Origin of the sequence: Alkalimonas sp. (assembly GCF_020831925.1) — a bacterium.
Lineage (GTDB): Bacteria > Pseudomonadota > Gammaproteobacteria > Enterobacterales > Alteromonadaceae > Alkalimonas.
In genome coordinates this window covers 1-56,671 of the sequence record NZ_JAFIFQ010000014.1, presented here as the reverse complement: position 1 = coordinate 56,671, position 56,671 = coordinate 1, and the positions used below count along the sequence as shown (strand labels likewise).

Sequence of the window (56,671 nt, the reverse complement as noted above, 5' to 3'; positions counted from 1 at the left end):
ATGCTCTTAGCCAAGCACAGCTGCAACAGCTAAAAGATCCCGATCAGGATGGTGTTATTCGCCAGCGTGATTTGTGTGCTCAAACGATCAGCGGTGCTTTAGTGACTGTTGATGGCTGCAGCAAGCAACAGGCTCAGCAGTTTACGTCAGTCCATGCAGTGCAGTTTTACCGGGTGGATCCTATTCTGGCTTGTCAGGAACTGCGCAGTTTGCTGGCACTTATTAAGCGCTTTCAGTTAAGCGATGATCCGCTCAAGCTGACTATTTTTGCGCATCAGCTTCCCGATCAACCTGCTTTAGACCGCGAGCTGTTCGATACCCGGGTGGCTTATCTGAAAGAGCGTCTTTGGGCTGAGTACCGTGAGCAATTGCCGCCGATAGAGGTGAAAGTAGAGACTGTAACTGCAGCTGAGCCATTTGTAATGAAGGCAAATCAACTTGGTATTCGTGCTTACAATCTGGCGACTGGTGAAGTCATGCGCTGGCACATTTATTCCATGGAAGGGCGGCAACAGAGTGAGGTGGAAGCGCACTCGGCCAGCGGCTGGTAAGCCTTGCTTATGTTGCGGCTAAACGTCTTACTGCTGTTGGTCTGTGTCACCACAGGCTGGCTGTTATGGGCGGAACCGCAACAGCGGCATGCATTAAGCTACCTGCAAGCTAACTTTGATGAGAGTGCTATCCGCCGTTATCACGCTTGGCGGCAGCTGATTGAACAACAGCAAGGTCAACCAGCGCTGGCTCAGCTGGAAGCAGTGAATCGTTTTTTTAATTTGTTCCAGTTTGTTGATGACAGTGTGCTGTGGGGGCAAGAGGATTACTGGGCAACTCCCATTGAGTTTATTGGCATGGGGGCAGGTGATTGTGAAGATTTCAGCATTGCCAAGTATTTCACGCTGCTAGAGATGGGCTTTGATATCCAGAAGCTTAGGCTGGTTTATGTCAAGGCCGTTCAGCTTAATCAGTTTCATATGGTGCTGGCTTACTATGAGACACCAACTGCAGTGCCCTTGATTCTGGACAACCTGGATGGGGCGATAAAACCTGCCAGTCAACGGCCGGATTTGATACCGGTCTTTAGCTTTAATGGCCAGCAACTCTGGTTAAACCGGCAGCGGGGCCGGGCGGAGGCGGTCGGCTCGCCAGAGCGACTGCCGCAGTGGGTGGAATTATTACAACGTTATGCGCATCCGCAGCAGCGAAAAGGAAAATAACAATGACATTATTTCGACAACTGCTGGCTTTGATTTTACTGAGTTTGACCCTAAGCTTGGCTGGCGCACTCTGGTTAAGCTTTGACAATAGCCGTGAGTTTCTTGCCGAGCAATTGACCACGGATATTGAAAATGCCAGCGTCTCCATGGCCGGCGCCTTGCAACCACATTTAGATCCGCTGCAACCGGTGCTGATTGAAAGTGTATTAAAGGCTTATGCCGATGGCGGCTTTTATCAGCAGCTAGAGGTGCGATTGTTCGACTCCGAACTCAGCTGGCAGGAGCAGCGTACTGTAGATTTTCATGGCGTCCCTGCATGGTTTCAAGGCCTGGAACTCTTACCACAGGTAGAGCGCAATGTTGTTTTAAGTAGTGGCTGGTTGCAGTATGGTGAGTTGACCATTATTGGTCATCCGGGCATGGCCTATCGCACCTTGTGGCAGACCTTTATCCAGATGTTGAGCTGGTTTGCTGCTCTGACGTTACTTTTGGTATTGTTGGCAGCCATGGGAATCCGCCGGATTTTAAAACCCTTACAGCAGATCCAGCATGTGTCAGATCAGATCCGGCAGCATCAATTTGACCAGCCTATAACCTTGCCTAAGACCCCTGAGTTACGCAGTGTTGTTGAGGCGATAAACCAGATGGCACAACAGCTGCAACGGGACTTCTCAGAAAGTGATCAGCGTCAGCAACAACTAAAAGATCAAGCATTTCGGGATCCCGTCAGTGGACTTGGTAATCGCCGCTTCTTCAACCAGCAGTTACAAGCATGGCTACAACAGGAACCTCGTGGTGTATTAGCTTTAGTTAAAATACCTTCCTTGACTCAACGTGATCAACAGAGCTTTGTGGAAAGGGATAAAGCCATTGCGCGCGCAAGCCATTTAATGCAACAGCGCTGTGCTGGGGTAGCTGACGCTGTGCTGTGTCGCCTGGGGCTGGATGAGTTTGCGCTGATTTTACCGGGTCAAAGCATTGAGCAAAGTAAGGCTTTGCTGGAGCATCAGCAACAGGCTTTACTGGAGTTTTTTGCCAGCACAGAGCTACCCGTCTGGATTGGTGCTTGCTGGATCAATCACTCAGGCTCGATTGCTGAAGTGATGGCGAGGGTAGACCAAGCATTGCAACATGCGCGCAGTGATAATAACCAACAAGTTCAGATTCATACCGATAGTCGTGAAGTGGCACAGCGCTCTGAGTTAGTGACTATGTTGCAAAAGGCGGTAGAGCAAGGGGCTGTGAGCTTTTCGAAACAGCCGGTTAAGTTACTTGGTGATCAGCAGTTGGTGCATTACGAGCTATTTGCCCGGCTGGAGTTTCCTGTCGGCACTTTGTTGCCTGCGGCTAGCTTTATGTCAACCCTGGATGAATATGAGCTAGGTTTGCGTTTTGATCAGTTGGCCATTCAGTTGGTGCTCGCGCAACTGGCAAAGGACCCTGGTCAATCGGTGGTGTTGAACTTGTCTGCTGCTTCACTCAAATCAACGGCCTTTCAGCGTTGGCTAGCGTTGCAACTTCAACAACATGTTGATGTACTGCCTTTTTTGGGCTTGGAATGTTCCGAAGAGACCGTGCTTTATAACAAAGCTGCGGTGATCAGCTTGGTGCAGTTATTGCGTGAGTATGGAGTACGCTTTGGCTTAGATAGAGTGGGGCGTAACTTTTCTTCCATGGCCTATGTTCAGCAAATTCGGCCAGATTACGTCAAAATTGATGCTGCTTTTACACAGTCCTTGGTGGCATCGCCGCAAGAGAGTGTCTTTTTAACCTCTTTGGTCTCGACTATCCGGGCACTTAGCATTCAGGTATTGGCTGTACACATCGAGGATGAGGAGCAATTGCAGCAATTATCGCATTACCGATTTGATGGTTATCAGGGCTTTTTGCATCAACCCGAACCTTTTTTTTCTAATACCCTTCAACATGGAGAGAAGGCATGATGTCTTTGTTCAAAGCTGTTTTATTGATCAGTCTGCTGCTAGGTTCGCAGTGGCTATGGGCGGGCAGCGAGGATCCGCGGCAGCGTCCTATTGTGCATAAAGAGCCACCTGTAGTGGTGGACTCGGATGGGGATGGTATTCCGGATGAATGCGATCGCTGTCCAGATACACCGGCTGGAGACAGGGTAGATGCATTTGGCTGCAGTATCTTTGTAGAAGATCAGGTGGTACTGGAAATGGATATTCTGTTTGATTTTGATCAGGCTATTGTCAAACCGGTGTACTTGCCTCAGCTGCAAGAGCTGGCTGATTATCTTAAGCGCTTTATCAATACCAAGGTGACCATTGCTGGCCATACCGATGATCAAGGCTCCTATGAATACAATCAGGATTTGTCTGAACGACGGGCAGAGGCGGTTGCAAGTATTTTGATTAACCGTTTAAACATTGACGCTGCCAGGGTATCTACCCGTGGCTATGGTAAGACACAGCCACGAGCAGAAGGAACCACTGAGGCTGCCCGGGCAAGCAACCGGCGGATTGAGGCAATAGTCGAGCCAGCGGACTGATTGTGCGATATAATGGCGTCATTGACCTTTTGGAGTAACAGATGACGCCTTTTGCCGACTTGGCGCTTGACCCGCGCTTGCTGCGTTCGATGCAGCACCTTGGTTTTACCGAGCCGACTGAGATACAGCAGGAAGCCATTCCTGCCGTACTGACGGGTAAAGACTTGCTGGTATCCTCACGCACCGGCTCTGGCAAGACGCTGGCCTATCTGTTGCCCATGATGCAGCGTTTGTTGCGGAGCAAACCCTTATCACGCCAGGATGCAAGGGCCTTGATACTGGCGCCAACGCGGGAATTGGCTAAGCAAGTGTATGGTCAGCTGCGTTTGCTAATTGCCAATACCCCGATCCAGGCTGCTTTGGTTTTAGGTGGTGAAAACTTCAACGATCAGGAGAAATTGCTAAAGCGTCAGCCGCAGATCATTGTGGCAACACCAGGGCGGTTTTGCGATCACCTGGCACACCGCTCGATTTTTTTGCAGGGCCTGGAGTTGTTGATTCTTGACGAGGCCGACAGGATGTTGGATCTTGGCTTTGCCAATGAATTAATGACCATCCATAAAGCTGCCTCTCATCGTTTGCGTCAAACCCTGTTGTTCTCCGCAACGTTAGATCATATTGATGTCAATGAATTAGCATTGGCTTTGTTGCGTAAGCCGCATCGCATTACCACCGATGATGCGCATCAGCAGCATGCCGATATCAGCCAAAACTTTTATCTGTGCGATAACCTCAGCCACAAAGAAGCGCTGCTGGCACATTTGCTCAAGCTTGCTGCCGATTTGCGGCAAGTCATTGTATTTACCGCAACCAGAGCGGATACCGAGCGCTTGCCTGAATGGTTCGCTAAGCAAGGCTTTCAGGCCATTGGTTTAAGCGGCAAACTAAGCCAAGCAAAGCGTAACAGCGTGATGCAAGATTTTGCCAAGGGTAAATTCCAAATCTTGATCACCACCGATGTCGCATCGCGCGGCCTCGATTTATTGCAGGTATCGCATGTGGTGAATTTTGACTTACCTAAGTTTGCCGAAGAGTACGTGCACCGGGTTGGGCGCACAGGCCGGGCAGGTATGCGCGGTGAGGCTATTTCACTGGTAGGCCCAAGAGACTGGCTAAGTCTGGAGCAACTAGAGGCTTTTTTCCGTAACCCCATCCAGTTCTCTGTGATCGATAGCTTGCCGGCACGATTTACCGGTAAGCCAAAGGATAAACCTGCTTCTCAACCCAAAGTGAAAAAGCAAACCACTGGTAAGCGGCCATCTGACAAAAAAAGCAGTGAAACTAACAAGCCACACAAAGCTGCTGCATCAAAAGTTTTTCAAGCCGGTGATGATGGTAATATTCCGGTACGGCGTAAAAAAAATTAATACTGCATTCATCAACTTTCCGCAAATTCAGTGCTACACTGATTTTATGGTATTTGGCTTCATTGCTGTGCCATAACCATGTCAACTCGTTGGCAGGGTGAAGAAGATCAGCTGCCAGCTGTTAGGTTTGCTGATTGCTCACAAGGTTCACTCAATGATCAGCTCACTGATCAATGAAAGTTAAATGTAAGAGAGAGTTATGTCAGATCTAATTACCGGTACCGTCAAGTGGTTTAACGAAGACAAAGGTTTTGGTTTTATTGAGCGTGCAGGCGGCAAAGATGTATTTGTGCACTTTCGGGCCATTAACGGCACCGGGCGTCGGACTTTACTGGAAGGTCAGCAAGTGACTTTTGAGATTGTCGACGGTCAAAAAGGCCCTCAGGCTGAAAACGTGACGGTAGTATCTTAAACCGGAACACATTCCATGCAAAGCCAGCGCTTGTCGCTGGTTTTTTATTGACTAAAGTTCAAGCATCAGTTGCTTATGATCCTGCTCGGCAAGACCGGCTTGCAAGCCTATCAGCCGGACCGGGCGGCCTTCACCGCGCTGCCAGGCTGTTACCAGCAAGGAGCGGATGCTCGCCAGATCGGCGGTTTGCAATTGCTGTTCGACCGTGGTTTGCTGAAAATCATGAAATTTTAATTTCACAGCCACTTTATGCACCAGACTGCTAGCTCGGTGGCGTTCCAGTCGCTGTTGCAAGGTGAGCAACAAAGCAGGAAGTTCGGCTTCACAGTCCTGCAAGCTGCATTTATCTTTGGCATAGGTTTGCTCCACTCCAACCGACTTACGTACCCGCTCCGCGCTGACAGGCCTTTGATCCAGCCCCTGGCAGCGTTCCAGTAAGGTTTGGCTGTATGCACCAAATTGTCGGATCAAGCGAGCCAGAGGCACTTTGAATACATCCTGGCAATAATGCACGCCGAGCTCCTGCAGGCGGCTAGCTGTTTTCGGGCCAATGCCAGGTATTTTTTGTACTGGTAATCTAGCAACAAAATCTGGTACCTGATGTGGGCAGATAACAAAAAGGCCATCGGGCTTGCGTTCATCACTGGCAATCTTAGCCAAAAATTTATTCGGTGCTACTCCGGCAGAAGCGGTCAGGCCGGTTTCTGATTTAATTGTATGGCGTATTGCCTCGGCAATACGGGTAGCACTGCCCTGACACAAGACACTGCCGGTTACATCCAAATAAGCTTCATCCAGGGATAGAGGTTCAACGGTATCGCTGTAACGTTTTAAAATGGCCATGACCTGTTGACTGGCTTCTTTGTATGCCTGCATTCTGCCAGGTACCAACAACAGGTGCGGACATAGTTTAAGTGCCTGCGCTGTCGGCATGGCCGAGCGAACACCAAAGGTTCGTGCTGGATAATTGCATGCAGCGATCACACCTCGGCTGCTGACACTCCCCCCAACGGCTATGGGTTGATCACCTAGCTGTGGATTGTCGCGCATTTCAACTGCGGCAAAAAAGCAATCCAAGTCGATATGTATGATTTTACGCTGCGCCATTGTTTGTACAAATATGTGTATGCATATACAGTATTTTAGGTGGCTGTGGCTAAAAAGCAAGCATTGTGCTTTGAAATGCCTGTAACTGTGCTTATTTTTGCACAGTTGCAGTAACTGAAAATTGATCCGGATGTTTAGATGGCTAAAATCCGAGTGCATCCTGACGTTTTTGCGGGTAGAATAGGCCGCATTCAAGCCGAGTCTTACTATGAACTAAGCGTAGCAGCTACGCTGCGGGAGAACCTATGTTGAAGCGTGACATGAATATTGCCGATTATGATCCAGCCTTGTGGCAGGCTATTGCCGATGAAACTCAGCGTCAGGAAGATCACATTGAGCTGATCGCCTCTGAGAACTATGCCAGCCCACGCGTGCTGCAAGCACAAGGCACTCAGCTGACCAACAAGTACGCTGAAGGCTACCCGCACAAGCGTTACTATGGTGGTTGTGAGCATGTCGATATCGTGGAAGATCTGGCTATAGCCCGTGCCAAAGAGCTATTTGGTGCCGATTACGCCAATGTGCAGCCACACTCTGGTTCTCAGGCCAACTCGGCTGTATTTTTGGCTTTACTGGAAGCCGGCGACACTATTCTGGGCATGAGCCTGGCGCATGGTGGCCATTTAACCCACGGTGCTACCGTCAGTGCTTCAGGCAAGTTGTACAAGTCAGTGCAGTATGGCCTGCACCCTGAAACTGGCGTGATTGATTACGATCAGGCCGAGCAACTGGCGCTGGAGCACAAGCCAAAACTGATTATTGCCGGTTTCTCTGCCTATTCAGGCATTGTTGATTGGCAGCGTTTCCGTGCCATTGCTGATAAAGTAGGTGCTTACCTGTTGGTCGATATGGCGCACGTCGCTGGCCTGGTCGCGGCTGGTCTGTACCCGAACCCGGTGCCTTTTGCTGATGTGGTTACTACCACCACGCATAAGACGCTGGCTGGTCCTCGTGGTGGCCTGATCCTGGCTCGCAGCAATGAAGTCATTGAAAAGAAATTGAACTCAGCGGTTTTCCCTGGCAGCCAGGGTGGCCCATTGATGCATGTGATCGCAGCTAAAGCCGTCGCTTTCAAAGAAGCGCTGGAGCCTGAATTCAAAGTGTACCAGCAGCAGGTCGTTGTGAATGCCAAAGCCATGTGTGATCAGATGATCAAGCGTGGTTATACCATTGTATCCGGGGGTACCGAAAATCATTTGTTCCTGGTCGATTTAATCAACAAGGACATCACTGGTAAAGATGCGGATGCTGCCTTGGGTCGTGCCCATATCACCGTCAATAAAAACTCCGTGCCGAACGACCCGCGTTCACCTTTTGTGACCAGTGGTCTGCGTATTGGTACTCCGGCGATTACCCGCCGTGGTTTTAAAGAAGCGGAAGCGCGCTTAGTGGCTGATTTTATCTGCGATATTCTGGATAACATGGGTGATGAGTCGGTCGTTGACCGGGTGCGGGCTCAGGTTTCAGAGCTTTGTGGTCGTTTGCCAGTCTATGCCTAAAGCTTGATTTTCATGCTAAAATGGCCGCAATAGCGGCCATTTTGCCATCAGCACAGCTTTCAGAGGATCTCAAAGCATGTTTTGCCCTTTTTGCGGTAAAGATGATACCAAAGTGATTGATTCCCGCTTGGTTGCCGATGGCCATCAGGTACGTCGTCGGCGCGAGTGTGGCGCCTGTCATGAGCGTTTTACTACCTTTGAGTCGGCCGAGCTGGTGATGCCACGCATTGTGAAACGCGATGGCTCGCGTGAGCCTTTTAATGAAGACAAGCTGCGCAGTGGGTTGCTCCGTTCCCTGGAAAAACGCCCGGTCGCGACCGAACAAACCGAGCAGCTGATCAACAAAGTGAAATCACAACTGCGAGCGACCGGTGAACGGGAAGTCAGCAGCCAGTTGCTGGGAAATCTGATTATGGATGAGCTGGTGAAACTGGATAAAGTGGCTTATGTACGCTTTGCTTCGGTGTATCGCTCCTTTAAAGATATCCGTGAATTTGGTGAAGCCATTGCAAAACTTGGGGATGAGCAGTGAGCTTTAGTGCCGATGATCATCGATTTATGGCCCGGGCTATTGAGTTGGCCCGAAAAGGGCGTTTTACCACCTCGCCGAATCCCAATGTAGGCGCTGTGTTGGTGCATCATGGCCAGATTGTTGGTGAAGGTTATCACCATCAGGCTGGCGGTCCCCATGCCGAAGTGGTCGCATTACGGCAAGCAGGGGAGCTGGCTCGTGGTGCAGACTGTTTCGTCACGCTGGAACCCTGTAGTCATTATGGGCGTACGCCGCCATGCGCAGAGGCTTTAATCGAGGCAGGTGTGCGCCGGGTGGTGATGGCGATGCAGGATCCCAACCCGCAGGTGGCAGGCCGCGGCGCGACTCTGCTAAAGGCCGCAGGCATTGAAGTGCAAAGTGGGCTGATGACTGAAAGTGCCAGGTTACTGAACCCCGGATTTTTAACCCGCATGGAGCAACAGCGTCCCTTTGTGCGCTTGAAGCTGGCAGCTAGCCTGGATGGTAAAACCGCCCTGAATAATGGTGTCAGTCAGTGGATTACCTCTAAAGAGGCTCGTGCGGATGTGCAATTGCAACGCGCGCAAAGCTGTGCTGTGTTATCCACGGCGGAAACCGTTTTGCGTGATGACGCCCGTTTGAGCGTGCGGCCGGAACAGGCCTTGTCATCTATCAGCCCGTTGCAGGATGGGCACTACCGTCAGCCGGTTCGGGTGGTATTGGACCGACGCCAGCGTCTGACAGGCAAAGAAGCTTTGTTCGCCCTGCCGGGTAAACTGATACTGGTATACCCGGAAGACAGCAAACTGTCGGCTCCGGCTGGTGCTGATGTTTTATACGTTCCGTCCCTGAAGAGGGAGCAGTTTGATTTGCAGATACTAATGCGGGAATTAGCGCAGCAACACATCAACGCCCTTTGGGTGGAAGCTGGTGCCCGCTTAGCAGGCTCCTTGTTGCAGGCTAATTTGGTGGATGAGTTCTGGTTGTATCAGGCCCCGATAATTTTGGGGCATCATGCGCGAGGCTTGGTGGCGATAGCTGAACTCACCCAATTAAATGACGGCATTGCACTGAGTTGGCAGGATATCCGTCAGCTGGGGCCAGATATACGTTTCATTGCAACGCTGCAGAGCTGAGGATAGCATGTTTACCGGAATTATAGAGGCAGTTGGTCATATTCGCTCCAGCCAAAAGTCAGGGCAGGGCATGCGGCTATGGATTGAAAGCGAGCAGCTGGATTTTTCCGATGTGAAGCTTGGTGATAGTATCGCCAGCAATGGCGTCTGCCTGACTGTCATTGCCAAAAGCAGCGATGCATTTCAGGCAGACCTATCGGCAGAAACGCTGCGCCGGACTTTATTTGGTAATTATCAAAGCGGCCAGCGGATCAACCTGGAAAAAGCTCTGTTACCAAGTACCCGGCTTGGCGGTCATCTGGTCAGTGGTCATGTGGATGGTATTGGCCGTATTCGGGCCATCGAAAAGAAAGCGGATAGTTGGGAGCTTTGGTTGGCTATGCCGCAAGCCTTGAGTCGTTACATTGCTGAAAAGGGGTCCATTACCCTGGATGGCATTAGCCTGACCGTAAATGAGCTCACTGATGATGCATTTCGACTCACCATAGTGCCGCATACAGCCTTGGTGACTACCTTGCAGCAGGCAGAGGTGGGGACAGCACTGCACCTGGAAGTGGATTTGATTGCTCGTTATCTGGAACGCCTACTGCAAGGTAAAGCTCCTTCAGCAGCTGGCGTCAGTACCGATTTACTCCGAGCCCGAGGCTTTATCTGAGCTGGCCGGCTTTTTGAAAAAGAAAAGATTCAGTCATAGAAGGTTCTTATGCAATTAAACAGTACGGCAGAAATTATTGAAGACATTCGCCAGGGCCGAATGGTCATTCTGATGGATGATGAGGATCGGGAGAATGAGGGCGATTTGGTGATGGCAGCCGAATACGTTACTCCGGAAGCCATTAACTTTATGGCGACCCATGGCCGCGGTCTGATTTGCCTGACTCTGACCGAAGATCGTTGTAAGCAACTGAATTTACCCTTGATGGTCGACAGCAATAAATCGCAGTTCAGTACTGCTTTTACCGTGTCGATTGAAGCCGCTGAAGGAGTTACTACCGGAATTTCTGCCGCTGATCGGGCTCGCACCGTTAAAGCAGCGGTGGCCCGGGATGCCCGAGCTAGCGACATTGTGCAACCTGGCCATATTTTCCCATTAAAAGCTCAAAATGGTGGTGTATTAAACCGTGCTGGTCATACCGAAGCCGGCTGTGATCTAACCCGGTTGGCTGGGTTGGAGCCTGCAGCGGTTATTGTGGAAATTCTCAACGAAGATGGCACCATGGCGCGGCGGCCGGATCTGGAAAAATTTGCGGCTAAGCACAGCATTAAAATTGGCACCATCGCTGATCTTATTGAATACCGCAACCTGAATGAAACCACCATTGAGCAGGTGGCTCGTTGTCAGCTTAGTACCGATGTTGGTGATTTTGAGCTGGTAACCTTTCGAGACACCATTGATAACCAAATCCACTTTGCCTTAGTGAAAGGGGATATTAAAGCCGATGAGCCTTGTCTGGTGCGGGTGCACTTGCACAATACCTTCAGCGATTTATTGCTGGCTGATCGGGCTGCAAACCGAAGCTTCCCACTGCACCACGCCATGCAGCGCATCGCCGATGAAGGCGGTGTCCTTGTGTTGTTGGGCAAGCATGAAAGCCCTGAGGCCCTGGTGCGGATGGTGCAAGCCTTCGAAGCGGAAGACAAAGGTGAGCAACCTAAGTCGGCACCCTGGCAAGGGACTTCTCGCACCGTCGGTGTGGGCTCGCAGATTCTGGCTAGTTTGGGCGTTGGAAAGATGCGTTTGCTCAGCAAACCAAAGAAGTATCACGCTTTATCCGGGTTTGGCCTGGAAGTGGTGGATTATGTCAGCGAGTAGGCGGCTGCTATAATCCTTCGGCATAGCCGCAGTTGTGGTATCATACGCGGCAATTTTGAATTTGAACCAATTGGAGCTGCAAGATGCAGGTAATTGAAGCAGGCATGACTGCCCCGAATAAAAAGTTTGCCCTGGTGGTAGCGCGCTTTAACAGTTTTATAGTTGAAAGTTTGCTGCAAGGTGCTATCGATACTTTAAAACGTGTTGGTCAGGTCCGTGATGAAGACATCACCGTGATTCGGGTGCCAGGTGCTTTTGAACTGCCATTGGCGGTTCAACGAGTGGCTGCCAGCAAAAAATACGATGCCATCATTGCGTTGGGTGCTGTGATCCGTGGTGGTACACCGCATTTTGAGTATGTTTCGTCTGAGTGTACTAAAGGCATTGGCCAGGTGGCGATGCAACAGGACGTGCCCGTGGCGTTTGGCGTGCTGACGGTGGACTCCATTGAGCAAGCTATTGAGCGCGCTGGCACTAAAGCCGGTAATAAAGGCGGTGAAGCGGCTATGTCTGCGCTTGAGATGGTCAACCTGCTTGAGCAGTTGTGAGGATATCTGAATGAAACCCAATGCGCGTCGTAAGTCACGCTCATTAGCTGTGCAGGGCATTTACAGCTGGCAGCTTAGTCAGAATAAGATCCAGGATATTGAGCAGCAGCTGTTGTTGGAAAATAACGTCAAGCAACTGGATGTCGCCTATTTTCAAGATCTGTTGCGTGGCGTGGTGAGTTACCACCAGACACTGGATGAACTGTTAAAGCCTTATCTGGACCGGCCTTTCGATGAAATCGATCAGGTTGAAAAAGCTATTTTACGCGTCTCAGGTTATGAGATGAAGTACCGCCTGGATGTACCGTACAAAGTGGTGATCAACGAAGCCATTGAGCTGGCTAAATCCTTTGCTGCCGATGACAGCCATAAGTTTGTCAATGGCATTTTGGATAAAGCTGTCCGCACACTGCGACCAAACTAAAGGACAGCCGGCATCCCTTGCCGGCTTTTTCTGTTATGGGTGAATTCGAAGTTATTCAACGCTACTTTGCCAATTCTGGCCGTGCCCGCAAAGACACTTTAATTGGTGTTGGGGATGACGGGGCTGTGCTGCAGCTGCGTGAAGGCTATGATCTGGTTGTTACCACCGATACCATGGTGGCAGGCACCCACTTTTTTCCTGATGTCGACCCACGTGCATTGGGGCACAAGTTAGTGGCAGTCAATATCAGTGATTTGGCGGCAATGGGGGCAGAGCCTGCCTGGCTATCACTGGCAATGACTCTACCTAAAGTCGAGGATCCATGGCTGGCTGCTTTTGCAGATGCTTTCAGTGAAACGGCAGATTACTACGATTGTCAGCTGGTTGGTGGCGATACTACCCGCGGTCCTATGACCTTTACCGTGGTGGCGAAAGGCCAGGTACCGCATGGCAAAATGCTCACGCGCCGAGGTGCTAAAGTCGGTGACTTTATTTATGTGACTGGAACCTTAGGCGACGCAGGCTTGGGTCTGCGGCTCTGTCAGGGGCAGGTCGAAGTCAGTAAAAAACACAGCGCCCACATTTTACAGCGCTTTCATTACCCAACCGCGCGCCTTGCCATTGGTCAGGCACTTCGCACCGTAGCCAGCAGCGCCATGGATTTATCCGACGGCCTTTATTCCGATATTCAACACCTGATGCATCGCTCAGCAGTTGGTGCCAGCCTGGATATCGAACGCTTGCCGTTGTCCCAGGCACTGAAAGACAGCTGTGATAGAAGTACTGCTTTGGCGCTCGCATTATCAGGTGGTGAAGATTACGAGTTGTTGTTTACGGTACCAGAAAGCAAAAAGAGCATGCTGGATGTTTTGCTATCACCCTATGGTGTGCCTGTGACTTGCATCGGGCGAATCACTGGCGCTGCTGGAAAACTGGAGCTACGTGCTGGTAATGAACCTTTTGCCTATGAGCATCGTGGCTTCGAGCATTTTGAAAAATGACAGCAAAGTTTAACCTGAAAAAATGGCAGCATTTGCTGGCACTTGGTTTTGGCTCTGGTCTGGCACCGAAAGCGCCGGGGACTTTTGGTACCCTGGCGGCTGTGCCCTTGGTGGCAGCTTTGATGCTAAGTCCGCTTTGGTTGTATCTGTTGATCGTTATGCTAGCCTGGATTTTAGGCATTTATGTCTGTGAGGTTGCAGCCCGCGATGTTGGCGTGCACGATCACGGTGCCATTGTCTGGGATGAAATTGTCGGCTTAGCAGTCACTATGCTACTGGTACCACTTAGCGCATGGAATTTGCTGCTGGGTTTTGTATTATTCCGCTTCTTTGATATTGTGAAACCCTGGCCCATTCGTTGGCTGGATAAAAAAGTAGCAGGCGGGCATGGTATTATGCTGGATGATATCGTTGCTGGATTGATGGCCTGTTTGGTATTGCATGCTACGCTTTGGTGTTTTGGCTAACGGGAGTTCAGGGATGATGCTGAGGTGGTGCTGGATCTGTTTGTTGTTCAGCTGTTCGCTTCAGGCGATTGAACGTTCCTTGCATGATTACGACATCAAACACTGGGACAGTGCCGACGGCCTGGCATCCAACTCGGTTCGTGCTTTGACCCAAGACCAGCAGGGTTACATCTGGGCAGGCACTCTTTATGGTCTAAGCCGGTTTGATGGCTATCGCTTTGATACCTTCACCAGTCAACAATACCGTCAACTTGCCAGTAATGCTATCAACCAACTGATGACTGATAGTCAGGGATTGGTCTGGATTGGCACCAAATCAGGCTTAAGCCGGTTGGACCCGAACACGCTAAGTTTTGAGCGTTTTAATATTCTAAGTGAAGTGACTGCCATAGCTGAGGTACGTCCGGGTGAAGTATGGGTCGCAGCTGAGCAGCTATTTCGGGTCCAGGCAGGTCAGGTTAGCCGAATCAGCCCAGTGCGCCAACCCGTGCGTCAATTGCGTAGCAGTGGTGATTATGTTTGGTTAACGACCACTGAGCATTTAATTCGCTATGAATTGGAAAGCGGTCAGATGCAGCGTTATCTGTTACCCAGAGAATTGCAGCAAAACCCTATTTATGACATTGCTTTAACGGATAGCCAGGTTCACCTGGCGACTGAGGTTGGTTTTTACCATCTGAATAGCGATGGAGAGGTGGTCCGTTGCGATCAGTTGCTGCAGGAACACATGGCTACTTACCGGATTTTCAGGGACAGTCGTGGTTCTGACTGGATTTCCAGCTACAGCCGTTTACATCAGCGACACCAGGGACAGACGTGGCAACAAATCAGCGCCACTGAGTTGGGTAGCAGTCCCTGGTTTTATGATATTTTTGAAGATAAAGATAACAACATCTGGCTGGCAAGCTTCAGTGACGGAATTTTTCGTGCTTCCCCTGGCCACGTGCGTCGGGTTGTTGGTGAGGGACAAACCGATCCTGTGGTTCGCTCGCTAGCGGTGACGCCTGAACAGCGTTTACTCATTGCGACCCAATCGAGCTTAGGGTACTTAAGCCATCAAGGGCATTTTCAACCATTGCTTGACCAGCCGGTGCTCGGTTCTCAAAGCATCCATGACATTCATTTTGCAGACGATAGCTGGTGGCTGGCGATGGATAGTGGCCTGTTTCGCTATGAACCTGGCACTGAGTACATTTCTAGCCTGGCAAGTGAGCTGGATGGCAGCACCGTGCGACTTGTGCAGCCAAGACATGCTGGTGGCTTGTGGGTAGGTGGTGCAGCGGGTTTGTTTTTTTGGCAAGATCAGCAGCTGCGGCCATTTGCTTTTAACCGTGAGCTGGAATCCAGACACGTCACCACCATCCAGGATCAAAATTGGTACCAAGTGATCGGGACGACTCGCGGCTTGTACCAGCTGCAACAGCAGCGCTTGCAGCGGTTAGGTATTGGTAGCCCTTTATACAACAGCTACATTATTTCGCTGTTGGTGCTGCCGGATGAGACCTTGCTGATAGGAACTTTTGATGATGGTCTCTTTGTCCGATTCCCAAATGGCGAGTGGCGACAGTTTGATAATAGTAATGGCTTACCCTATGGTCCTGTGGTTGCTATGTTGCTTGATGAACAGCAAGAGCAATTGTGGTTCAGTACCCTGAAAGGTGTATTTCGTCTGCCTTTATCGTCGCTATCACTGTTAAAACAAGATCCCTTGCAGGCTGAGCAAATCCTGACGCCCTACCAACGTCAACTTGGTAACACGCCTGGTCGTTGCTGCAATGGGGCTGGTCACTCTAAGCTGGTGCTTTGGCAGGATCAGCTCTGGTTTCCTACTCTGCAGGGGGTGGTAGCGATAGACCGATTTTTTCAACGAAGCAATGATCCTGATTTCCGGCCTCTGCTGCAGCAGATAGTGGGCCAACGATCTTATTTACTGCAGGCACAACAGCCGCGACAGGTGCTGCCAGTGAATGAACGCAGCTTTACGATTCACTATACGGCTCTGGATTTCTTTAATGCAACATCGCTGCAGTTTCGTTATCGCTTACGAGGTTTTGATCAGAGTTGGCAACAGGCCGCCAGTCGGCGCGAAGCGATTTATACCAATTTACCACCTGGCCATTATTATTTTGAGGTGCAGGTACGACAACAAAATCAATCCTGGGCTGAAGCTCAGAGTAGCCAGATCGAACTGGTGGTGCCGCGTCGTTTTGATGAAACCTGGATGTACCAAGTACTGTGGTTTGCCCTGTTAGGCTTGATACTATCCGGTGTGTTCTGGCTGGTACGTAGAAATAATCAGCAACAGCAACTGGCTTTGTCACGTTTGGTGCGGCAACGTACTCAGGAGCTGGAAAATAGCAACAACCGCTTAAACGAGCTGAATGCCCAGTTGGGGCAGTTGGTGCATAAAGATACGCTGACAGGTTTACGCAACCGGCGGTTTTTGTTCGAGCAATTACCGAAGGATATTGAGCATTACCAACGCAACCGTCAGAGCCTGCAACAACAAGGAAAATGCGTTGCCTTGATCCACCTGGATTTGGATGGATTTAAATCCATTAACGATCAATATGGCCAAAGTGCTGGCGACAGTTTATTGCAACAAATCAGTGCCTTGCTACTGCGGGAAACCCGGGGCTCAGATTATGTGGTACGTTATGCCGGTGAAGAGTTTCTATTGGTACTTCGTGATATCGATATCAGCTTGCTGTGGGACTTTGCCAATAAACTGCATGCGTTGGTGGGCTCCACCCGTTACCCATTACCCGATGGTCAGCGCATTCAGCTAACCTGCTCCGTTGGTTACTCAGTTTATCCGTTGCAACTGATTGGGGGGCAGTTGATGAATTGGGAGTTGTCGCTGCAACTGGCAGAGATGGCACTCTATCGGGTAAAACATGAAGGCAAAGATGGCGTGGCTACGCTGGTGTTTGATGGCCGGGTCGATGCTTTCGAATTTGAGGAGTCAATGCATATTGAAGCTCAGATTGAGCAACTCCTGTCGGAAGGATTAGCTCAGTTCAAAATACAGGCTGCCAATCATCAGGGCCCCATCAGTGAGACTGATGTGCCCTGAATCAATCAGTAATCAGCCGAGGTGTTGACGGACTTTCTGTAAAATGCCTGCCTGATCAAGGCCTAGCTCAGCATAAATTTCCTGTTGGCTACCATGTTTGATAAATTGATCAGGTAAGCCTAACGTCAACAACCTGCAACGCTGTGGTAGCTGCAATAAGACTTCAGCCACTGCAGAGCCAGCACCTCCTTGCACAGCACCATCTTCAAGGGTAACCAGCAGTTCGTGCTCAGCGGCAAGCTCAGCGATCAACGCCTGATCCAGTGGCTTGATGAAGCGCATGTTGACCAACGTTGCATTCAGAGTCTCTGCCACAGCCTTGCACTCATGCAGCAATGGGCCAAAAGCCAGTATGGCCACTTTGCTGCCCTGGCGTAGCTTGCAGCCTTTACCAATAGTCAGGGCTTGCATCGTATCGCTCGGTACCACACCACTGCCGCTGCCCCGCGGGTAACGAACTGCTGCTGGTCCTGGATGCTGGTAACCAGTGTAGAGCATTTGCCGGCATTCATCTTCATCAGCCGGTGCCATAAGCACCAGGTTAGGAATGCAGCGCATGAAACTGATATCAAAAGCTCCTTGGTGGGTTGGACCATCCTGGCCAACGACACCAGCACGATCAATGGCGAATAACACATCCAGATTTTGCAACGCTACATCGTGGATTAGTTGATCGTAGGCCCGCTGTAAAAAGGTTGAATAAATCGCTACCACTGGCTTCAAACCTTCGATGGCAAGCCCGGCTGCCAGGGTAACTGCATGTTGCTCAGCAATGGCCACATCGTAATATCGATGAGGAAAGCGCCTGGAAAACTCGACCAGATCAGAGCCCTCACGCATAGCTGGTGTGATGGCGTGCAAGCGTTCATCCTGCTCTGCCATATCGCAGATCCAGCGGCCGAATACATTGGAAAAACTAGGACGACCAGCGACTTTAGCTGGCAGACTGCTGCTGCTGGGGTCGAATTTCGAAACCGCATGATAGCCGATGGGGTCCTGCTCGGCGGGGTGGTAGCCCTTGCCTTTTTTCGTGACGACATGCAGCAGCTGTGGTCCTTTCATGCCACGCATATTGCGAATGGTATCGGTAAGACTGAGCACATCATGCCCATCTATGGGCCCGATATAGTTAAAGCCCAGCTCTTCAAAAAAAGTACCAGGAGTGACCATGCCCTTGAAGTGCTCTTCTGCCTTGCTGGCCAGCTCATGCAGAGGGGGCACACCACTAAGAATTTTTTTACCACCTTCACGCAGGTTGGTGTAAAAGTTACCGGATAAGATGCGGGCAAAGTATTTGTTCAAAGCACCTACATTCTCAGAAATCGACATGTCGTTGTCGTTCAGGATCACCAGCATATCAGGCTTGGTTTCCCCTGCATGATTTAAAGCTTCAAACGCCATACCAGCCGTAATGGCGCCATCGCCAATCACGGCAACAACCCTGCGGCCACTTTGTTCTGCCTGTGCTGCTAACGCCATGCCTAAAGCGGCACTGATGGAGGTACTGGAGTGGCCTACACTGAGGGTATCGTATTCACTTTCTTCACGGTAAGGGAAGGGGTGTAGACCGTCCTTTTGCCGGATGGTATTCATACGGTGCCGACGACCGGTCAGGATTTTGTGTGGATAGGCCTGATGACCTACATCCCAAATGAGCCTATCGAAAGGGGTGTTGTAGACATAATGCAAAGCAACCGTTAGCTCAACTGTACCAAGCCCGGACGCGAAATGGCCGCTACTTTGACTGACACTGTTCAGTAAGAAATCGCGTAACTCATGACACAGCTTAGGAAGCCTATCTTGTGGGATCTGTCGCAGCTGCTGGGGCAGGTCAGCCTGCGCCAGCAATGGGTAGTCGTCTATATCAACTGTCATGCATGGGCCTTTATTTTAATTTTTACGGGCAATTAGAAATTGCGCCAAGGCTTGTAATTCATCGCCCGGGTAGGGCAGTTGCACCAAGGCTGCAATTGCATCCTGATACAATTGTTCTGCTTTTCGTTTTGCTTCAGGCAGGCCCAGCAAGGCAGGGTAAGTTGCTTTGTTGGCCTGATGATCCGACCCCTGAGGTTTACCCAGGGTTTCGGTATCGCTTTCAATATCCAGAATGTCGTCTTGTACCTGGAACGCCAGTCCCAATGAAGCGGCAAAGCGGCGCAGCAGTTCCAAATCTTCCGGCTTTGATGCCGGACTGGCCAACCAAGCCAGTTCCACCGCGCATTGGATCAAAGCACCAGTTTTCAGACGATGCATTTGCTCCAGTGTGTCCAGGGTAAAATCCTGGTCAGTATGCGCCAGATCAATCGCCTGACCTGCACACATACCAAGGACACCACTTGCATTGGCCAGTTGCTTTACCATGGCAAGTACCCGCTCAGCGGGAACCTGATGGAAGTGATGGCTGCTCAGAATATCAAAAGCAAGGCTCTGAATCGCATCGCCCGCTAAAATAGCAGTCGCCTCATCAAAGGCAATATGGCAAGTTGGCTTGCCACGACGAAGGGCATCATTATCCATGGCCGGTAAATCATCGTGGATCAAAGAATAGCAATGAATGGCTTCTAAAGCAGCAGCAGGGGCATCTAAGTCTTCAATCCGGGCTCCTAACATCAGGCCGCAACGATATACCAAAGAGGGGCGTATACGCTTGCCACCCAGTAAAATGCTGTAGTGCATGGCCTGATGCAATGACGTTGCTGCGCCACTTTGTTGCTGCAATACCTGCTGCAATACTTGCTCAACACGTGCCTGGTCAAGTGCTAAAAATACTGGTTTCACGCTGGGTCATCATCCGGGTTGAGAAAGGGAACAAGCTCTTCTTGGCCATCTTTTTGCAATAATTGCTGCACTTGCTGCTCCGCCTGTTGCAGTTGCTGTTGGCTTTGCCGTGATAACTGAATGCCTCGCTCAAATTGGCGTAGTGACTCATCCAGTGACAGATCGCCTTGCTCCAGTTGACTGACAATCTGCTCCAGTTCTGCCAGTTGTTGCTCGAACTGACTCAGATCGGTTTTCTTTTTTGCCATGCGTTCCTCGTTGACTTCATTATTGCCTGGTGGCAAAGCCGCGGCCGAAGTGCCTTAACCCGCTATTATGGCGAATCAACCACTGCTTTTGAACTGGTTTTGCTGTAAAAGTGAATTTAAGCTTTGTTTTGCTTTGTCGATAAACAGCTATCGGCTAAGATAAAAGCAATAAAGCTCAATCATTTGTCCAGCGTGGGGAGTCAGATGTGGATTTAGCAACACTCATAGGTCTGGTTGGCGCCATTGGTTTCGTAATAATGGCGATGATCTTGGCTAGCTCTGGCGATCCAGCCATGTTTGCCGATGTAGTCTCCATATTGATTGTGGTGGGTGGCTCTATATTTGTTGTCATTACCAAGTTTCCTCTGGGGCAGTTTTTTGGTGCCGGAAAAGTGGTCGTCAAAGCTTTTATGTTCAAAATCGAAGAAGCTGAAGAGCTGATTGAGCAAGCGGTCCAACTGGCTGACTCAGCCCGGAAAGGCGGGTTTCTGGCGCTCGAAGAAGCTGAAATCTCCAATCCCTTTTTGCAAAAAGGCATCAATATGTTGGTCGATGGCCACGATGGTGATGTGGTTCGCGCAACCTTGATGAAAGACATTAGTCTAACGGAAAAGCGCCATGAGCAGGGCATAAGCATTTTCAGAAGTTTGGGCGATGTGGCACCGGCAATGGGCATGATAGGTACCCTGATTGGTTTGGTTGCTATGTTGTCGAATATGGACGATCCCAAAGCCATAGGCCCGGCGATGGCGGTTGCACTTCTCACCACTTTGTATGGTGCTTTTATTGCCAACGTGATTGCGATACCCATTGCCGATAAGCTAGCCTTACGTAATGCTCAGGAAAAGTTAAACAACCAGTTGATTTTAGATGCTATTCTTGGAATTCAGGATGGACAAAACCCCAAAGTTATAGAAGGGATTTTACGAAACTACATCGCTCAGGGAAAACGTGATGTTGCTGTAGAAGAAGGCTAGCAGTAATGAAAGACGATGCTGAAGAAGAGTGCAAATGCCCCCCTCCAGGCTTGCCGGCTTACATGGGTACTTTTGCGGATTTGATGGCACTATTGATGTGCTTCTTCGTGCTGCTGTTGGCATTCTCTGAAATGGATGTGCTGAAGTTTAAGCAAATTGCCGGCTCGATGAAATTTGCTTTTGGGGTGCAAAACAAAATTGAAGTGGAAGATATTCCAAAAGGCACCAGTGTCATAGCGCTGGAGTTTCGCCCTGGCCGGCCCGATCCTACGCCGATTGAAACACTGCAGCAGCAAACCATCGAAATTACTCAACAGATGATCGAGTTTCAGGCCGGTGAAGAGGACTCGGCCGGTGGTCGTCAGGAGCAGCAACAGGATCAAACCGGTGGCATGTCGACCAGCATGGACGACGAAATCTCTGAAAGTGATGCCGCTGCTGCAGCAGCTCAGCAGGAAGTTAATGAGCTGGTCAAGCGGATTGCTGAGCAGATGGAGCAACAAATTTTAGATGGTGCCATCGAGCTTGAATCCTTGGGGCAGCAAATCATCATTCGCATTCGGGAGAACGGCTCCTTCCCTTCAGGTTCTTCCTTTTTACAGCCTCGCTTTAAGCCGATCATTCAGGAGATTGGTGGGTTGTTAGCCGAGATCCCAGGCGAAATCACGGTGACGGGACATACCGATGATGCTGTGATAAGAGATGAGCTGCATGATAATAATTGGGACTTGTCGGCCAAGCGGGCGGTTGCTGTGGCGACCGAAATGCTCAAAGCACCTGGTTTTGATAAGAATCGGCTTGCGGTAGTGGGTTATGCCGATACCAGGCCTCTGGTGCCAAATACCAGCGAGCTAAACCGACGGCGTAACCGTCGGGTCGAAATTTCCATTATGCAAGGGCAAGCTAAAGAGTCGGATCCAATCAGTCTGGAAAATTAGTACTAGCGTTAGTCACGACCTGAGCGATCAGGTATAATGCCGGGCTTTATTCGCTAGATTAGCCCGGCAATGCTCGAATTTATTATTAAACTGCACTCTGAAATCACCATCAAAAGCAAATCGGTGCGTAAGCGCCAGACCAAACTGCTGCAACAAAACCTAAAAACCATTCTGCTGCAACTTGATCCGGATATTCGGATAGAAAGTAATTGGGATCATCTGATGGTGCTGGTACCAGCAGCCAGTCAAGAGCTGCGGATGAAGTTGATTGAGCGGTTAGCCTGCATTCCAGGCATTGCCCAGTTTGCCGAGATGCAATCGAGCAGCTTTAGCAGCCTGGATGATATTTATCAGCAGGTTTTGCCAGTTTTTGCAGATAAGCTGGCCGGCAAAAGCTTTTGCGTGCGGGTGCGTCGTGCTGGTACGCATGAGTTTAGTTCAACCGAAGCTGAGCGCTATATCGGTGGTGGTCTGAATCAACAGGTGCCTTCAGCCCGGGTGCAACTGAAGAACCCGGATTTGACGGTGCAGTTGGAAATTCGTAAAGAGACGCTGATCATGGTGCGCGCTCAGTATGCTGGTATGGGCGGCTTTCCTTTACCATCCCAATCAGATGCCTTGTCATTGATTTCAGGTGGCTTTGATTCTGCTGTAAGCAGTTATTTGATGATCAAAAAGGGCATGCGCAATCACTACCTGTTTTTTAACCTGGGTGGTAAAGCGCATGAGACCGGGGTTCGTGAGATTGCCTACTTTTTGTGGCAGAAGTACAGCTTGTCGCACAAGGTCAAATTCATCAGCGTTGACTTTGCGCCTGTGGTGGCTGAAATTCTGGAAAAATCCGAACCAGGCCTGATGGGCGTGATTTTGAAACGGATGATGATGCGCGCTGCTGCTGAAATCGCTGAGCAGTTAGGCATCCCGGCTATTGTCACTGGGGAAAGTGCTGGCCAGGTCTCCAGTCAAACGCTGGACAATCTGAATGTAATAGACCGCGTGACGCCGATGCTGATTCTGCGGCCTTTAATCGCCCAGGATAAGCAGGATATCATTGATATTGCCCGTAAAATCGGGGTAGAGGATATGGCTGCCAGTATGCCTGAGTACTGTGGGGTGATTTCCAATAAACCCACCGTTAAGGCTAGACTGGCGGATGTTGAGGCCAACGAGCAGCGGTTCGATCCTGAGGTGCTGGCCAACGTGGTGGCTGCCGCCAAGATCCTGGATATACGCACCATCGATTACCAGTCCAGTCAGCAAGTAAATACGGTAGAAGCTGTGCAGGCGATGCCCGCTGATGCCATCGTACTGGATATTCGCCGTCCGGATGACTGCGATCAGGTGCCGCTTGAGGTAGCTGGGCATCAGGTGCTGGAAATGCCATTTTACAAGCTGAGCAGCCAGTTTAGTAGCCTGGCTCAGGACAAACATTATTTCCTGTATTGCGATCAGGGAGTGATGAGCCGGATGCAGGCTTTGTTGTTAAAAGATGAAGGCTATCAGAATGTAGGAGTGTATCAAAAGCCTGCGTCCTGACAAAGCTGATAAAGCTGCTCGTGTCCTGGTAACCGCAGTTCAAATCGCTTGGCTTCGCGCAGCACAAAGCCAGTTATATACTCAAGCTCGGTTCGGCGTCCTGCCAGCCGATCCTGCAGCATGGAGGAGCGGTTGCGAGCAGTGCTTGTAATCACTTGTTGCAACTGCTGCCAGGCCGCTGCTTTATCTTGCGGATAGCCTGCCAGCTCCGCCAGCAGACAGAATTCATTCAGTAACTGCGTTAACTCAGCGGCAAAGCAAGGCCTGGCCAGTTCGCCATTTTGTACTTGATGCAATGCGGTCAAAGGGTTGATCAGGCAATTGATCAGCAGTTTTCTCCACAAATAGGGCAGGATATCTGTAACCGACTGCAAGGGCCCAAGTGCTGTGTTCAGTGCGTTTGCAAAGGTGGGAATCGGATGGCTTTCGGCTTGAATCGCGCCTAGAACACTGCTGCCAGCACCACTATGCACCAGTTGGCGGCCAGCCTGATTGCCTGGCTCGATGTAAGCGCCGTGGGTGGTGGTCAGAAACCACAGTTGCTGTTTGGGCTTTAGCAGTGGCTGAATAGTTTCCAGAGTCCCCAGGCCATTATGACTTAAAATCAGACACGCATCTTCTGCCAGTAAAGGCTGCAATTGCTGTATGCAACTGAGCGCATCGTAGGCTTTTACCGCAATTAAGGCGGTGTGAATTGGCTGGTCGGTTGGCCATGGCTCGAACCGGTGATGGCGGCTGTTGCCATCAAGCGTCCTGAAGTGGACAGCCAGAGAGACTGGCTGGCGTAGCCAGAGCCGGACCTTAGCCCCTTGCTGTTGCAACTGGCAGGCGGTGAGCAGACCAATAGCGCCCTGGCCGACCACCAGCCAATCCTGGGGAGTGCTTGTATATGAATCTATCATGCTTGGGCCAGCTGCCAATAATGACCGGATTGTAGCAGTTGTTCCGTGTTCTACCCAAGTGTTCTCACAGCGCAGAGCTTCGCATTTTGAGCCTACTTGCGTATAATCACCGGGGTATAGTCAGCAGATTAAATCAGCCAGGGAATTTGTATGCCTTCATTTGATATTGTGTCGGAAGTGGAACAGCAGGAAGTGCTGAATGCGGTGGAAAATGCCAACCGGGAACTGGACACCCGCTACGATTTTCGTGGCGTGGAAGCCACCTTTACCCTGAGTGATCAGGTGGTGACCATGAAAGCGGAAGCCGAGTTTCAGTTGCAGCAGATGCTGGAAATATTTCGGGCCAAAGTCATCAAGCGCGGTCTGGATGCACGCTCTTTTACAGAAAACGAGGTGGTGCACTCGGGTAAAACCTACAGCCAGAGTTTAAGCCTGCTGCAGGGCATTGATACACCAACGGCTAAAAAACTGGTGAAGCTGCTCAAAGACAGCAAACTGAAAGTACAGGCTTCCATTCAGGGCGATCAGGTGCGGGTGACCGGCAAGAAGCGGGATGACTTGCAAGAAGCCATCGCTTTTGTGAAACAAAGTGAGCTGGAGCAGCCATTCCAGTTTACCAACTTCCGCGATTAACTCCCGCTCTCTATGCAAAGACAGACAGCCTGCTCAGTTCTGTCTTTGCTAGCCCAATTTAGCCATCTGGATTTCTATTGACATTTCTTGTGTGCAGGCTACACTGAGCCCGCTTTTTTCAGGTGCTGCGTAAACACGCAGTGAAACGGGAATCTGGTGAAAAACCAGAGCTGCCCCCGCAACGGTAACAAGCCTGGTCCAAAACCACTGTCGCAAGATGGGAAGGTGAGGACAGAATCTGCTTGTAAGCCCGGAGACCGGCCTGAAAAGTCCATCAACCAACCAATGTGCGGTGGGCACATTGCAGGAGTGTCTATGTTTAAGTATTCGTTGGCAGCATTGGCTGTCACCTCGCTGCTGCCTGCAGCTTTTGCCGATTCGATTGAAACCATTACCATTTACAGCAGCCGTCAGCCGCTTGCGGTAGAACAAAGCCTGGCTAGCGTCACTGTGCTGGAACGCGCAGATATCGTCGCTCGTCAGGCGCAGGATTTACCGGCGTTGTTAAACCAGCTGCCTGGTGTCACCATTTCCCGCGATGGTGGCCGAGGTCAAAACACCGGGGTTTTTATTCGTGGCGGCAATACTGGCCATACCCTGGTGTTGGTGGATGGTGTCCGTACCGGCTCGGCCACCTTGGGACAAAGCTCCTTGTCGATGATCCCGCTGGATCTGATTGAGCGAATTGAAGTGATCCGTGGCCCGCGCGCCGCCTGGTATGGCTCGGATGCACTGGCTGGGGTTATTGCCATAACTACCCGTCGCCAGCAGCATACTGAGTTCAATGCCGGTGTCGGCAGCTATGGTCTGCTGGAAACGGATTTGGGGTTACAGCATCAGCAGGGCGACTGGCAGCTGCACGCCAATCTCGGCTACAGCCGGGCGGATGGCTTCGATGTGCAGCCAGCGCTGGATCCGGATAAAGATGGTTTCTGGCAGCGTTTTGCCCGTTTAGGTGCGGCCTATCAATCCGAGCTGGGGCAGTTTCACTGGCACAGCCATATCAATACGGGGCGATACGATTTTGATACCGCCTGGGGCAGTGAAGATCGCTCGGCGGTCTTGCAGCGCAGCCATGTAGTGGGCTGGCAACATCAACTGGCTGAGACTGGCCATCAGTTGCAATTAAGCCGTAATCTCGATAGCGATACCACCTTTGGCCCGGACTCACGCAGCCCCTTTAGTACTGCTCGTGATGAAGTGAACTACCAGTTGAACCACAGTCTGCGGACGGAGCTGGATCTGCTGGTTGGCGCTAACTGGTACCAGGAAGAAGTGGCTAAAGCAGCGCCTGCTTACGAGGAAAGTAAACGCAACAACAGAGCGCTCTTTGCCGGTATCAACTATCAGCCTGCCGACTGGTTGTTTGAGGCGGCGGCCAGGCAGGATCGTTTTAGTCAGTATGGCAAGGAGCACACCTGGCAACTGGCTGCTGGCTATTATGTAACCGAGCAGTGGTTGCTCCGACTAAGTCGCGGCACGGCCTTTAAGGTACCGTCTTTTAATCAACTGTACTGGCCTGGTTTTGGCAATCCGGATTTAAAGCCTGAAGAATCGGTCTCGGATGAGGTGGCGCTGCGCTTTAGTGGCACAGGCTTGCAATCCGAGCTGGTGCTGTTTGACCGCGAAGTAGCCAATCTGATCCAGGGCAGCGAGATGGCTGAAAATGTACTGCTGGCCAAAGTGCGTGGGGTGGAGTACAGCCTAGGCCTCAACCTGACACACTGGCAGCATCAGGTGGCCTATACCTGGCTTGATGCTCGCAATGAACAGACGGGCGAGCCTTTGCAGCGACGGCCGAAGCACAGCGTCAATCTGCGCAGCGGCTGGCAGGGCGAGCAGTGGCAGGCCTATGCAACACTCGATTACCAAAGCGCAACCTTTCAGGGCTTTGACTGGAACAGCATGGCCAATTACCCGGATCTCGGTGGGTTCACCGTGCTGGGTCTGGCTGCCCGTTACCAGCTAAGCCCAAAGTGGCAGCTTCGGGCTAAACTGGATAACCTGACCGATAAAACCTACCAGACCAGCATTGGTTACGCCACCGCAGGCCGCAGTATTGGCTTGCGTCTGAGTTATCAGGGGCTCTGATAGCCATAGCACTGATCGCATGTGCGGTCAGTGCTTTTTCAGTAAAGCGGTAAATTGTGCGCGGAACTTGGCCATCTTCGGTGCCACCATAAACTGACAGTAGCCTTGATTCGGGTTTTGCAAGAAGTAGCCCTGATGGTAGCTTTCGGCCGGATAAAAGGTACTGGCCGGGCTTAGTTCGGTCACGATAGGTGCGGCAAACAGCTGTTGCTGGCTAAGCTCTGCCATCAGTTGGCTGGCTTCTTGCTGCTGTTGCTCGTTATGAAAAAAAATCACCGAACGGTACTGGGTGCCAACATCGTTGCCCTGACGATTGAGCTGCGTTGGATCGTGCAGGCAGAAAAAAATCTGGCACAGCTGTTGAAAACTAATGACATCGGCATCAAAGCGGACCTGTACAACTTCGGCATGGCCGGTCTGGCCGGTACAAATGTGCTGGTAGCTGGGATTTTGCGTATGGCCGCCCATATAGCCACTGATCGCGGTTTCAACCCCTTGCAGCTGATTCATGGCGGCTTCCAGACACCAAAAACAGCCGGCGCCAAATGTAGCAGTTTGGGTAGTCATACTCATTCCTTTTGCAATGCTACGCTGATCGTAGCGCTTCTAGTATACGTACACCAGCTCAATTGGATGAATGGAAATGTCTATGCGTGTTGCAATTGTAGGTGCCGGCGTTGCCGGCTTGAGCTGTGGCCAGGCTCTGCTGTCAGCAGGTGCCGAGGTGCACTGGTTTGATAAAAGCAGGGCCACTGCTGGTCGTGCCTCGGCCAAGCGAGCTTTTGGTGACCATGTCGATTTAGGCGCTCAGTACTTTACGGCACGTCACCTAGCGTTTCAAGAGCAGGTTGAGCGTTGGCAACAACAGCAACTGGTCGCTCCCTGGCCAGCCAAGCTCTATCGTTTTGCCGAAGGGCACTTGCAGCAATCCGCTGATGATATCAAACGCTATGTTGGCTTGCCGGCCATGCACAGTCCCTGGCGATCTGGGCTCCCGGAGCAGGCGATCACACTTAATTGCCGCATCCAGGCTATATCGTACCAGCAAGGCTGGCAGTTGCAGGCTGAGGATGGTCGTAGCTTCACGGGTTTTGATGTTCTGGTATTAGCACTGCCCCCTGCGCAGGTCAGCGAATTATTGGACCAAGATGAGGACTTGCGTCAGCAAGTGCCCGTTAGCATGCTGCAGCCTTGTCAGGCTATTGCTCTTCGGTTGGCAGAGCCAATTGCTCATCCGGCAACGGCTGTTTTTGTCAAAGACCGGCCAGTCAGTTGGGTGGCCTGCAACAGCGATAAACCCGGGCGACAGTCCGATAGCCAGCACTGGGTGCTGCATTTTACCCCTGAGTTTAGTCAGCAGCAGTTGACAGCAACAGCCGATGAGCTGAGCTTGCTGGCACAGGCCGAGTTATCCTTGCTGTTTCAGCAAGACGTTCAGGTCGAGCAAAGCGTGCATCAGCGTTGGCTCTATGCCATTGTCGATGCAGAGCAGGCCGCTCCGGGCGTGCTGATAAGCCGTCGCTTTCCTTGCGTAGTCACTGGGGACTGGTGCCTTGGTGGCCGGGTTGAAAATGCCTGGCTGGCTGGGCAACAGGCGGCTAAGGCGGTGTTTCATGTCTGATGTGTTGATTGTCGGTGGCAGCGGCGCTATTGGCTCGGCGCTTATACAGCACTATGGCGCTTTAGGGGATAGGGTGACGGCGCTTAGCCGCAAGGCAGCGCCACCCTGGGTGCAAGGGCGGGGCTGGCTGCACTGGCAGTCGGTGGATGAGCAGGATAGCGCTAGTCTGAATACTGCACTGGAGCATAGCCTTAGCAGAGCTCCTGGCATAATTTACCTGTGTCAGGGCTGGTTGCATGATGAAAAGACCTTACCGGAAAAAGCCATCAGCCAGTTATCTGACGAGCACTTGCTGCAGTCGCTTGCTGTCAACTTGCTGTCACCTGCCAGGTATCTGCAAGCGCTGATGCCCTATATGTTTCGCCAGCCCGGGGTCAAAGTGCTGGTGCTTAGCGCCAAAGTGGGCAGTATCACGGACAATCAGCTTGGCGGTTGGTACAGTTACCGGGCCAGTAAAGCGGCGGTGAATATGCTGGTAAAAACGGCCAGTATTGAGTTGAAGCGGCGCAATAAAACGGCTACCTTGGTCACAGTACACCCGGGCACCACCGCATCGGAGTTATCGGCGCCCTTTCAGGCCAGAGTGCCGGCGGCTCAATTGCAAAGCCCGGATAGTACGGCCAGTCGTCTTGCTCAGGTTGCTGCACGTTTGCAGCCTGAGCAGACGGGTTTGCTGCTGAACTGGGATGGCCAGCCACTACCTTTTTGATTGGGTGATGGCTTTGATAATGTTTGGCTAACCTGTTTTTTCGAACTCAGGCGGCCCGCTCTTCCTTACACTCATAGGAGCCCATTTCAAACTCACGGCAAATCCATGGGCGCTGCTCGTAAATGGTGCAGCGCATGCTGGCCCTGTCCAGTGCTGCACACCAGCCATCGTCAAGGCGAGCCATGGTCTCTCCTCCCCACTGATCCACCGCTATGTACTGTTTAGGTACCCCAGTATCGGTGATAAGCAGTACTTCCAGCCGGCAGCAACAGGCCTGACACTGTTGGCATGAAATCTCTGATGATGTGGCGAGGTTGGTGATAGGGATGCTTGAGGCTGTGATAGGGATAGCTCGGGTGAATTCAATGAATGCAGCTATCATACGCGAAAACGGGCCGCATTACCGGCCCGTTGTTGGTTTTTTCGTTTAGCGTTTTTCTGGCCCGGCTTCGGCTTCCAGTGCAGCCAGTTCTCTGGCCAGTCGTTTTGGCGAGCCGGTATTGCGAGCCAGCGCAATGTACATCACAGGGACCACATAGAGCGTCAGTAGTGTCGCCAGCGCCACCCCAGAGAAGATGACGGTACCAATCACCATCCGGCTTTCAGAGCCTGGCCCTGAAGCCAGAATCAGTGGCAGGCTGCTCATGGCGGTAGTAAAGGCGGTCATGGTGATGGGGCGCAGACGCTGCACAGCAGCCCGCCGCACCGACTCTTCAAACGCCACACCCGCATCCCGCAACTGGTTGGCGAACTCGACAATTAAAATGCCGTTTTTCGCCACCAGGCCAATCAACATGACCAGGCCTATTTGGCTGTAGATGTTCAGCGTCATGCCAGAGAAGTAGAGGCCAGCTAAAGCACCTACCAAACCGAGAGGCACCGTGATCATGATCACCAGCGGGTGAATAAAGCTTTCAAACTGCGCCGCCAGCACCAGATAGGTGATAAGCAAAGCCAGTAAGAAGACCAGTAAGGTGGCATCACCACTTTCCTGGTACAGCTGAGACTCCCCTTTGTAATCGATGCTGACATAGTCGTCAATCTCGGTGCGCACAATGTTTTCCAGGTAGGCGAGTGCTTCACCCAAGCTGTAACCAGGCGCCATGTTGCCACTAATGGTAATAGCGCGCATCCGGTTGTAGCGATTTAAACTGGATGCCGTTGCCTCTTCGCGCAAGGTCACCAGGTTATCCAGAGGGATCAACTGATTGGATGTACTGGATCGAATGTACACATTGCTGATAGTCGATGGCGAGCGGAAGTCATCGTCCCAACCTTCCAGCAGCACATCGTATTCACGGCCCCGATCCAGGAAGGTGGTCACCCGGCGTCCGCCCAGCATGGCTTCCAGTGAGCGACCGATAGCCCCAATGGAGACACCTAGATCTGCCGCCCGCTCTACATCGATATCTACCAGCACCTGCGGCACGGTTTCACGGTAATCGTGATCCAGCATCAATAGGTTCGGGTTTTCGGCTGCTTTTTCCAGCACAATGTCGCGCCAGCGCGCCAGATCCTCGTAGGTATTGCCTTGCAACACAAACTGAATGGGCCGGCCGCCACCGCCGCCGCCACCAAGACCACTGCGCATAAAGGTAAAGGCACGGATATCCGGCAACTCATTGAGCTTCATCCGCACTTCATTCATTAACTCCTCGGTACGGCGATGGTCATTGTGCCAGTTCTCAGAACCAACAATGGCGATACCACCGTTATTGCCCCAGCCAGGCACACGGATCAGCAAACGGTTGAATTCACCCCTTTCGTAGTAAGGCAGCAGCACATCTTCAACCAGGCTCATGTTGCGACTGTTGCTGCTGTAACTGGCACCTTCGGCACCATTCATGCTGACAAAAAAGGTACCTCTGTCTTCAGAAGGAGCCAACTCGGATGGCAGTAAACGCAACAGCATTAAACTGGAGATCATGCAAATTACCACCAGGGCGATTACCGGCCAACGACTTTGGGTAACCACCTTGAGCTGATTGGTATAACCGGACTCCAGCTTCTGAAAGCCGATATGCAGCCAGTTGCCGAGCTTGCTTTCACGCTTGCGGTGACTCAGGATTTTACTGCATAACATCGGAGACAACGTCAGAGCCACAATGCTCGAAAATGCCACTGCAGCCGCGACCGCCAGTGCAAACTCGGTAAATAAGCGGCCAATTTGTCCTTCCATAAAGACCAGAGGTACAAAGACTGAAATCAGCACCAGGGTCGTAGCAATAACAGCAAAGCCAACCTCACGGGCACCGCGGTAGGCGGCTAATAAGGGGGGCTCACCTTGCTCAATCCGGCGGTAAATATTTTCCAGCACCACGATGGAGTCATCCACCACCAAGCCGATGGCCAGCACCATCGCCAGTAAGGTCAACAGGTTGATGGAAAAGCCCAGCGCATAAAGTACCGTCACTGCAGAAATCAATGCCACCGGCACCGTAATGGCAGGAATAAAGGTTGCGCGAACATTACCAAGGAAGAGGTAAATCACCAGCACCACCATGCTCATGGCGATGGCCAGGGTGCGGTACACTTCTTTGATTGACTCGGAAATAAACAACGAGGAATCATAACCTGGCTCTATGGTGGTGCCAGGTGGCAGGTTTTGTTTGATCCGTTCCATCTCGGCGCGGGCATTGCGCACCACTTCCAGGGTGTTGGCGGTGGATTGTTTTACAATACCTATACCAAGCACATTGCGGCCATCACTACGGAACTCACTCTCTTCATCTTCAGAAGACAGCACCACATGAGCTACTTCGCCAAGTCGAACCAGATAGTTGTTGGCACCGCGTTTGATCACCAGATTTCTAAAATCCTGTTGAGTTAAAAAAGTCCGGGCCACCCGCACAGTAAAGTCGCGGTCAATGGATTTGATGTTACCAGCCGGCAATTCTACGTTCTCACTGCGCAGGACATTCTCGATATCCTGAATGGTAACCTGGCGCGATGCCATGGCCTCCTGATCCAGCCAAATACGCATGGCATAGCGTCTGGAGCCTCCAAGGCGTAAATTAGCCACACCGTCCACCACCGAGAATCGCTCCACAATGTGGCGATCGGCATAGTCGGTCAGTTCAAGTGAAGTCATGTTGGTGCTGTTCAGCACAAACCAGACTACGACATCATCATCGTCGCTTGCTTTGAATACCTCAGGTGGAAAGGCTTGATCCGGCAGATTGTTCAGCGCTCTGGATACCCGCTCGCGCACATCATTGGAAGCGGCATCAATGTCCCGGCTGATGTTGAACTCAATGGTAATATTCGACCGACCATTGCGGCTGGTAGAGTTGATGCTTTTGATGCCTTCCACGCCACTGATTCGATCTTCCAGTAATTGAGTAATGCGTGACTCGACAATTTCTGCCGAGGCGCCAGGGTAGACGGTACTAATACTAACCACAGGCCGGTCGATACTCGGATACTCACGCAGCGGCAACATGGTAAAGCAGACGATGCCAAAGGTAAGGAGTAGCAAGTTGACGACGGTAGCAAAGACCGGGCGCTTCACCGATAAGTCTGATAACAGCATAGGTTACTCCACCCGACTAATAGTGACGCCAGTACGTACTTTCTGTACGCCCTCGATGATGATTTCGTCGCCTTCAGACAAACCATCGACAATTTCAACCCAGCCAGGTATACGTTCACCAATCTGCACCTGAATTTGAGTGACCTTGTTGTCGGTACCTACTTTGTAGACATACTGTCGGTTTTGCAGTGGTACCAGGGCATTCTCGGGCACCATGAGCACATCCTGGTTGGTCAGTGTTACCCGAACATCCAGCAACATACCAGGACGAAGACGCAAGTCTTGGTTATCCACCACACCATGTACCCGAACTGAGCGGGTCACCGGGTCGATACGGGGATCAATCGCTTTGATTTCACCATTAAAATCCACATTCCGATAAGCGACATTGCCAATGGTTACTGGCATGCCGACAGCCAGCTCTGCAATGAAACGTTCTGGCACATTAAACTCGACCCGAAGCACAGAAATATCATCCAGGGTGGTAATCACGCTGCCGCTGTTAACATAAGCCCCCTGGCTTACAGAGCGCAGGCCCAAAATGCCATCAAAAGGTGCGCGGATGGTCATTTGCCGTAAGCGTGACTCAGCACTTTCCAGTTGTGCCAGCGTCGTATTCACCCTGGTTTGCTGCTCATCCAGCATCGACTGGGCTGTGGCTTGTGTCGCAGCCAGGTTCTTTAAACGCTCCAACTGGCGTTGTTGTTCGGTCAATTGCGCTTGCAGCTCGGCAACCCTGGCACGTTGCTCTACATCATTCAACCGGGCTATCACATCGCCACGTTGCACGCTTCGGCCTTCAATCACGTTGAGATAAGTCAGATACTCGCTGCTGGATGCGATCAGTTGCACCGAGTTATTGGCAAGCCCGGTTCCCAGAGCATTCACTTGTCTGGCTAAAGGTTGTATTGCTGCCTCAGTGGTTTTCACGGCAACTGCGCGGGCCGGTGGGCGCTGTCCGTTAGGTTCTTGCTGTGTCTGATAAAACAAGTACCCCGCAAACAACAGCAAAGCTGCCAGCAAGAAAAGGACAATAGCGGAATGTTTTTTGGCCACAATAACTCCAGAGCTAAGATAAATACGAGTGCATGGCTATTGTATGTAAATTAGTGCCCCTTGGATTTCGTATTGTCGCAGTGCATACGGTATTGGTCGTATAAAACCCATTCTGATACGGACGAAAGCGAAATAGCATGCCCAAAGCAAATACAGTATAGTTGTCGGTGGATGTAAAGTAAGGAAGAACCACGATGTCGCAACAGGAAGATACAACGGTCAGTGTAAAAGCATACAAAGCCAGTGGTAATGAAGGTGGTGCTAAAACAATGCTGATCAGTGCTGCACTCTTTGTGCTGCTGGTGCTTTATTCCTGGCTCTTTGTCGATCAGGCCAACCCTATGCTGGCTATTTGCTTTATTGCAGCTTCCGTTGGCATCTACGCAGGTTGGGCAAAGTTGGCTGAGCCATTGCACGGTATCGTCTGTGATGAGGATGGTGTTCGTTACCACCATAAAAGAGGCAGCTGGATGTTGCCATGGCAGGCATTTTCTCATTGCAGCCCGCAGCCAGATATGGAGCATGAGGTCAACTACATTGCTTTTAAAGTGACTGACATGCACGCTTTTTTGCAACACTTGCCACTGCGGCTAGCCATTAAATTGATGATGGAACAACGTGCGCTTTGGTTTGCTGTTTTAAAAGAGAAGTGTCCTCAAGGGCAATGCGCTACTGAATGGTTAGCTGAGAAAGACCGATTTTCGACGCCGCAAAGACAATACGATGGGGTGCTGGCCATGTTTGCCAATCGAATGCAGAAACTCGGGCTGTTTTGCGGTTTTGAATTGTTTATTCCGGTAAACTGCGTTGATGTGCCTGCAGAGCAGTTTTGTCGTGAAGTGAATTGGATGCGAATGCAGCGTCTTAGTGCCGAGTCTTAAGCTAGACAGTTGAGTGTGGCTGTATCATAATGAAACTAAATTAGTACTGAGAAGTCAGGTGGCTATGCATGAATAATTACGAAAAAGCATTCTTGGTAAGTGGTCGAAATACCATTATTCATAAGTTAAAAAAAGTGGATTTGGTGATTGTCAATGATGATGAAGATCCACCGTTGATCGTAACCCGTCATGGCGTCAAACCTTTTACGGAAGCTGTTCCTGCCAACCGGGCAGAAGCCAAAGAGCGCTATCTGGAACTTGTTGATATTTCCAGCACCGAAGTGTTTGGTGAGTGTAAGACCTTATTGTTTGTTCAGGCACTGAATAACAAAGAATACAAAATCGACTATAGCAAAGCCAATACCAACCTGTTTATTCGAGTGCATCAGGATAATTACATCTGATTTCCGCTTTTGCCCTGGCTTTAACAGGTACAGGGCTTGCCTTTCCGCTGATTTTTTGTTTCATTAGCAGTATTAAGTCTTGCATGGTGTCATAGTCCTGTGAGTGATCCTGTTATCAGTTTTAAAGAAAAAGAACTGCAAGTACATGCGGTGGTTGCTGTTACAGCATCATCCCTAACGAAAGAGTTGTTGCAACAGCAGTTGCAACAGGCTGGTTTTGGTCGTTGTAAGTTGGTACCAGAGCAGATTAAAAACCTGTTGGCGCATTACGAACAAGAGCAGCAGAAAGTTAAAGAGAAATTGCAAGCTGCTGCCAGTAAAGAGCTGACTTATCTAGTGGCTGAAAAGATTCCGGCAGAACTTAGTTTTAGCATTGCCGAAGATAAGATGTCGGCAAGTGCGCACATTACTGCGGCTTTTGGTGGAGAACCTATTTCAGCGAATGCACTGGTAAAAGAAGCACAAAAAGAAGGGATTGTGTTTGGCTTTATCAAAAATAACATTATTCATCTGGTAAGTCAGGCCAGTAAAGCCGAAGCTGGTGCGAAATTAAAGCATACTATTGCCCAGGGTCGTGCTGTGACCCAAGGTGAGAACTCTCGATTTGAGCCCTTGATTCCTGCGATGGAGAGTCGTCGTAACCGGCCTGTCATTAACCCGGATGATAAAAAAGCTGATTTGCGTGATTTTGGCGTGATCCCTTCGATTGCTCCGGGCGAGCCTCTAATGCGCCGCCATCCGCCTACGAGCGGTAAAGAAGGTATGACAGTTACTGGTGAGCCGATGCCTGCCATGCCGGGGCTGACCGTGGAGTGGAATTTGGGGGAAGGGGTTGGCTTATCGGCCGAAGATCCTGATCTGCTAAAAGCCACGCGTGATGGCTTGCCTCGTGTGATTGAGTCCGGTGCCACTGTGGATGAAGTCTTTAGCGTTAAGGAAGTTGATAACAGTACAGGCCACATTATCTTTAAAGGCTCTGTGGTGGTAAATGGTGATGTTCGTGAAGGCATGAAAGTCATCGCGGGTGGTACTATTTTTGTCAAAGGCATCATGGAAGGAACCTTACTTGAAGCGGGTGGCGATGTTACCATTCAGGGCGCTGTGATTGGGCATCAAATCTCCAATCCAGATGCAGAGAGTGACTACAGCACAGTGGTGAAAGCTAAAGGCGATGTGCAATGCAATATGGCGCAGTATGCGCGCTTTAGCTGCGGAGGTAATTTGTATGTCAACAAGCAGCTGGTGCATAGTGCGGTTGAAGCACATACAGTATTTGCCGGTCCTGAGGAAAAACCGACCGGTAAAATTATCGGCGGTAGTTTTTATCTGGATCAAGGGATTTATGCCGGCAGTTTGGGGGCATTGTCCATCAGCTCCATCCTTATTCGCCTGAATCGTTTGATTGATCCTATCGTGGAAAAGCAAGAAGTGTTGCGTGCCAGTGTGACTGGCCTTAAAACAGATATGGCCGCAATCAAGGAGAAAATTGATCAGTTTAAGAAGCTCGAGGGGAGCCCGGCTATCGAGGCAAGACTGAAAGAGCTGGCGACTGAGTTTGAAGAATATCGCCGTACAGCCACAGAGCTCATTGCCGATATCCGCCAGTTGGAAGAGCAACGTAAAGAGTTTTTAAGCAAGGCCGAGGTGGTTGCCCGTAACGAACTTTTCTCTGCTGTTGAAGTGCAGTTTGATAAAGAAGTGGTTCGTAGCCGGCGAGAGTATGGGCCATCAAGAGTACACATCGTAGGTGGCAAACCAGAAATTGAGCCGCTGTAATTCCTTTCTTTCGCATTGAGCCGATTGGCCTGAAGCTTGCTATATTTTCTGTCAGAAGAACGGCTGCACGTCATGGTTGCCCAAGTCGTTTATACCGGAATGACAGAAATAGCATGAAAAACATTCGTTGGATACTGCTGATAAGTTTACTGTTGCTGACTGCCTGTGGTGGTAAGGGGTCTGAAGCTGAAAGCTTGGCCAGTGTGAATGCTGGCCCGGATCAAACCCTACATACAGGTGCTGTATTAACGCTTACTGCCCGCGGTGATCCTTCTGGCGGTGAGTTCAGCTGGCATCAGCTGAGCGGCCCCGCTCTCATTGGTTTTCCTCATGCGGGGGCTGAGGTCTCCTTGGTGTTGCCAGAGGAGATCACTCAAGCCCTCTTTATCTTTGAAGTCCGTTACCGTTTACTGGATGGCCGTTTGCTAACGGACCGACTGCAAGTGCAGGTTCTACCTAGGGTGTCACAGCCGGTTGCTTTAATCCAAAGCTCGCTGACTACCGAGCAACTGGCGACTACCGGAGAGCTGGTGTTGCTTGATGGAAGTGCTTCTTTCGATCCGGAAGGGCAAAGCCTTTCCTTTTCCTGGCAACAACTTGCAGGTGATATCTACTGGTTGGATGGGATGAATTTGTTTCAGCAACAGTTGCAGCTAAAAGCACCCTTGCTGGCCACCGATAGCCGCTTCCTGTTCGAACTCACCGTGCAAAATGCTGCTGGCTTGAGTGATCAGGCAGACATTGAGGTGTGGGTTCAAGGCAACACGGCGGGAATCTTTGCCGATCCGGGGCCGGATCAAACGGTGATGGAGTTTAAGCGGCATTGGTTGGATGGTAGTCATTCTGCTTCTCTGCGTAGTAGCGTCAATTGTAGCTGGAGCCAAGTTGCTGGTAATAGTGCTTCCTTAACCGATGCCATGGCCTGTAAGACAGATTTCATTGTGCCGGATAGCCGGTTGCAGCCAGAGTTGCGTTTTCAGTTGCAGGTACAAGATAGCAGTGGTGCCAGTGCCTCGGCCGAGTTACGATTAACTGTGCATCCATCGGCGCTGCACTATCAAGTGGATACCGGGCAAAGTCGTTGCTACGATCAACTGGCAGTAATTCCCTGTGACGATCAGGCCTATCCTCGGCAGGATGCAGACTTTGGTCGCGATTCAGTCGCTCCTTTTCTGAACAAAATAGGTATCGGCCGGGCTGGCTTTGATTTTAGCAAGCTGGATGCATTTGGTGATGAGTTACCGCGTGATGCGACCGATTTCGTCTGTCTGCGTGATAACGTCACAGGCTTAATTTGGGAGCTGAAAGAACCTGTGGCCGCAAGCGTGTCAACGGCATCACTGCGCTCAGCCAGCAATTATTACAGTTGGACCAGTGCGGCTGATGGCAACGGTGGTAATGCCGGGCAAGCTGCTCCCGCTCAGAGTGGTTGCCCCAGTAATAGCGATTGCGGCACTGCAACCTATGTGGCCGCGGTGAATGCCAGTTTGTACTGTGGAGGAGCAAATTGGCGCTTACCGACGGTGACAGAGTTAAATAGCCTGGTAGATTTTGGCCAGAAAGAAGTTCTGGACCCAGCGCTGTTCCGGCATGAGCCGGCTCCAACGGTTTTATCACACCGTTATTACTGGACTCGTCAAAGCAGTGCCGAAGGTGGTGGTGCCCATGCCGCCTGGGTGATTAGCATGGATGATGGCAACGATAACTCATTACCCAAACGGGCAGACAGCCGTGCTTATGTGCGCCTGGTACGGAGCCCTTAAGGAGTGTCTATGCGCTATTTTGTGTTGTTCAGCGCGCTGCTCAGTGTTGGCTTTGTCCAAGCGAGCCAGGTGTGTTTTACTGAAATTTCAGCCTCTACCCAAAGTGATGATTTTATTGCCTTACCAGGCGGGCAGGTACATCAACAAAGTAAGGGACTGATCTGGCAGCGTTGTTTGTATGGACAGAGCTGGAATAATGCTGAACAGCGCTGTGATGGTACCGCTATTCGGTTGACGTGGCAGGAAGCCCTGCAACAAAGCACGACCTTGTCTGTACCTGCCACAGTCTGGCGTGTGCCGGATGTCAAAGAAGCCATGAGTATTGTTGAGCGTCAGTGTGTCGATCCAGCGATTCGGCTGAATGTTTTTCCAAATGCCAACAGTGAAAATATCTGGACCAGTACTACGGTGCAGGCCATGCCAGCTGAAGCCTGGGCCATCGCGATGTACAGTGGTAAAAACAACCGCAAAGGCAAAGAGCAGCAACTCTATGTTCGCTTTGTCCGACTTTCCGATGAGTAGATACCTGGCTGCGTTTGTTTGTGCTGAGTAAATGGCTGGAATAAGCTACCATCTTAGTTAGGTCGGTGTAAGCAGGATTAAGTAGTGATGCGTCTGGTAATTTTCAGCCTGTTGATCTGTGTTTGGTCGGTTCAGGCTCGTGATTGCAATATGGGGTTTGGTTATGGTTTGCTGATTTCCCCGGAGCAAATTCGTATCATGAGTAATGATCGAACGCTGATGCAAATCAATCATGATGCCCAGTTGTTTATTCAAGGTGAGTGGCAGGATTTGAGTGAGGCAGATACCGCTCTGGTCACAGAATACAGCCAGGGTCTGCGCAAGTTTGTACCTGAAATTGTTGGTATTGCAGTAGATGGGGTCGAGTTAGGCTTATCTTCAATGGAGCGCATGCTGTCTGGTGTTGGTAGTCGTTCGCAGCAAGCCGAGTGGAATGATCTGATCCGTGAAACTACCTTTCAGCTGATGTCACGTTTTGTCCGAAGTGGCGATCACTTTTATCTGGCACCGCAAAGCTTGAACGAGCTGGAGCACTTTTTGAATGGTGAACTAAAACCGCAACTCAATAATCTGGCCCGCCATTCCTTTGGTGCTGTTTGGGAGGCGCTACGCGATACCTTGCAGCATACCGATGCCAATTTTGAACAAACCGATCCACAACAGTGGGATGCGGTGGGCCACTTGGTTGACCGCATCAACTCAGGACTGGATGAAAAAGCCAGTTTGCTGGAGGAGAAAACAGCTCTGTTTTGCCAGCGGTTGAAAGAGTTGAATGAAATCGAGTCGCAACTGCAACAGCGTTTGCCGCAATTGCTGGCCTACGATCTGGTGGTGCAAAAGAACTAGGCCCGTACTGGGCCTGATACTCTTTAGTTCGAACTCTGCACCAAGCGGAAGCCATTATTGCGATGACGAATAGTGGCGTCATGGCTGGTGCGGTAGGTCGCGGTTAACTCTGTAGGGCTAGATAGCCAGGCTCCACCCCGCTGCACGCGCCGAACGCAATTCCCTGATAGAGCAGGTGCTACCGAGTTTGCGGCTTGCTGATAGTTTGGATTCCAACAATCCATGGTCCATTCCCACACATTGCCATGCATGTCGAACAAGCCAAAGTGGTTCGGCGGAAATGACATCACTGCAGTGGTCCCATCGAGCTGAGTACCGCACTCACCCCCACTGCGCCGTCCGAAGCGGGCTTGCTCACAAGTGATATTTTGACCAAATTGATAGGGCGTTTGGCTACCAGCTTTGGCCGCATATTCCCATTCTACTTCAGATGGTAAGCGAAATTGTTGGCGTGCTGCCTGATTCAGCCATGGAATAAACTCCATGGTGATCTCATTGAAGCTCACATTGATCACAGGCCGGTTACCCCGACCCCAACCTTCATCCCGAGGTCGGTGTTTGCAACCGCCCTGCTCAACACAGGCATCCCACATCGCAAAGGTAACTGGATGCGCCATCATCTCAAAACCAGGGACTTCAATGCTTCTGACTGGCAGCTCAGCTTCCGGGCAGTTTCCCTGCGTACAGCCCATGGTGAAGCTGCCTGTCGGGATGGCAACCAACTGGTACATAGCACGGGTGGCCTCCAGCCGTTGTGACTCCATCTGGGCCAGGCGCTCCATGCTGTGATGCTCTGTCAGTAATTGTCGATCCGAAGCAGATGGCTTGCTGATGGCGTAGGTCACTCCCATCAACAATAAAGCCCCGATGGCAGCTGCGCCAAGTTGCAATTGCCGTGAAAAACCGGCGGACTTCACTTCTGCTTCAGATGGTGTTGCAGCATGTGCCGGGGTTGGTTCTGACATGGTTGCCGTTTGCGTAGAGTGGGCAGTGGTTTGCTTTGATACAGATTCTGCTTTAAGTGCTTTGGCTGGTGATGAGGTCTTTAGAGCTGCCTCAACGACGGCTGGGGTTTGGGTATTATCATCCAGCCTTGCTAAAACTTCAGCAACACTTTGCGGTCTGTCTTTTTGACGCAGGCGCACGCAGGACTCCACCAGATTATAGAGACCCTGGCTATAGCCTTTGCTTTGCTCCCGTAGTGGGGGCAATGGATCAGCTTCATGGTCCAGCGTTGCGTTGAGCCGGTCCTGGGCATACGGCAGCTCCATGCCCGTCATCAGGCGGTACAATGTCATGCCTAGCCCGTAAAAGTCACTGGCCGCTGTTACCTGCGTTTTTTTAGACAGTAGCTCGGGTGCCAGATAGGGTGATACGGACTCGAGAGCCAGGATGGTGGCCAAGGTGTTGCTGCTGCCAATCAATTGAGACTGGCAGAAATGGCTTAAAACAGGAACAAGTGGCTCGCGAAGCAGGATATTTTCTGGTTGAATTCCAAGGTGTACGATGCCTTTGCTATGCAGGTGTTGTAAGCCATCCAACAATGGCAAGAGCAGGGCACGGATGTCATCCTCCGGGAAGCCCTGAGATGAACCCTGTTCAAGCTTCTCTAACAGGGTTGGGCTGTCGATGCGCTCGTGAACGCTGAGCACTGTGCCCCCATGTTGCAGACAAGCCAGAGTCCGGTTTAACGCAGGATGATTGCAGTCAGTGAGTTGTTGAATCACCTGAGAAAAGCGCTCAATACTCTCCTGCAAGGCTTCTGTTTTGCTTACATCGCTGACACTGATTTCACTGAAACTACTGCGGCGGCTTGCGAGTGCGCTAGGGAAAAACTCATTCAGCGTCACCAGACGGTTGCTGGCTGAACTCAAGGCTCGATAGGTGATGCTGATATCATTGTATTGCAGCGCTTTGACGATGCTGTAATCCTGAACTGGGGATCCGGTGCTTAAAGGTACTCGATTTTCTGTTATTTTCATTATGATCTTGACCCTGATGTAATGTTTTTGTCCCTTTTTAAGAAATTAACGATTACATTCCATGCCTTAGGCTTCACGTATGTTATAAACGGAATTGAGGCTCAGGCCAAGCGATTATTGATAAAAAAGGCGGGTTTTACCCGCCTTTACTGAACGATTTATGCAGTTATTGCGTTTTATCAGCAATATAAGCATCAATGAGCTTTTCCAGAACATCCAGCGGTACAGCTCCATTGCGTAGCACGACATCGTGGAGCTCGCGGATATCAAAATCTTCACCGAGCTGTGTCATTGCTTTCTCACGCAACTCAAGCAAACGGATCATGCCGATTTTGTAGGCGGTGGCCTGTGCTGGCATGACGATGTAACGCTCTATGGCTTTTTGCGCATCGCCAGCCGGATTTGGGGTATTTTCAACCAGATAGGCGATGGCTTTTTCACGGTTCCAGCCTTTGTGATGAATGCCGGTATCGACCACCAGCCGGGCAGAGCGCCACAGCTCCATCGCTAACCGGCCAAAGTCGGAGTAGGGATCCTGATACAGACCGATTTCTTTAGGCAGCAATTCGGTGTAAAGTCCCCAGCCCTCGGTGTAGGCTGTATAACCACCAAAGCGTCGGAAACGCGGGATCCCTTCCAGCTCCTGCTGAATGGCCAGTTGCATATGATGACCGGGCAGACCTTCATGGTAGGCCAGGGCTTCCAGTTGGTAGATGGGCATATCGCTCATCCGATACAGGTTGGCGTAGTAGATCCCAGGCCGGCTGCCATCCATTGATGGCCGTTGGTAAAAAGCTTTTCCAGCTGATTGTTCACGAAATGGCTCTACCGCTCTTACTTCCATTTCGGCTTTGGGGAGGGTAATGAACAATTCATCCAGACGGGTACGCATATGGTCGATGACATCAGTGGCTTGCTGCAGGTAAGCCTGGCGGCCTTCTTCAGTTTCCGGAAAATAAAACTGTGGATCGCTGCGCATAAATTCGAAGAACTCTGACAGTGAGCCACTAAACTCCACCTGCTGCATGATATGGCGCATCTCCTGGTGAATACGTGCAACATCATCCAGACCAATTTGATGGATTTGTTCGGCAGTTAGCTGGGTGGTGGTCATGCGGTTTAAAGCATGTTGATAAAAAGCCTGGCCATCAGGCAGTCGCCAGACGCCATCCTTATCCCCGGCGCGTTGTTCCAGCTGCTTTAAATAAGCAATCAGTTGTTGGTAAGCCGGTTTTACACTGGTGATCAAGGCCAGCTCGGCTTCATTCAGCAGCAGTTGTTGTTCGTCTGCTGATAAAGGCAAAGCTGACACTTTGCGCTGAAAGTCGGCCCAGATGAGGTTGTCGTCGCTATCATCAAAGGGGGCGCCACTGATTACATTCCGACTGTCATTCAGCACATAGGGAAAAACAAAGCGGGGGATGATGATGCCTTTTTCGGCGCGCTGCTCCAGCTGTTCAATCAATTGAGCAAACAGCGTGGGCACAGCGTTCAGCCTGCTGATGTAGGCTTTGGCATCGTGTTCATTGTCTATCCGATGCTGGTTTAACAAGGTGACAGGCACCGTGGTATGGACGCCGCGCATTTGATTAACCGGATAGCTGTATAAGTGCCAGCGATCATTATCCAGCTGTTGTTGCAGACGCTGCGTCATCAATTGATAGCTGAGTAAACTTTGCGAGTCGAGTGCCGAGCTATCGATGCTGCCAAGCAGTGACTGATGCTGGCGTGTCAGTTCCAGGTCGGCCAGACGGCGCTGTTCGGAGAGATCCTGCCAGCGATCATGGTTGGTTTTCAGGCCCAGCTGGGTTTGACGCAGCGGGTTGGTTGCCAGCTCTTCGTCAAAAATTTGCTCAAAGATAGCATTGGCACGTTGTGATTCAGTCAGTTGACTACTTTGCTGACTGCTGCTCGCTGTGCTGGCCGTGTTGCTGCTTTGATTGGCTGGCTCACAGCCAGTCAGCACGCTTAGACTGATGGCGAGGGCTAAACTGGTCAGGCGAAATGGGGTTGTCATTATGGTTCCTCAAATAAATAGGCTCAGCAAGTCGTTCAGGTAGCGGGCACCTTTGGCGGTGACCTGCCAGTGTTGCTCATCCTGCTTAATCAATGCCAGCTTAGAGGCTTGTTGCAAGGCTGCCGAGACACTTTCGACCGGCAGGCCGGTGCGTGCGGTAAAGTCGCTGACGGGGCATGGCTCCAGTAATCGAAACCGGTTCATAAAAAACTCGAATGGCAATTCATCTGCAATTACCAGTCGCTGCGCATCCAGGTAGGGACGGCTTAAATCCATATAGCCTTTGGGGTGTTTGATTTTGGTTGTGCGAAGTACCGCCTGCTTGCCTGGTAGGGTGACTTTGCCATGGGCCCCACAACCAATGCCAAGATAATCACCAAAACGCCAGTAATTCAGGTTGTGCTCGCATTGATGGCCTGCTTTGGCATAGGCCGATGTTTCGTACTGTTGGTAGCCGTTTGCCAGCAACAATCGATGGCCTTGCTCCTGGATCTCCCACAGCAGTTCATCCTCAGGCAAGACCGGTGGCCTGGAAGCAAAGGCGGTATTGGGTTCAATGGTCAGTTGGTACCAGGACAAGTGAGGCGGGTTTAAAGCAATGGCTTGCTGCAAATCGGCCAGTGCATCGGCCACTGTTTGGCCAGGCAAACCATGCATCAGATCCAGGTTAAAACTGCGAAGGGGTAACTCAGCGGCCAGCCTGGCTGCCCGGTGGGCTTCTTCGCTGTTGTGAATGCGACCTAAAGCGGTCAGCTGCTGTTGCTGAAAACTTTGCACACCGATAGAAAAACGGGTGACACCAGCAGCAACATAACCGGCAAAGCGTTCAGCCTCAAAAGTACCTGGGTTGGCTTCCATGGTAATTTCACAGGTATTGGCAAGTTGCACGCTGTCGCGCACCCCGGCCAGTAATCGTGCAATACCAGCGGCTGAAAACACACTGGGGGTGCCACCGCCAATAAAAATACTGTGGATCTCACGTCCCTGCACCCATGCTAAATCCAAATTTAAATCATCCAGCAAATGGCTGATGTACTCCTGCTCCGGAATCCCCTGTTTAACGGCATGGGAGTTAAAGTCACAGTAAGGACATTTTTGGATGCACCAGGGAATATGGATGTATAGCGATAAGGGGGGGAGTTGCAGGCTCAAGAGACTAGGTACCCCTTTTGTTGCAGCTGGCCAAGCAGCTGGCGCAGCGCCTGACCGCGATGACTTAGTTGCTGTTTTTGCTCTTTGCTAAGTTCTGCAGCAGTGCAATTGAGCTCTGGCAGAAAAAACACCGGATCGTAACCAAAGCCACCCTGGCCCTGCGGCTGATGGTGGATGATGCCCTGCCAGCTGCCATGGCTGATGATAGGCGTCGGATCTTCGGCATGGCGCATAAACACCAGCACACAATGAAACTGCGCCTGCCGCTGTTGCGTCGGTACTTGATTGAGTGCGTGCAGTAGTTTGTTCACATTATCAGCATCGCTGGCCCCTTCGCCAGCAAAGCGGGCCGAATAAATCCCAGGGGCGCCTTTCAAGGCATCGACAGCCAGGCCAGAATCGTCGGCAATGGCGGGCAAACCGGTATGAAGCGCGGCATGCCGTGCTTTGATGATGGCATTTTCAACAAAGCTAAGGCCAGTCTCATCAGCATCGATCAGTTTAAATTCACTTTGTGGGCTTACGGTGCAGGCAAAAGGAGCCAGCATGGCAGCCAGCTCTTTTACTTTACCCTGATTGCCAGTGGCTAAAACAAGTTGTTTCATGGGGTCTCAATCAATGTAGTAGGTGTGTTCAAAACGCAAACGCTGCTGCTCATTGCCTTGCTGCAACTGGATATCAAAGCGCCATAACTCTTCATTACGAATGGTCAGCGGAGCAAAGTAGTAGATCGCAGCGCCATCCCGTACCTGCTGAAAACGCAGGGTACGTTGTTGTCCAAGCAAGTTACGGGCTGTGCCGGTGACATTCACTTGCTGAGCACTCTGATCATCGCTGCGCAGGACCGATAGATTCACAATACCGGTAAAACGGCTTCGTTCGATGCCGTAACTGCGGGCCACTTCAGGGGTTAGAAAAGTGGCATTAAAGGCCAGGTAATGCACATCCCAGGGGCCCAGGGTTTGTTTTTGTTCTGCCTGAGCCGACCAGGCCAGCAGACTAAAAAGACAGGCAAGCCAGAATTTCATCCCACACCTCATCAATAGGTTAACAGTGTTGTGAACACAGTAGGGTGTTCACAGTGGTTTGAGCCCATCGTAAAACGCTATCTGTACCGCTTTACGATGGCATTGAATAGAGCAAGTATAGTCAATCCGGCAGCAGGAGCACGGCACTGGTAGCCTAGAAGCCCCGCAACAGATCGCCCAGCAGAATTTGCACAAATTGCAGCGCAATCAGCGCCACTAGCACCGACAAATCCAGCCCACCCATAGGCGGGATCACCCGGCGGATCGGACGCAGCAATGGCTCGGTCAGTTGGTGCATGACCTGCTCGATCGGATTACGCCCTTGACTGAACCAGCTCAGAATGGCTCGGATCACCAAAATCCAAAACATCAGGCTCAAACTTTCTTTAAGTAGAATAAGTACGCCGGCAACCAGCGCTTGGCTAATTGCAATGCCACCGAGGAGCAGCTGCTGCAACAGCAGCATCTTAACGACAGCTACCAGCCAGGCCAGCACCAGGGTGGCGGTATCCAGCGGCCCAAGGCTGGGGATCACTTTGCGTAAAGGCAAGACCAAGGGATTGGTTGCTTTCACAATAAATTGACTGAATGGGTTATAAAAATCCGCCCGGGCCAACTGCAACCAGAGTCTAAGCACTACCACCATTAAGTAGAGGTTAAAGCCGGTATTGATTAAAAAAAACAGCGCGTTATTCATAGCGTCCCCAAAAGTTCTTTATCACATCAATCAAAGTGTTTGCGCCATCTCACGGGCCCGGCGAATAGCTGCCTGCATGGCTTGGCTAACCATCTGCTCCAAACCGGCACTGGCAAAACTGGTGACCGCTTCATGGGTAGTACCGCCTTTGGAGGTCACCTGAGCACGTAATTCGGCAAAACTATGCTCGCTTTCCAGTGCCATGGTAGCTGCACCCAAAGCGGTTTGTGCCACCATTTTTTTGGCTTGCTCTGGGGCAAAGCCTAATGCTTCGGCTTCTTGTTGCATGGCTTGCATAAAATAGAAGAAATAAGCTGGTGAGCTGCCAGTGACGGCAATTACATGATCGATCTCGGCTTCGTTGTCCAACCAAACCGTCATGCCGGTGCCTCTGAACATAGCATCAACAAAGGCTTTTTCGTAATTGGAGCAGCGGCTGGGGAAAAGGCCGGTAACGCCCAGCCCAACCAGCGATGGGGTATTGGGCATGCTGCGTACTAAACGTACCTCGCCAAGCCAGCTTTCATAGCGGCTAACAGGTAAACCTGCTGCTACGGTGACAAAGAGTTTTTCTTTAATTTCAGGTGCCTGCTCAATCAGTTGCTGGCAGACATCGCCCATCATTTGCGGCTTTACCGCCAGTACAATGACATCGGCTTTTTGCACGGCAGCCAGATTATCCAATGTGGTATGAATGCCATAATCGGCGGCTAAAGCCTGTAGTTTAGGTTCGGTACGGTTGCTGGCAATGATATTGCTGGCTGGATAGCCTGATTTGACCATGGCTGCAATCACGCAGCGTGCCATATTGCCGGCACCAATAAAGGCAACCATGTTGTCATTCATGTCTTTCATAATTCCTTGCGCCAAAAATTGCGGTGCCTAATCGTATCATAGTTGCGCCATATTTTAGAGCCAACTGCCAGTCATCGCTCATCCCCATTGACAGTTCGCACGCCTGAGGAAAGTTGGTTCTAAGCACCTGACTTAATTGCTGCATACGGGCAAATGCAGGCTCAACCGGTTTTTGTTCGGTGGGGGCCGGGATTGCCATCAATCCTTTGAGTTCAAGGCCCGGTAGGGCTGCTACTTCTGTTGCCAGTGACATCACCTGGTCCGGGCTGATGCCAGCTTTGCTCACTTCGCCGCTGATATTGACTTGCAGCAGCACCTGCAGTGGCGGCAGGTGCTTTGGTCGTTGAGCGGACAAGCGGCTGGCAATTTTGAGCCGGTCCAGGCTATGGCACCAGGTCGCATGCTCTGCCACCAGCCGGGTTTTATTCGATTGCAAAGGACCAATAAAATGCCAGCATATCCCCTGGTGCTGCGACAGTGCGGCTACCTTTTCTGCCAGCTCTTGCGGGTAATTTTCACCAAAATGGCGTTGCCCGGCCTGATAAGCGGACAAAATGTCGGCATCTGGTTTAGTTTTACTTACCGCAATTAATTGCACATCCGCCGGGTTTGAACCAAGCTTAGTGCATTGCTCCGCAATTTGTTGGTAGGCGCTTTGCAAGCGTTCTGCTATGGTATTCATACATTCAATCGTACTAAGTGAGAATTGTCATGGATATTACTGAGTTACTGGCATTTAGTGTGCAACACAAAGCATCGGATTTACACCTGTCTGCCGGGGTGCCACCACTGATCCGGGTGGATGGCGATGTCCGAAAACTCAATATTCCTGCCTTAAATCATAAAGAAGTTCATGCCCTTGTGTATGAAATTATGACTGATAAGCAACGAAAAGAATACGAAGAAAACCTGGAAACGGACTTTTCTTTTGAAGTGCCGAATCTGGCCCGCTTCCGGGTCAATGCCTTTGTGCAAAACCGTGGTGCGGCCGCAGTGTTTCGTACCATCCCAAGCGATGTACTAACACTGGATGATTTGGCAGCACCGGATATTTTTAAAACAATTTCGGAAAACCCACGCGGCCTGGTGTTGGTAACCGGGCCAACGGGCTCGGGTAAGAGTACCACCCTGGCGGCCATGATTGATTACATCAATACCACCCGGCACGATCATATTTTGACCATCGAGGATCCGATTGAATTTGTGCATCAGAACAAATTGTCATTGATCAACCAGCGGGAAGTGCACCGCGATACCCATAGTTTTAGCAATGCGCTGCGCTCGGCGTTGCGGGAAGATCCCGATGTGATTCTGGTTGGTGAATTACGGGATCTGGAAACCATCCGACTGGCGATGACCGCAGCGGAAACCGGTCACCTGGTGTTTGGTACTTTGCACACCACCTCGGCACCAAAAACCATAGACCGGATTATCGATGTGTTCCCGGGGGAAGAAAAAGACATGGTTCGCTCTATGCTCTCGGAGTCGTTACGGGCCGTTATTTCGCAAACTCTGCTGAAAAAAATTGGCGGCGGCCGGGTTGCAGCCCATGAGATTATGATAGGGGTTCCTGCTATCCGTAACCTGATCCGGGAAGATAAAATTGCTCAAATGTACTCTGTGATCCAGACCGGTGCTTCGCACGGTATGCAAACCATGGATCAGTGTCTGATCAATCTGGTGAATCGTGGCATGGTGTCGCAAAAAGATGCTCAAAGCAAAGCGCAGGATAAGAACACCTTTGGTACCATGGGGCGGATGTAAGGAGACCTTATGCAACTGACCGAATTTTTGCAAGTCATGGTGGATAAAGGGGCCTCGGATATGTTTGTCACGGCAGGCATGCCGGTGGCCGCTAAGATTAATGGCGAATTGTTGCCTATTGCTGAGCAGCCGCTGACTGAAGACGACTCATTCCAGTTGGTGGTTTCTGCGATGAATGAGAAGCAGAAGCAGGAGTTCGTTACCAGCAAAGAATGTAACTTTGCTATCGCCAATCAGGCTGGTCGTTTCCGGGTATCGGCATTTTGGCAGCGTGATCAGGCTGGCATGGTGGTTCGGCGCATTGTGACGGATATTCCTAATGCCGACGACCTGGGTTTACCGCCTATTTTAAAAGAAATCATTATGTCCAAACGAGGGCTGGTGCTTTTTGTTGGTGGTACAGGTACCGGTAAATCTACCTCGCTGGCAGCGCTGCTGGGCTATCGCAACCGCAATGCCAAGGGCCATATTCTGACCATTGAGGATCCAATCGAGTTTGTGCACGAGCATCATAAAAGCCTTATTACCCAGCGTGAAGTCGGCATTGATACCGAGTCATTTTCCGCAGCGTTAAAAAGCTCGTTGCGTCAGGCTCCGGATGTGATTCTGATCGGTGAGGTGCGGGATATGCAAACCATGGAGTATGCATTATCCTTTGCTGAAACTGGTCATTTGTGTGTGGCAACTCTGCACGCCAACAATGCCAACCAGGCCATCGATCGCATTATGCACCTGGTACCGAAGGAGATGCATCAGAAGCTGTTGTTTGATTTATCGTTGAATTTGCGCGCGATTGTGGCACAGCAACTGGTGCCCACAGCGGATGGGACCGGTCGGGTAGCTGCCATTGAAGTCCTGCTGAACTCGCCGCTGGTAGCGGATTTAATTTCCCGCGGTCAGGTCGGGGAAATTAAAGCGTTGATGGCGAAATCACGTGAACTTGGCATGCAGACCTTTGATCAGGCACTGTACGACCTGTACGAGCGTGGTCAAATCAGCTATGCCGATGCTCTGCACCATGCTGACTCACCCAATGATCTGCGTCTGATGATCAAATTGCGCAGTAACGACACCCGTGGCTCTGGTTTATTATCCGGCGTCACCATCGAAGGCTTTGATAAGCCGGATGCTTAAGCATCCGGGCTTTGCTTAGGAGAGCTATGAGCCGAATTGGTGCTATTATGAGCCGCAAAGTGCTGACTACCAGCGAGGATGCCAGCTTATCGTCGCTGCGCGAGGTGTTCTCTGCAGCAAAGTTTCAACACTTACCGGTGGTGGATAGCTCGGGCAGGTTGCAGGGGATTATTTCAGTCAAAGACTACTTCAGGGCGCTCAGCCCAGTGATGGACTCGGCTTTTGAAACCAGTGTCGAGAATTACATTCGCAGTCGCAAGGTGCGGCATGTGATGACATCACCGGTTTTTACCGTCAGCGATAAGACCAGCATCAAGGAAGCAGCTAACCTGCTGTTGCAATACAACATCGGCTGTTTGCCAGTGGTTGATGCCGAGCAGCGTTTGCTCGGCATTGTGTCATGGAAGGATGTGCTGCGTTTTGCCTTGCAGCCAAAGCAGACAACCAAAGCCTGATCACCAGGGGATTTTTCCTGTCAGCACATCTTTATACATCACCCAATCACCAAGCAGGCTGTAAAGCGGGTACTTGAAGGTCGCTGGCTTGTTCTTCTCAAAAAAGAAATGGCCGACCCAGGCAAAGCCATAGCCGATCACCGGTAAGGCCCACAGCCAGATAAATTGACTGCTAAGCACTGCAGCAAACAGCACCACCAGTACCAAAGTGCTGCCGACCACATGCAACCTGCGGCATACCTTATTGGCGTGCTCTTGCAAATAAAATGGATAAAATTCCTTGAAGCTTTCGAACCTCTGCTCGTTGGCTTGTTCAGTCATATCATTCCCCTAACACTTCTTATGCCAGCAAAGGCAAGTAGTATGGACGGTAAACGTCCGGCTTGATGAGCGTTCCTATGGATCGAGTGCAAAAATAATCAGCAACCTTAATAGATAGGAAACAGTATACTGTACAATACACTGGAAGCTAAATTTAAGGCCTTTGTTGCATGTTAAAATCCGATCTCAGTACGTTAGTGATAGCAATTATCAGTGTACTGCTGGCCATGATCTGCATTCAATCCGGCGCCTCCATTGCCAAGCAACTGTTCCCTGTGATTGGCCCTGAAGGGACTACGGCGCTGCGGGTCGGCTTTTCCGCTTTGATTTTATGGCTGGTATTCAGGCCCTGGCGGCACTGGCCCAAGGGGCGGCAATGGCAGGCACTGATCATTTACGGTGGCTGTCTTGGTGGTATGAACATTTTGTTCTATATGGCGATTGAACGGATCCCGCTTGGGGTCGGGGTTGCGCTGGAGTTTACCGGGCCTTTGGCGGTGGCTTTATTGTCATCACGGCGCAAACTGGATGTGCTTTGGGTTGCCTTTGCACTGGCGGGGGTATTGCTGTTGATGCCGGATATGCGGGGGGCCGATGCGCTGGACCCGGTCGGTGTGATGCTGGCTCTGGCGGCAGGTGGTTGCTGGGCGGGTTACATTTTATTTGGCCAAAAAGCGGGCAACTTAGCACCTGGTGGTGCCACGGTGGCGCTAGGTATGACCATAGCAGCACTTTATCTGTTTCCGATTGGCCTGGTTAGCGCAGGGGCCGATTTATTTCAATGGCAGATTTTGCCACTCGCGCTGCTGGTAGCGGTGATGTCCAGTGCGCTGCCATACTCCCTGGAAATGGTGGCACTAAAGCGTTTACCTTCGAAAAACTTCAGTGTGCTGATGAGTGTAGAGCCTGCTGTCGCTGCCATGGCTGGCTTATTGTTGCTGTCGGAGTTTCTCAGCCTCTGGCAGTGGCTGGCAATTGCCATGGTGATCACCGCCTCCCTTGGCAGCAGTCTGACCAAAACAACAAACAAAGAGGCGGGTGGTGTAACAGAAGAAGCAAAAGCTTGATCTGCTTCGGGAAAGTCTGCGCTAATTTGGTTATGCTGATGACTGGGATGCCTAGGGAGCTTGAATGATGACTGCAAAACATGTGGCTGAGTTGATGACAGCCAACCCACTTTTTGTTCGCCGTGACCAAACGCTCAAAGATGCGCATGATTTGATGCGCACTAAGAATATCCGCCATATTCCGGTACTGGATGAGCAGGATAAACTGGTCGGCGTGCTGACACAGAAAAAAATGATAGCTACTGTGATGGGCTTGCTTGCTAAATACGGTACTAGTGCGCTCGAGCGCAAAGAAAAACAGCAAATCATTGGTGAGCTGATGGATACCGATTTTGCGACCGTACAGCCACAGCAGTCGCTGGCTGAAGTCATCAGTTATTTTTTAAAAAATAAGCATGGTTGCCTGCCAGTGGTGGATGAAAACGAGCAACTGCTGGGGATCCTGACTTCTTCGGACTTTGTGCGTTTGGCGGGTCAACTGTTGGAGTCCTAGGGGAGCGCTAACCTCGGCGAGAGCCTTCATGCTACTGATTGTACCAGCAGGTTTGACGGTGATGTTTTTTTGCGGCATACATAGCGGAATCTGCCTGACGCAGTAACTCATCGCTACTGGCTTCTCCTTTAAAAAGAACCAGACCAATGCTGCTGGCGCATTGGTGCATCCGGCCTTTGGGTAAGGGGTATGGATGCTGCAGCCGTTGTTGAATTTTGTTGGCTAGGTGCTCCAGTTGCAGCCGGGCTTTGGATTCGTCAGCATCGATTTCCCGGATAAGAACCACAAACTCATCGCCGCCAAAACGAGCTACGGTATCGGCACTTCGCACGGCTTGCTGCAGTCTGTTTGCAACCTCCTTCAGTAGGGAGTCCCCGGTCTTATGGCCAAACAGATCATTGACCGGTTTAAAGTTGTCCAGATCGATAAACATCAGGCCGGCAAATTTTTGGCTGCGCTGACTGGCGGCGATGGCTTGCAGTAAGTGCTCTTCCAACAGCCGGCGATTGGCCAGGCCGGTTAAGCTATCGTAAAACGCCAGTCGCCGAATTTGCTGGCTGTTCAAACTGCGGCTGATAGCAAGCTCAGCCAGTTTGCTGTAGCTTTTGATTTTATTGAGCAATTCTTCCGATGGCTCTGCAGGTTCCCGGTGGTAAATGGCAAAAGTGCCTAATACTTTTCCTTCCGCATTTTTTACCGGCTCAGACCAGCAGGCTTTCACGCCAGCCAGCTCTGCCAGTGTCAAAAATGGCTGCCAGTAGGGATGGTTCTTAATATCGCTGACAATCACCGTCTTGCCGTTAAAAGCTGCGGTACCGCATGAGCCCACCCCTGGGCCGGTCTGCACACCATCAATGGCTTGATTGTAGGCATCGGGTAAGGAAGGAGCCGCACCATGACGCAGGGTTTGGCCATCATCATCCAGCAGCAGGATGGAGCAGATGGTGCCTGGTTGCAATTGTTCTACCTGCAATACCAAATGATGTAAGACGGCAGAGAGTTCAGCACCTTCACTGATAAGGCTGAGAATGTCATTTTGCATGGTCAGCTCAAGCGTGCGCTGAGCCACTAACTGCTCGGTGTGCATCAAGCTTTGCTGATAGCGGCTGTTCAGTAAACTGAGCTGGCTAATTTGCAGTGCCAGGGCAGAGAGCATGTTCAGCATGGCAGGCAGTTTGGCTTCATCGACAATAGGCACTTCCCGTATAGCTGATAGGTAGTCCTCTGTGTTAAAGCCAGCTTGCTCTGCTTGTTGGGTAAAAAAATCCAGATCGGGTTCAGCTGTAAAAAACTGGCCAATAAAGAGATTGGCGATATGCAGTCCTTCCAGCATGATGGGGGTGGCACAGTCAATCAGCCCATTCCGGCAGCGGTAGACAGAGTAGTTTTTACCCTGCTCTAGTTGTATGGCCAGGTCTTTGTCACTTTCCAGACAGCGGCTTAATGTAGAAGGGGCCTGGCGGTGAAACTGCATGCAGGCACGTTGCCAACGTGACGAGGCCAGCACCTTGCCCTGTAAATCCAGCAAAGCAATGGGGATCCCCATAACTTCCAGAAAGTTCTCGAACAAGGTATTTAATTGTGAAAAATCGGCTGCGGCCACCAGTTCATGGGTAGCTAAGTGGTCTGGTGCTGGCAATGCCTGATTCCAGTCACTGGAGAGTGGATCCAGCATCTGAATAAGGTTTGCCTCACGATGCAGGTGTGGCTGTTTTTTAGTCATGTCTAATGAATTCTAGCGCAGACAACCTATTTGAGCTATAGCATTCTGCAACCATTTCAGAGCCGAGAGCTTGCAGTTGTATCACTAGCTTGCCACTGTACCGCTTCTTGCCGCTCTATTTATGCCGTTGCTGCAGCACCTTCAATACATCACTAAGTTCCAGTTGCTGACTTTGCAGCAATACCAGCAGGTGAAACAGTAAATCGGCCGCTTCATTGGCCAGCTCTTCTTTATCGCCGGCCATGGCCGCTAGGGCGGATTCAACGCCTTCTTCGCCGACTTTTTGTGCAATCCGTTTTACGCCTTTGGCAAACAGGCTGGCGGTGTAGCTGCTGGCTGGATCAGCGTCTTTACGGCTTTTAATCACCTGCTCTAAGTCGTATAAAAAGCTTAGCTGTGGGCTGTTGCTGCTGTCGTCGTGCCAGCAGGTTTCGGTGCCGACATGGCAAGTCGGGCCATTGGGCATGGCCAGCACCAGGATGCTGTCGGCATCGCAGTCGCTGCTGATGGCAACCAAATCCAGCGTATGGCCTGAGCTTTCACCCTTGGTCCAGAGTCGCTGTTTGCTGCGACTAAAGAAGGTAACTTTTTCGCTGGTCAGGGTTTTGCTGATCGCGTCCTGATTCATATAGCCCTGCATCAGCACTTTGCCGGAAATAGCGTGTTGGACAATGGCCGGAAGTAGGCCGCTTTCAGGCCATGTTAGTTGGCTGATGGTGTCTTTATTCATGGTCATTTCTCAAATTTGTATTTATTAGTTTGTGGTTTCATTGGTGACACACCAAACTTTGCCAGCAAGGAGCGGGCTGCTAAACGGAGCTTCTTTGGCATGGATGCCAAAGCAGAGCCTACAAGGATGTATGTACGGCGTCTCCGTGTGCAGTCTGCTTGTGTTGCTTTATAAATATCAAGGCCGAATGGATACCCCAGAGGCAATCAGCTGCGCCTTTAAATCGGCAATCTCAATCACCGCTTTGTGAAACACGCTGGCGGCCAGGGCGCCATCGACATCGGCTTGCTGGAACACCTCGGCAAAGTGCTCAATGGCCCCGGCACCGCCACTGGCAATCAAAGGCACCTGACATAAAGCGCGAATGGCCGAGAGCTGGGCAATATCATAGCCTTTACGTACCCCATCCTGATTCATGCAGTTCAGCACAATTTCGCCGGCACCCAGTTGCTGCACCTCTTGCACCCAGTCGCGGGTCAGCCAGCGGGTCTTTTGGGTACGGCTTTCATCGCCGGTAAACTGATACACCTGGTACTGACCACTGGCCACATCAAAGAAGCTGTCGATGCCTACCACCACGCACTGCTGACCAAAGGTGTCGTGCAGCTCCCGCACCAGCTCGGGCCGAAGCAGGGCAGGGCTATTGACTGAAATCTTATCGGCACCCATTTCCAGAATTCGGCCGGCATCCTCAACGCTTTTGATACCACCGGCCACGCAAAACGGAATATCAATCACTTCAGCAATGCGCTGCACCCAGCTTTTATCAACCACCCGGCCATCGCTCGAGGCCGTGATATCGTAAAACACCAGTTCATCGGCACCAGCTTTGGCGTAGCGCTCGGCCAAAGGCACGATATCGCCAACTATTTCGTGGTTGCGAAATTGCACCCCTTTCACGACTTTACCATCCCGCACATCCAGGCAGGGTATTATCCGTTTTGCCAGCATGC

The 56,671-nt window shown here is 51.1% G+C and carries 55 protein-coding genes and 1 riboswitch (1 of these 56 cut by a window edge); of the genes, 34 read left to right on the top strand and 21 right to left on the bottom strand.

Going from position 1 to position 56,671, the window contains the following annotated elements:
- From JJU14_RS06505 to JJU14_RS06480, 6 genes are all read left to right on the top strand, one after another.
- Positions 1-551, top strand: the 3' portion of a protein-coding gene (locus JJU14_RS06505) for a hypothetical protein (protein ID WP_228611782.1). 88 nt of this gene lie to the left of the window's left edge; 551 of the gene's 639 nt are visible here — the last part of the coding sequence; its start codon lies off the left edge, out of view; it ends in the stop codon at positions 549-551.
- 9 nt (positions 552-560) lie between these two features.
- A complete protein-coding gene (locus JJU14_RS06500; protein ID WP_228611780.1) occupies positions 561-1,214 on the top strand; it encodes a transglutaminase-like cysteine peptidase in 654 nt (217 codons plus the stop codon).
- Positions 1,215-1,216: 2 nt separating this feature from the next.
- Positions 1,217-3,157 (top strand): EAL domain-containing protein, encoded by a 1,941-nt coding sequence (locus JJU14_RS06495; protein WP_228611778.1) that lies wholly within the window; start codon positions 1,217-1,219, stop codon positions 3,155-3,157.
- The gene (locus tag JJU14_RS06490; protein ID WP_228611776.1) at positions 3,154-3,726 is read left to right on the top strand and encodes an OmpA family protein; all 573 of its coding nucleotides are present in this window, start codon (positions 3,154-3,156) and stop codon (positions 3,724-3,726) included. Before JJU14_RS06495 ends, JJU14_RS06490 begins: the two co-directional genes overlap by 4 nt.
- Before the next feature lie 41 nt (positions 3,727-3,767).
- A complete protein-coding gene (locus JJU14_RS06485) occupies positions 3,768-5,093 on the top strand; it encodes a DEAD/DEAH box helicase (RefSeq protein ID WP_228611775.1) in 1,326 nt (441 codons plus the stop codon).
- A gap of 199 nt (positions 5,094-5,292) precedes the next feature.
- The gene (locus JJU14_RS06480) at positions 5,293-5,505 is read left to right on the top strand and encodes a cold-shock protein (RefSeq protein ID WP_091344423.1); all 213 of its coding nucleotides are present in this window, start codon (positions 5,293-5,295) and stop codon (positions 5,503-5,505) included.
- A gap of 51 nt (positions 5,506-5,556) precedes the next feature.
- Here JJU14_RS06480 and dinB read toward each other — a convergent pair whose 3' ends face one another.
- The gene (gene dinB / locus JJU14_RS06475; protein WP_228611774.1) at positions 5,557-6,612 is read right to left on the bottom strand and encodes a DNA polymerase IV; all 1,056 of its coding nucleotides are present in this window, start codon (positions 6,610-6,612) and stop codon (positions 5,557-5,559) included.
- 245 nt (positions 6,613-6,857) lie between these two features.
- Here dinB and glyA point away from each other — a divergent pair, with 245 nt between their 5' ends.
- The 10 genes from glyA to JJU14_RS06425 all read left to right on the top strand — a co-directional run bounded on the left by glyA (position 6,858) and on the right by JJU14_RS06425 (position 17,087).
- Positions 6,858-8,111 (top strand): serine hydroxymethyltransferase, encoded by a 1,254-nt coding sequence (gene glyA, locus JJU14_RS06470; protein WP_228611773.1) that lies wholly within the window; start codon positions 6,858-6,860, stop codon positions 8,109-8,111.
- A gap of 76 nt (positions 8,112-8,187) precedes the next feature.
- A complete protein-coding gene (gene nrdR / locus JJU14_RS06465) occupies positions 8,188-8,643 on the top strand; it encodes a transcriptional regulator NrdR (protein WP_228611772.1) in 456 nt (151 codons plus the stop codon).
- Positions 8,640-9,758: a bifunctional diaminohydroxyphosphoribosylaminopyrimidine deaminase/5-amino-6-(5-phosphoribosylamino)uracil reductase RibD gene (gene ribD, locus JJU14_RS06460; RefSeq protein WP_228611771.1), complete on the top strand. Its 1,119-nt coding sequence runs from the start codon at positions 8,640-8,642 to the stop codon at positions 9,756-9,758. Before nrdR ends, ribD begins: the two co-directional genes overlap by 4 nt.
- A 7-nt stretch (positions 9,759-9,765) precedes the next feature.
- Positions 9,766-10,413: a riboflavin synthase gene (locus JJU14_RS06455; RefSeq protein WP_228611770.1), complete on the top strand. Its 648-nt coding sequence runs from the start codon at positions 9,766-9,768 to the stop codon at positions 10,411-10,413.
- Positions 10,414-10,461: 48 nt separating this feature from the next.
- Positions 10,462-11,571 (top strand): bifunctional 3,4-dihydroxy-2-butanone-4-phosphate synthase/GTP cyclohydrolase II, encoded by a 1,110-nt coding sequence (gene ribBA / locus JJU14_RS06450; RefSeq protein ID WP_228611769.1) that lies wholly within the window; start codon positions 10,462-10,464, stop codon positions 11,569-11,571.
- An 83-nt stretch (positions 11,572-11,654) separates the two neighbouring features.
- Positions 11,655-12,119: a 6,7-dimethyl-8-ribityllumazine synthase gene (gene ribE, locus JJU14_RS06445; RefSeq protein WP_091344407.1), complete on the top strand. Its 465-nt coding sequence runs from the start codon at positions 11,655-11,657 to the stop codon at positions 12,117-12,119.
- 10 nt (positions 12,120-12,129) lie between these two features.
- A complete protein-coding gene (gene nusB / locus JJU14_RS06440; RefSeq protein ID WP_091344405.1) occupies positions 12,130-12,543 on the top strand; it encodes a transcription antitermination factor NusB in 414 nt (137 codons plus the stop codon).
- A gap of 35 nt (positions 12,544-12,578) precedes the next feature.
- Positions 12,579-13,544, top strand: a complete 966-nt coding sequence (thiL, locus tag JJU14_RS06435) for a thiamine-phosphate kinase (protein WP_091344401.1) — start codon at positions 12,579-12,581, stop codon at positions 13,542-13,544.
- Positions 13,541-14,011, top strand: coding sequence for a phosphatidylglycerophosphatase A (locus tag JJU14_RS06430; protein WP_228611768.1), 471 nt, complete (start codon positions 13,541-13,543; stop codon positions 14,009-14,011). The genes thiL and JJU14_RS06430 overlap by 4 nt, the downstream gene beginning before the upstream one ends.
- A gap of 13 nt (positions 14,012-14,024) precedes the next feature.
- On the top strand, positions 14,025-17,087 hold the full coding sequence (locus JJU14_RS06425; RefSeq protein ID WP_228611767.1) for a ligand-binding sensor domain-containing diguanylate cyclase: 3,063 nt from the start codon (positions 14,025-14,027) through the stop codon (positions 17,085-17,087).
- Positions 17,088-17,099: 12 nt separating this feature from the next.
- Here JJU14_RS06425 and dxs read toward each other — a convergent pair whose 3' ends face one another.
- Genes dxs through xseB form a run of 3 tightly spaced genes read right to left on the bottom strand, consistent with a single transcriptional unit; the run spans position 17,100 to position 20,113 of the window.
- Positions 17,100-18,962 (bottom strand): 1-deoxy-D-xylulose-5-phosphate synthase, encoded by a 1,863-nt coding sequence (gene dxs / locus JJU14_RS06420; RefSeq protein WP_228611766.1) that lies wholly within the window; start codon positions 18,960-18,962, stop codon positions 17,100-17,102.
- A gap of 15 nt (positions 18,963-18,977) precedes the next feature.
- Positions 18,978-19,865 carry a (2E,6E)-farnesyl diphosphate synthase gene (gene ispA / locus JJU14_RS06415; RefSeq protein ID WP_228611765.1) on the bottom strand — a complete coding sequence of 296 codons (888 nt, stop codon included), beginning with the start codon at positions 19,863-19,865 and terminating at the stop codon, positions 18,978-18,980.
- A complete protein-coding gene (gene xseB, locus JJU14_RS06410; RefSeq protein WP_228611764.1) occupies positions 19,862-20,113 on the bottom strand; it encodes an exodeoxyribonuclease VII small subunit in 252 nt (83 codons plus the stop codon). Before xseB ends, ispA begins: the two co-directional genes overlap by 4 nt.
- A gap of 206 nt (positions 20,114-20,319) precedes the next feature.
- Between xseB and pomA the strand changes: the two genes are divergently transcribed.
- The 3 genes from pomA (at position 20,320) to thiI (ending at position 23,564) form a co-directional block, all read left to right on the top strand.
- Complete coding sequence (pomA, locus tag JJU14_RS06405) at positions 20,320-21,090, top strand: flagellar motor protein PomA (RefSeq protein WP_228611763.1); 771 nt, start codon at positions 20,320-20,322, stop codon at positions 21,088-21,090.
- Positions 21,091-21,095: 5 nt separating this feature from the next.
- Entirely contained in the window at positions 21,096-22,028 is a 933-nt protein-coding gene (locus JJU14_RS06400; RefSeq protein WP_228611762.1) for a flagellar motor protein MotB, read from the top strand.
- A gap of 69 nt (positions 22,029-22,097) precedes the next feature.
- Positions 22,098-23,564, top strand: coding sequence for a tRNA uracil 4-sulfurtransferase ThiI (thiI, locus tag JJU14_RS06395; RefSeq protein ID WP_228611761.1), 1,467 nt, complete (start codon positions 22,098-22,100; stop codon positions 23,562-23,564).
- Here the strand turns inward: thiI and JJU14_RS06390 are convergent.
- Entirely contained in the window at positions 23,546-24,466 is a 921-nt protein-coding gene (locus tag JJU14_RS06390; protein WP_228611760.1) for a 2-dehydropantoate 2-reductase, read from the bottom strand. The two genes, thiI and JJU14_RS06390, sit on opposite strands and share 19 nt — an antisense overlap.
- A 150-nt stretch (positions 24,467-24,616) precedes the next feature.
- Here JJU14_RS06390 and JJU14_RS06385 point away from each other — a divergent pair, with 150 nt between their 5' ends.
- Both JJU14_RS06385 and JJU14_RS06380 read left to right on the top strand, forming a co-directional pair.
- A complete protein-coding gene (locus tag JJU14_RS06385) occupies positions 24,617-25,099 on the top strand; it encodes a YajQ family cyclic di-GMP-binding protein (RefSeq protein WP_228611759.1) in 483 nt (160 codons plus the stop codon).
- Positions 25,100-25,202: 103 nt separating this feature from the next.
- Positions 25,203-25,380: riboswitch (cobalamin riboswitch) on the top strand.
- Between the two features lie 34 nt (positions 25,381-25,414).
- Positions 25,415-27,190 (top strand): TonB-dependent receptor, encoded by a 1,776-nt coding sequence (locus tag JJU14_RS06380; protein WP_228611758.1) that lies wholly within the window; start codon positions 25,415-25,417, stop codon positions 27,188-27,190.
- A gap of 27 nt (positions 27,191-27,217) precedes the next feature.
- Here JJU14_RS06380 and msrA read toward each other — a convergent pair whose 3' ends face one another.
- Positions 27,218-27,757 carry a peptide-methionine (S)-S-oxide reductase MsrA gene (gene msrA / locus JJU14_RS06375; RefSeq protein ID WP_228611757.1) on the bottom strand — a complete coding sequence of 180 codons (540 nt, stop codon included), beginning with the start codon at positions 27,755-27,757 and terminating at the stop codon, positions 27,218-27,220.
- Positions 27,758-27,839: 82 nt separating this feature from the next.
- Between msrA and JJU14_RS06370 the strand changes: the two genes are divergently transcribed.
- Together JJU14_RS06370 and JJU14_RS06365 are read left to right on the top strand one after the other, a co-directional pair.
- Positions 27,840-28,811 (top strand): FAD-dependent oxidoreductase, encoded by a 972-nt coding sequence (locus JJU14_RS06370; protein WP_228611756.1) that lies wholly within the window; start codon positions 27,840-27,842, stop codon positions 28,809-28,811.
- Positions 28,804-29,520: an SDR family NAD(P)-dependent oxidoreductase gene (locus JJU14_RS06365; RefSeq protein WP_228611755.1), complete on the top strand. Its 717-nt coding sequence runs from the start codon at positions 28,804-28,806 to the stop codon at positions 29,518-29,520. The genes JJU14_RS06370 and JJU14_RS06365 overlap by 8 nt, the downstream gene beginning before the upstream one ends.
- Before the next feature lie 46 nt (positions 29,521-29,566).
- Here the strand turns inward: JJU14_RS06365 and JJU14_RS06360 are convergent, their stop codons facing one another.
- Genes JJU14_RS06360 through JJU14_RS06350 form a run of 3 tightly spaced genes read right to left on the bottom strand, consistent with a single transcriptional unit; the run spans position 29,567 to position 34,108 of the window.
- A complete protein-coding gene (locus JJU14_RS06360; RefSeq protein ID WP_228611754.1) occupies positions 29,567-29,902 on the bottom strand; it encodes a YkgJ family cysteine cluster protein in 336 nt (111 codons plus the stop codon).
- A 45-nt stretch (positions 29,903-29,947) separates the two neighbouring features.
- Entirely contained in the window at positions 29,948-33,052 is a 3,105-nt protein-coding gene (locus tag JJU14_RS06355) for an efflux RND transporter permease subunit (RefSeq protein WP_228611753.1), read from the bottom strand.
- A 3-nt stretch (positions 33,053-33,055) separates the two neighbouring features.
- Complete coding sequence (locus tag JJU14_RS06350; RefSeq protein ID WP_228611752.1) at positions 33,056-34,108, bottom strand: efflux RND transporter periplasmic adaptor subunit; 1,053 nt, start codon at positions 34,106-34,108, stop codon at positions 33,056-33,058.
- 194 nt (positions 34,109-34,302) lie between these two features.
- On the opposite strand from JJU14_RS06350, the gene JJU14_RS06345 reads away from it, so the two are divergent.
- The 6 genes from JJU14_RS06345 (at position 34,303) to JJU14_RS06320 (ending at position 40,300) form a co-directional block, all read left to right on the top strand.
- Positions 34,303-34,989 carry a DUF2982 domain-containing protein gene (locus JJU14_RS06345; protein WP_228611751.1) on the top strand — a complete coding sequence of 229 codons (687 nt, stop codon included), beginning with the start codon at positions 34,303-34,305 and terminating at the stop codon, positions 34,987-34,989.
- Between the two features lie 68 nt (positions 34,990-35,057).
- On the top strand, positions 35,058-35,393 hold the full coding sequence (locus JJU14_RS06340; protein WP_091344341.1) for a hypothetical protein: 336 nt from the start codon (positions 35,058-35,060) through the stop codon (positions 35,391-35,393).
- Positions 35,394-35,492: 99 nt separating this feature from the next.
- Positions 35,493-37,169: a FapA family protein gene (locus JJU14_RS06335; RefSeq protein WP_228611750.1), complete on the top strand. Its 1,677-nt coding sequence runs from the start codon at positions 35,493-35,495 to the stop codon at positions 37,167-37,169.
- 113 nt (positions 37,170-37,282) lie between these two features.
- On the top strand, positions 37,283-38,932 hold the full coding sequence (locus JJU14_RS06330) for a DUF1566 domain-containing protein (protein ID WP_228611749.1): 1,650 nt from the start codon (positions 37,283-37,285) through the stop codon (positions 38,930-38,932).
- A gap of 9 nt (positions 38,933-38,941) precedes the next feature.
- Positions 38,942-39,454, top strand: a complete 513-nt coding sequence (locus JJU14_RS06325) for a DUF1566 domain-containing protein (protein ID WP_228611748.1) — start codon at positions 38,942-38,944, stop codon at positions 39,452-39,454.
- Between the two features lie 87 nt (positions 39,455-39,541).
- On the top strand, positions 39,542-40,300 hold the full coding sequence (locus tag JJU14_RS06320) for a DUF2884 family protein (RefSeq protein WP_091344335.1): 759 nt from the start codon (positions 39,542-39,544) through the stop codon (positions 40,298-40,300).
- 23 nt (positions 40,301-40,323) lie between these two features.
- Here JJU14_RS06320 and JJU14_RS06315 read toward each other — a convergent pair whose 3' ends face one another.
- The 8 genes from JJU14_RS06315 to JJU14_RS06280 all read right to left on the bottom strand — a co-directional run bounded on the left by JJU14_RS06315 (position 40,324) and on the right by JJU14_RS06280 (position 48,713).
- Positions 40,324-42,282 (bottom strand): SUMF1/EgtB/PvdO family nonheme iron enzyme, encoded by a 1,959-nt coding sequence (locus JJU14_RS06315; protein WP_228611747.1) that lies wholly within the window; start codon positions 42,280-42,282, stop codon positions 40,324-40,326.
- 166 nt (positions 42,283-42,448) lie between these two features.
- Positions 42,449-44,299, bottom strand: a complete 1,851-nt coding sequence (locus JJU14_RS06310) for a DUF885 family protein (RefSeq protein ID WP_228611746.1) — start codon at positions 44,297-44,299, stop codon at positions 42,449-42,451.
- 9 nt (positions 44,300-44,308) lie between these two features.
- A complete protein-coding gene (hemW, locus tag JJU14_RS06305) occupies positions 44,309-45,445 on the bottom strand; it encodes a radical SAM family heme chaperone HemW (RefSeq protein ID WP_228611789.1) in 1,137 nt (378 codons plus the stop codon).
- Between the two features lie 2 nt (positions 45,446-45,447).
- Positions 45,448-46,056, bottom strand: a complete 609-nt coding sequence (locus JJU14_RS06300; protein WP_228611745.1) for an XTP/dITP diphosphatase — start codon at positions 46,054-46,056, stop codon at positions 45,448-45,450.
- 6 nt (positions 46,057-46,062) lie between these two features.
- Positions 46,063-46,479 carry a DUF4426 domain-containing protein gene (locus JJU14_RS06295; protein ID WP_228611744.1) on the bottom strand — a complete coding sequence of 139 codons (417 nt, stop codon included), beginning with the start codon at positions 46,477-46,479 and terminating at the stop codon, positions 46,063-46,065.
- A 154-nt stretch (positions 46,480-46,633) separates the two neighbouring features.
- The gene (locus tag JJU14_RS06290) at positions 46,634-47,176 is read right to left on the bottom strand and encodes a YggT family protein (protein WP_228611743.1); all 543 of its coding nucleotides are present in this window, start codon (positions 47,174-47,176) and stop codon (positions 46,634-46,636) included.
- Between the two features lie 30 nt (positions 47,177-47,206).
- Positions 47,207-48,022, bottom strand: a complete 816-nt coding sequence (gene proC / locus JJU14_RS06285; RefSeq protein WP_228611742.1) for a pyrroline-5-carboxylate reductase — start codon at positions 48,020-48,022, stop codon at positions 47,207-47,209.
- Positions 48,015-48,713 (bottom strand): YggS family pyridoxal phosphate-dependent enzyme, encoded by a 699-nt coding sequence (locus tag JJU14_RS06280; protein WP_228611741.1) that lies wholly within the window; start codon positions 48,711-48,713, stop codon positions 48,015-48,017. Before JJU14_RS06280 ends, proC begins: the two co-directional genes overlap by 8 nt.
- A gap of 29 nt (positions 48,714-48,742) precedes the next feature.
- Between JJU14_RS06280 and JJU14_RS06275 the strand changes: the two genes are divergently transcribed.
- Genes JJU14_RS06275 through JJU14_RS06265 form a run of 3 tightly spaced genes read left to right on the top strand, consistent with a single transcriptional unit; the run spans position 48,743 to position 51,384 of the window.
- Positions 48,743-49,795: a type IV pilus twitching motility protein PilT gene (locus JJU14_RS06275; RefSeq protein ID WP_228611740.1), complete on the top strand. Its 1,053-nt coding sequence runs from the start codon at positions 48,743-48,745 to the stop codon at positions 49,793-49,795.
- 9 nt (positions 49,796-49,804) lie between these two features.
- A complete protein-coding gene (locus JJU14_RS06270) occupies positions 49,805-50,929 on the top strand; it encodes a PilT/PilU family type 4a pilus ATPase (protein WP_228611739.1) in 1,125 nt (374 codons plus the stop codon).
- A gap of 26 nt (positions 50,930-50,955) precedes the next feature.
- A complete protein-coding gene (locus JJU14_RS06265) occupies positions 50,956-51,384 on the top strand; it encodes a CBS domain-containing protein (RefSeq protein ID WP_228611738.1) in 429 nt (142 codons plus the stop codon).
- On the opposite strand, the gene JJU14_RS06260 is transcribed toward JJU14_RS06265, so the two are convergent.
- Positions 51,385-51,705 (bottom strand): Mpo1-like protein, encoded by a 321-nt coding sequence (locus JJU14_RS06260; protein WP_228611737.1) that lies wholly within the window; start codon positions 51,703-51,705, stop codon positions 51,385-51,387.
- 170 nt (positions 51,706-51,875) lie between these two features.
- On the opposite strand from JJU14_RS06260, the gene JJU14_RS06255 reads away from it, so the two are divergent.
- The gene (locus JJU14_RS06255; RefSeq protein ID WP_228611736.1) at positions 51,876-52,772 is read left to right on the top strand and encodes a DMT family transporter; all 897 of its coding nucleotides are present in this window, start codon (positions 51,876-51,878) and stop codon (positions 52,770-52,772) included.
- A gap of 67 nt (positions 52,773-52,839) precedes the next feature.
- The gene (locus tag JJU14_RS06250) at positions 52,840-53,265 is read left to right on the top strand and encodes a CBS domain-containing protein (protein ID WP_091344484.1); all 426 of its coding nucleotides are present in this window, start codon (positions 52,840-52,842) and stop codon (positions 53,263-53,265) included.
- 31 nt (positions 53,266-53,296) lie between these two features.
- Here JJU14_RS06250 and JJU14_RS06245 read toward each other — a convergent pair whose 3' ends face one another.
- The 3 genes from JJU14_RS06245 to hisF all read right to left on the bottom strand — a co-directional run bounded on the left by JJU14_RS06245 (position 53,297) and on the right by hisF (position 56,669).
- Positions 53,297-54,988: a PocR ligand-binding domain-containing protein gene (locus JJU14_RS06245; protein WP_228611735.1), complete on the bottom strand. Its 1,692-nt coding sequence runs from the start codon at positions 54,986-54,988 to the stop codon at positions 53,297-53,299.
- 115 nt (positions 54,989-55,103) lie between these two features.
- The gene (gene hisIE, locus JJU14_RS06240; RefSeq protein ID WP_228611734.1) at positions 55,104-55,724 is read right to left on the bottom strand and encodes a bifunctional phosphoribosyl-AMP cyclohydrolase/phosphoribosyl-ATP diphosphatase HisIE; all 621 of its coding nucleotides are present in this window, start codon (positions 55,722-55,724) and stop codon (positions 55,104-55,106) included.
- 171 nt (positions 55,725-55,895) lie between these two features.
- Positions 55,896-56,669, bottom strand: coding sequence for an imidazole glycerol phosphate synthase subunit HisF (hisF, locus tag JJU14_RS06235; RefSeq protein ID WP_228611733.1), 774 nt, complete (start codon positions 56,667-56,669; stop codon positions 55,896-55,898).
- Between the last annotated feature and the right edge of the window lie 2 nt (positions 56,670-56,671).

Bases quoted from the DNA above. Each gene is read 5' to 3' on its own strand.
- JJU14_RS06500 (WP_228611780.1), top strand. From the start codon at position 561: ATGTTGCGGCTAAACGTCTTACTGCTGTTGGTCTGTGTCACCACAGGC.
- JJU14_RS06495 (WP_228611778.1), top strand. From the start codon at position 1,217: ATGACATTATTTCGACAACTGCTGGCTTTGATTTTACTGAGTTTGACC.
- JJU14_RS06490 (WP_228611776.1), top strand. From the start codon at position 3,154: ATGATGTCTTTGTTCAAAGCTGTTTTATTGATCAGTCTGCTGCTAGGT.
- JJU14_RS06485 (WP_228611775.1), top strand. From the start codon at position 3,768: ATGACGCCTTTTGCCGACTTGGCGCTTGACCCGCGCTTGCTGCGTTCG.
- JJU14_RS06480 (WP_091344423.1), top strand. From the start codon at position 5,293: ATGTCAGATCTAATTACCGGTACCGTCAAGTGGTTTAACGAAGACAAA.
- dinB (WP_228611774.1), bottom strand. From the start codon at position 6,612: ATGGCGCAGCGTAAAATCATACATATCGACTTGGATTGCTTTTTTGCC.
- glyA (WP_228611773.1), top strand. From the start codon at position 6,858: ATGTTGAAGCGTGACATGAATATTGCCGATTATGATCCAGCCTTGTGG.
- nrdR (WP_228611772.1), top strand. From the start codon at position 8,188: ATGTTTTGCCCTTTTTGCGGTAAAGATGATACCAAAGTGATTGATTCC.
- JJU14_RS06455 (WP_228611770.1), top strand. From the start codon at position 9,766: ATGTTTACCGGAATTATAGAGGCAGTTGGTCATATTCGCTCCAGCCAA.
- ribBA (WP_228611769.1), top strand. From the start codon at position 10,462: ATGCAATTAAACAGTACGGCAGAAATTATTGAAGACATTCGCCAGGGC.
- ribE (WP_091344407.1), top strand. From the start codon at position 11,655: ATGCAGGTAATTGAAGCAGGCATGACTGCCCCGAATAAAAAGTTTGCC.
- nusB (WP_091344405.1), top strand. From the start codon at position 12,130: ATGAAACCCAATGCGCGTCGTAAGTCACGCTCATTAGCTGTGCAGGGC.
- thiL (WP_091344401.1), top strand. From the start codon at position 12,579: ATGGGTGAATTCGAAGTTATTCAACGCTACTTTGCCAATTCTGGCCGT.
- JJU14_RS06430 (WP_228611768.1), top strand. From the start codon at position 13,541: ATGACAGCAAAGTTTAACCTGAAAAAATGGCAGCATTTGCTGGCACTT.
- JJU14_RS06425 (WP_228611767.1), top strand. From the start codon at position 14,025: ATGATGCTGAGGTGGTGCTGGATCTGTTTGTTGTTCAGCTGTTCGCTT.
- dxs (WP_228611766.1), bottom strand. From the start codon at position 18,962: ATGACAGTTGATATAGACGACTACCCATTGCTGGCGCAGGCTGACCTG.
- xseB (WP_228611764.1), bottom strand. From the start codon at position 20,113: ATGGCAAAAAAGAAAACCGATCTGAGTCAGTTCGAGCAACAACTGGCA.
- JJU14_RS06400 (WP_228611762.1), top strand. From the start codon at position 21,096: ATGAAAGACGATGCTGAAGAAGAGTGCAAATGCCCCCCTCCAGGCTTG.
- thiI (WP_228611761.1), top strand. From the start codon at position 22,098: ATGCTCGAATTTATTATTAAACTGCACTCTGAAATCACCATCAAAAGC.
- JJU14_RS06390 (WP_228611760.1), bottom strand. From the start codon at position 24,466: ATGATAGATTCATATACAAGCACTCCCCAGGATTGGCTGGTGGTCGGC.
- JJU14_RS06385 (WP_228611759.1), top strand. From the start codon at position 24,617: ATGCCTTCATTTGATATTGTGTCGGAAGTGGAACAGCAGGAAGTGCTG.
- JJU14_RS06380 (WP_228611758.1), top strand. From the start codon at position 25,415: ATGTTTAAGTATTCGTTGGCAGCATTGGCTGTCACCTCGCTGCTGCCT.
- msrA (WP_228611757.1), bottom strand. From the start codon at position 27,757: ATGACTACCCAAACTGCTACATTTGGCGCCGGCTGTTTTTGGTGTCTG.
- JJU14_RS06370 (WP_228611756.1), top strand. From the start codon at position 27,840: ATGCGTGTTGCAATTGTAGGTGCCGGCGTTGCCGGCTTGAGCTGTGGC.
- JJU14_RS06365 (WP_228611755.1), top strand. From the start codon at position 28,804: ATGTCTGATGTGTTGATTGTCGGTGGCAGCGGCGCTATTGGCTCGGCG.
- JJU14_RS06360 (WP_228611754.1), bottom strand. From the start codon at position 29,902: ATGATAGCTGCATTCATTGAATTCACCCGAGCTATCCCTATCACAGCC.
- JJU14_RS06355 (WP_228611753.1), bottom strand. From the start codon at position 33,052: ATGCTGTTATCAGACTTATCGGTGAAGCGCCCGGTCTTTGCTACCGTC.
- JJU14_RS06345 (WP_228611751.1), top strand. From the start codon at position 34,303: ATGTCGCAACAGGAAGATACAACGGTCAGTGTAAAAGCATACAAAGCC.
- JJU14_RS06340 (WP_091344341.1), top strand. From the start codon at position 35,058: ATGAATAATTACGAAAAAGCATTCTTGGTAAGTGGTCGAAATACCATT.
- JJU14_RS06330 (WP_228611749.1), top strand. From the start codon at position 37,283: ATGAAAAACATTCGTTGGATACTGCTGATAAGTTTACTGTTGCTGACT.
- JJU14_RS06325 (WP_228611748.1), top strand. From the start codon at position 38,942: ATGCGCTATTTTGTGTTGTTCAGCGCGCTGCTCAGTGTTGGCTTTGTC.
- JJU14_RS06320 (WP_091344335.1), top strand. From the start codon at position 39,542: ATGCGTCTGGTAATTTTCAGCCTGTTGATCTGTGTTTGGTCGGTTCAG.
- JJU14_RS06315 (WP_228611747.1), bottom strand. From the start codon at position 42,282: ATGAAAATAACAGAAAATCGAGTACCTTTAAGCACCGGATCCCCAGTT.
- JJU14_RS06310 (WP_228611746.1), bottom strand. From the start codon at position 44,299: ATGACAACCCCATTTCGCCTGACCAGTTTAGCCCTCGCCATCAGTCTA.
- JJU14_RS06300 (WP_228611745.1), bottom strand. From the start codon at position 46,056: ATGAAACAACTTGTTTTAGCCACTGGCAATCAGGGTAAAGTAAAAGAG.
- JJU14_RS06295 (WP_228611744.1), bottom strand. From the start codon at position 46,479: ATGAAATTCTGGCTTGCCTGTCTTTTTAGTCTGCTGGCCTGGTCGGCT.
- JJU14_RS06290 (WP_228611743.1), bottom strand. From the start codon at position 47,176: ATGAATAACGCGCTGTTTTTTTTAATCAATACCGGCTTTAACCTCTAC.
- proC (WP_228611742.1), bottom strand. From the start codon at position 48,022: ATGAATGACAACATGGTTGCCTTTATTGGTGCCGGCAATATGGCACGC.
- JJU14_RS06280 (WP_228611741.1), bottom strand. From the start codon at position 48,713: ATGAATACCATAGCAGAACGCTTGCAAAGCGCCTACCAACAAATTGCG.
- JJU14_RS06275 (WP_228611740.1), top strand. From the start codon at position 48,743: ATGGATATTACTGAGTTACTGGCATTTAGTGTGCAACACAAAGCATCG.
- JJU14_RS06270 (WP_228611739.1), top strand. From the start codon at position 49,805: ATGCAACTGACCGAATTTTTGCAAGTCATGGTGGATAAAGGGGCCTCG.
- JJU14_RS06265 (WP_228611738.1), top strand. From the start codon at position 50,956: ATGAGCCGAATTGGTGCTATTATGAGCCGCAAAGTGCTGACTACCAGC.
- JJU14_RS06260 (WP_228611737.1), bottom strand. From the start codon at position 51,705: ATGACTGAACAAGCCAACGAGCAGAGGTTCGAAAGCTTCAAGGAATTT.
- JJU14_RS06255 (WP_228611736.1), top strand. From the start codon at position 51,876: ATGTTAAAATCCGATCTCAGTACGTTAGTGATAGCAATTATCAGTGTA.
- JJU14_RS06250 (WP_091344484.1), top strand. From the start codon at position 52,840: ATGACTGCAAAACATGTGGCTGAGTTGATGACAGCCAACCCACTTTTT.
- JJU14_RS06245 (WP_228611735.1), bottom strand. From the start codon at position 54,988: ATGACTAAAAAACAGCCACACCTGCATCGTGAGGCAAACCTTATTCAG.
- hisIE (WP_228611734.1), bottom strand. From the start codon at position 55,724: ATGACCATGAATAAAGACACCATCAGCCAACTAACATGGCCTGAAAGC.
- hisF (WP_228611733.1), bottom strand. From the start codon at position 56,669: ATGCTGGCAAAACGGATAATACCCTGCCTGGATGTGCGGGATGGTAAA.